The organism is Planktothrix tepida PCC 9214 (assembly GCF_900009145.1).
In the GTDB taxonomy this organism is placed as follows: Bacteria; Cyanobacteriota; Cyanobacteriia; order Cyanobacteriales; family Microcoleaceae; genus Planktothrix; species Planktothrix tepida.
The window spans coordinates 378908-432339 of the sequence record NZ_LN889803.1; the positions used below are offsets into that span (position 1 = coordinate 378908).

Here is a 53432-nt window from a genome sequence, read left to right on the forward strand (position 1 = left end):
CGGAAAAATTAGTAATTGCGGCGGTTAAAACCTTTTGAAGACGGGCTTCTGCTAATACGGCTACTAAATCAGGACTTTGACCACTTTGGCTAATTCCTAATACTAATGTATTTTTTAATTGTGGCGTTTGCTGATAAATACTATATAAACTCGGTGTCGCCAAACTCACTAAAAATCCATTCAGGGAACCGAACACATATTGAGCATATCGGGCTGCATTATCACTACTTCCTCGTGCTGCCATCACAATTTGAGAAATCTGGCGGTGATGTAATTCTGTAACTAGCTGTTGGATAATGGGACGTTCCGAGGTTAACAGCCTTTGTAAAACCTGGGGTTGTTGCTCAATTTCTTGTTCGAGATTAGACGAAGTTGCCATTGAATCAACGTTGTGATCAGGTTATGCCTTGTTATTGTATAAGAAAAGTCTGCCATCAGCCACAACAGAGTCCTAGCAAGCTTCCTGCGTTCACCTAGGATATTGATTAAAACAGTATAGAAAAATTTTGCGATTGCTGCTACAATTAGAGATAACTGATAACTGATAACTGATCTAGCCACAGTTGCTACAATCTAGCAACTGTGGTATTTCTATGGGCAGAAACCTTCAACCTCCCCTACGATGACTTCATCACTTCCGGTTACTCCCGTTACCCATCCCTAGGAAGCTCAACAACTGGGTGAAATTTTAGATCAGTGTTTTAACGTTCAGGAATGGGATGAGTATCGAGATTTTATAGGATTAGAAAACTTTCGGATCATTTATCAAAATGGAACCCTAGCCGGAGGGCTATGTATTTTTTTTATGGGTCAATGGTGGGGAGGAAAATCTATTCCGGTTGCTGGACTCGCCTCCGTTGGAATTGCGCCAGAATATAGAGGAGGGGGAGTCGCATTAGAATTATTACGCCAGACCCTTCGGGAACTTTATAATCAACAAATTCCCCTATTTTTAACTAGAAACCGTTGATAAAATAACTCGCACAATTGTTGTTTTTCCTATGGTGCTTTCAATTTCTAATCTTCCTTGATAAAACTGAACTAAACGTTTAACCAAAATCAATCCTAATCCTGATCCTTGTTGTTCATAAATGCGACGTTCAAATTGCTGATAAGCTCCAACTTTAGCAATTTGTTCGGCGGTCATTCCCCGTCCTGTGTTCATAAATTCCAGATAATAATAATTAAAAATTTGATATCCTTTAACAACAATCTGAGTATTATTGGCTGAAAATTTAATCATATTATCAATTAATTCTTCTGTAATTTTATTAAAAATTTCTTCAGGAAGATTAACGTCACATTTTTCGATTTCCAAGCCGGGATTTAGGAAATTTCCTTTAATTTCTTGAATTTTACTTTCAATAATCCTTCTAATTAAACGTTCAGGGTCGGAAATAAATCCTTTAGGAAAATATTGAGATCTTTGCGGATCTCGTTCTAATAATTCTAAATCAGCATATAGGAGAAAATTACAAGTTAGTCGGTATAAACGAGCCGCAGACAGACTAATATTTTCTAACATCTCTTGAATTTCATCCGGTGCCATTTCCTCAAAATCTGCAATTAACAGTTGTGTAGTTCCGATAATTCCATTCAAGGGAGTTCTTAACTCATGGGGGAGAGAAAGGGTAATCTTATTACATAACTCATCCAATTGTTCTTGTGCTTTTTGTTCAAAAACTTGGTATTTTTGAATCCGGCTATGGATAGCTTCTAATAAATCTTGGTGTGTAAAAGGTTTACTGAGATAATCATCAGCGCCTAAATTCATCCCATAGCGAAAATCAGCCGTTGTTGATTTAGCCGTTAAAAAAATAAAAGGAATGGTTGCTGTAGATTTAAACTGTCTTAATTCTTCTAAAACTTGATGTCCATCTAATCCCGGCATCATGACATCACAAATAATTAAATCCGGTAAAATTTCTCTGGCTAATTTTATCCCCTTTTCTCCATCCTCTGCACCAATTCCTAAAAATTCTTCAGCTTCCAAGATATCTAAAATAATAGAGCGAACATTGAGATCATCTTCTATGACTAATACTTTTTTCATGGGTTATACTCTTGATTTGATAAGGGAAAAATGAGAGTTACTGTTGTTCCCAAATTGATTTGACTTTCAATATGAATCACACCTCCCTGAATTTCAACGGATTTTTTAACGATAGTTAACCCTAATCCTGTACCGGGAATTACCCCGACATTTTTTGCCCGATGAAAGGGTTCAAATAAATGCTGCTGGTCTTCTAGAGGAATCCCAATTCCTTGATCTTTTAGTGTTAAAATGGCTTGATTAACATTATAATTTAATTTTAATTCGATGTTTCCCCCTTGAGGAGAGTATTTAATCGCATTGGTAATTAAGTTATATAAAATGTGTTGTAAGAGTTTTTCATCTAAATACACTAGAACGGGTAAAGTTGAGGATTGCCGCAAGTCGGATTCAGGAGGAATAAAATATAAATGTTTTTGATCATCTAAGCCAACCTGCATCTCTTGAATTAAAGTAAAACAAAAATATTCTAAATTAATTAAACTGGGATGAAAGGGTATTTTGTGGGCTTCTCCTTGACCAATTAATAATACCTCATTTAAGAGTTCTGTCAAATGGTGAACCGTTGTTTGAATTCGTCGTAAATAAGTTAAATTCTTCTCTTCATCCCATTTATGGCTATAATGTTCTAAAGCTTCTGCGGATGCTAAAATGGTTGTTAAGGGAGTACGAAATTCATGGGAAATCATGGAGACAAATCGAGATTTAAGTTGATTTAATTCTTTTTCTTGATGTAAGGCTTTGTGAATTTCAGCTTCAGAATATTTGCGCTGAGTAATATCTTTTACGTCTCCCTCATAAGCAATAATTTTTCCCACTGAATCTCGAATGACTCTAGCATTTTCCGAAATCCAAATAATACTTCCATCAGAACGGTAAACCTCAGATTCAAACCCTAAAACTGTTCCTTGTTCATTAATGAGACGTACAAATTCTTCTCGCCGTTGAGGATTAACATAAATTTGATCAGGAATATGGGAAAGATTTTGGATTAAATCTTCCGGGCACGAATAGCCATAAATCCTGGCGAGTGCGGGATTAGCACTAATAAAATGTCCGTCAGGAGTAGATTGGAATAACCCTTCTAAGGAATTTTCAAAAATGCTGCGATATTTTGCTTCTGTTATAGCTAATTGTTCATAAGCTTGTTCTAATTTTTGTCGCGAATTAAACCAAGTTCGTTGTAAGTTTTCATACAAGTAAACGGACAAATTACAAATTAAACAAGTCCAAAATAAAAATAATATTAACATTAAGGAATCATAGTTATCAGGAATAATTTTATTACCCAGTAATTTATTGATTCCGAAATAATAGCCTAAGATAATCGATTGGGAGGTTAAATGTAAGATTAATCGCACGGGAATTAATGTTGCTTGACTGACAAAGGTTAACACCCAACCAAATAAATTCGGGCTAACATTTCCATTGACCGTTTGAATAATTTGTTTTGTTAATTCAAGGGAGATTGATAATCCTAAAAATAGATAACCTAAATGTTGATTTCCCCAAGGTGTTTTTAATAATTTCAAACAAGTTAGTAGACCTAAAGATGCAAATATTTGTAAATATAACGTTTGATCTAAAAAGGGTTGATTCCAAAGAATAAATTGCAAAAAATTAATTAAAATAGCGCTAAAATAAATACAAATTCCGATATAAAACGCCAGATTTAATCGCACTGACAAAAAATGATGTCGCCACCGTTCATAAGACAAATGGTTGAGTGTATTATTATATTCAGGAACTACATTCACAGATTTTAAATAGTTAAAAAGACGTTGAACAATCCGTAAATGCGTTAGTTGATTCCTAAGCATTTCTAACATAGATTAATCAGGGATGGGGGAAAACAAGGAGGAACAGAAAAAGCTATAGCAGGGAACAGGGAACAGGTAGGAAAAGGCTTTTATGTCCTAACCACCTTGGCGATTGCTATATGGTGAATTTAGTATAAACGAGTTCTGTCGAAATGATATCCAAAATAAAGAGGCTCTGTAAAACACAGAACCTCTTTCCGTTTAATTTAGATGTACATTCCAGGATTGATTAATAAACAGCACCTTGAGAGGCGGTAACATCAATCGGTTTCATTAAGTACAGTTTGAGCAACTGCCATCCGTTAGACAGATAGTAGGGCAGTTTTTGGAAGAACTGAACGAATTTAGGGCTATCAGAATTAACAATCGCCGTTAACTGTTCGTTGTTCTTGAGGCAGATATCTAATCGGTTATAGAATTCAGGATTATTCACATCCAACATCACCGGGAAAACGCGACCTGCGGTTTCATTCGTTTTTTCAATGACGTGAATATCATAATCCCGTGCATTTAAACCAATGGCAGCATAAAAATCCGCCCGTTGTAAATCGTTTAAATACATGGTGGCAAACACTGACAACAGGAAGAAACGACACCAAAGCTTCGCTTTCCAATCATTCAACATTTGGGGTTGAGATTGCATCACCGCATCGAAGAAATCGCCGTGACGGTTCTCATCCTGACACCAATTTTCAAAGAAGCGGAAAATCGGATAAATGCGGTTTTCGGGATGGGCTTCTAAATGACGATAAATGGTGATATAGCGCCAGTAACCAATTTTTTCAGATAAATAGGTGGCGTAAAAGATGAATTTAGGTTTAAAGAAAGTGTACTGACGGCTTTTGGTCAGAAATCCTAAATCTAAGGACAGATTGAAATCGGACATCGCTTTATTCAGAAAACCCGCATGACGAGCTTCATCCCGCGACATCAATTGAAAACACTCCGCTAAAACAGGGCTTTTATCCTTGAGACGACGGCTGAGTTCTTTATAGAGCAAGAAACCTGAAAATTCAGCCGTGCAGGAACGCTCTAAAAATTCAATGAATAAACGACGAGTTTCGCCATCAATATGATCCCAGGATTGTTCAAACTCTTGATCCCGGACAAAGTGATTGCGGTTGTAGTCTACCCGAAACTCTTCGAGAATGGCTAAGAGTTCCTCTTCATTGACGGAGATGTCCATTTTCTCCATTTCCTCAAAATCCGTTGTGTAGAAACGGGGAGTGAGGATGGTTTCTTTGGCTGGGACTTTTACCCCAGGTCTGATTTCGTCAAAAGCGGGTCTTTTCAGGGAATCTACCATGTCTGTTGGATCTCTATTCTTATCACAGTGTGTTCTAAAGTCAGGAGTTCACGGGACATTCCGCCCGTCACCCCGCTTAAGGCTATGCTTATTTATGAATCAGCTTAAAATTGCCATGCAATACAGTCTACCAACGTCTACACCCAGAAGGGACAGAATTTGCGTTAAGAATTGCAACAAAAATTCAAAATCGGCTGATTTCTGATGATTAATCTTTCTGACCCAGAGCAAGGAACAGGATTTTGAGTTCAGTTTTTGTTAAGTCTCGGCTTTACGCCAGCTTAACCCACACCCCGTCATCTGCAAGCCCTTATTCAGCAAGCCCTATTTAAAGCTTGTAGTACCGTGGCGGTTGTAAAAACACCGTGCTGATCTAAAGAAATTGCGCTCTCGATCAAACTGTTCAAAACCCAGTTCTGATAATTTTCCGGAGCAGTCATATTGGGAGGAGGAACTCGCAAACCTGCTGAGGGGGGCCAAGAACCGTCTGGATTTTGCTGCTGTACAAGCCAGCGGATCGCCCGCTCCAGGGGTTCGCGGACAGTTTGGGTATCGCCGCCCAGAACCAGTATGCGCACAATCCAGGCAGTGGCGAAGGGAGAGCCGGAAGGTCTCACTGTGGAGGGGACTGAGCCGTCTGCACTGATGCGGCTGAGGGCCCAGCGAACTGCCCTCCCAACTCGCTCGCGGTCTTCCGGCTGCAAGACGTTTGCCAGAGCCTCAGCGGCTTGGGCAGTGGCGTATTCATCTTCACACCACCAGTAACTCTTCCAGCTACCGTCCTCAGATTGTCTTTGCCGCAGGAACTCGCAGGCACCGGCACGCACATCGGGCAGGGAAGCGGCGGCTGCGGTGACGCAGTTTTGGGGTTCGCACCATCCGTCAAAGGGCATCTCCTCCGACGCTCGGATAAAGCCCCGAATCGGTCCATCAGTGGCATAGGTGGCAATGCCACCTCCCATCCGGACGTGCGCGGCGAGGAATTCCCGCCCCGAAAGGGCTTGCTCCCAATCGCCACAACCTGTGGCGTCTGCTAATTGCAGTGCCCAGGCGGTGCTGTCAGCATCTCTTGGCGTCAAGCTGTTGTATCCCCAGCAGCCAGAAGGCTGGCAACGATTGCTCAGCCAGCGCCACGCCTCCTGGGCAGCCGTGAGGGCTTGGGGCACTGCTTGGCTGGCAAGTGCCGTGCCTGTATAACCGGTGACCCACTCGTCACTGCAACCCGGTGCCAGCCTGAAGTCTGACCACCATCCATCGGGATGGCGGGCATTGCAAAGGAATCGAATCGCGGCGTCAACCGATGAGTTAACAGATGAGCGAATACTGCTCGATGAGTGATGGCGGTATCGATTGATTCCCGGCAGAGGAGGGCTCAGAGAGATATGCAACGCGGGGGGGCCTTGCTGCGCCACCAAGAAAGCAATGACATTGTGGTGTTCGAGGGGGTCTGTGCAACCGGCCAGTGGCTCTGTGAAAGCGGCGTAGTTCCTCAAATTCCACCCCTTCTGCTGTGCTAGGGACAGCAGAGCGTGGCGAACGCTCCCGTCAGTTTTGAAGAGGGTCTTGGCGAAGGTAAACACAGAGAAAACAAGTGGTTCGGCTCCCGACGAGAAGGAGAAACTAAAGCCATAAATTCCCTCAGGCAGTCCGGCTCCTGCCCGGTTGAAGGTATAGCCCGATGTTTCCTCAATCAAGCCGAACAAGTCCGCTTGCCTGGACTCCAAGCCCACTCGTTGCAGGAGATTCGTAACCTGCCAGTCCGTCAGATGGGGAGATTTGATTCTGAAATAGAACTCGGTTCGCGACAGGTCTGTCTCCTGTCCGATGGCTACTAGCTGGGCCCCTCCATTGGGCAGCAATGGTTCATTACCCAGAAAGCAGCGAACCATTTCCGCAGCCGCAGGAGATCCCTCCTGGGGAACTTCGACGTAGAGCTTGTAGCGATCGCCTTCCAAACGGTGGCGCACCCCCATCCAAGCTCCCCACTTCAGGCTGCCGGATTCCTGCACTTTGTGCGAGAGGGCACTCACCTCTTCAGGCAGGCGACCCGCCCCCAAAAAGTCCAGCAGCCACTCGGCACGGGAGAGCCGATCTTGTGGCTTCACCTCAGAACCGCCCACCTCGGTTGCGTAGCGCATACCTGTCTCGTGAGACCCAAAGGTAAACTCCACAGGGAAGCCGTTGTAGCTCAAGCTGCCGAATTCCCAAGCAGTGTCTGGTTGGGGGGAACAGCGAATTTCCTCCAGCAGGAGATCCAGAGTTTTTGCCGCCCGCTCTTCCAGATTGGGTATCCCTGCTGCTGCTATCCGGACTGCTCGCGCTACGGCTAGCTGATTTCCCAAGGCTCTGTCTAGCTGAATCATTCCCAGTCCCCCTCGATCGTTACACGAGATTGTCAAGCAAATATTGGTCTAGGTTCAGAACGGTCTGGCGATCGGTTGCCTCCCCTTGTGTGGGATATTGTTTTCTCGTTCCATCTTTTTTCTTACCTCCAACTTTCCACTGGTAAGTGCTAGCAGCAGGGTTGAGGTCAAATACAATGTAATGGGGGAGCTGATCGGGAACCAGCAAGGGTTTTTTCTCTAAATTGTTGTATTTCATAACTACCTGAATGGCTTCGTATCCTCCCACCTTAAACGCTTGCGTTTCCACTTTAACCAGGAACTTGCTAATTTGTCGAGCCAGCGCACTGTCGTCAGGCACAAGTTCAGACAATGCCAAGAAAGGATTTGAACTCGTGCCCCACTTATCTTCCCCCGGTCCTGGCCAGTTAATTTTCGTGTCTAGCGCCTTGTGCTTGATCTCGATTCGATACTTATAGTCGTTGAGTTTAGGGTCATTTACCGGGATAGACCACTCCTCAATCTCCCTTGTTACCTGCGTGTACCTGAACGTTTTCGTCAAGGTTGTACCGTGTTCGTACTTTAAGAAAACGGTTACAGAGTCAAAGCGTTTGAAATCAAGACCGCTCTCATCTACATTTATCGTCAGTACGTTCGGCTGAGTTTCATAGGCTGGCCTTCCCGCAGATTGGATAAAAATGCGCCGATCTTCCCTTCCGTTCTCCGATTGTGTGTACTGCTGGTTGTTAACGCTAACAAAAGTACAGCGGTAGTTGAATTTCCGCTTCGATGCGTCCATCAGAGGAATGACCAAGGGCGGGACGGGAGTTGCCGCCCCTGCTGTCAGCGTCCGATCGCCTGTCCAGTTGTAGCCGTTGGCCTCATCTGTATAAATAACATCGACGAACGCCAGTTGGTCGGTGATGGGATTGAGCAGGGACACAATATCGATATTCAGCTTGCCATTTGTCCGGTCGGGCACGACGAGAGTTGACACTGATGTGGTGACTGGCTCAGTTTTATGAGTGGAGCCGTCCTGCATTTTGTAAACGAAGTGGCTGGTGTAGGAGCGAACTTCCGGATCGCTCAGTCGCAGTTTCCAGTGCTGTTCGGTTGGTGAGTCAGGGAAGAAACGCAGTACCTTTGGCTGGGGTTTCCAGCTCTTGCTTGCATAGCTGAGATGCACTTCGATTTCCTGAATTTCCGCCCAGACAAAATTGCGTTCTAGCGTGGCTGCGATATCCAAAAATCCAAGAGACTTGTATGGATCGATTTGCAGTGACCGGCTCTGGGTTGATTCCGCCTTGATCGGGTAAACATTCTTCTCTCCTTCCCAGCCTGACAGCGTATTTGGTTTGAAGCGGTACTCGAGCTGATAGTCATAGGCTGTGTCCCGCTTAGCGTTGGTAGAAAACTCTTTAGCCCACCGCTGATTATTGTGTCTGTCAAAGGTGAAATCACCTTTGTAGTCGCCACCGTACTTCAGCTCCACACTCACAGACTCGAGGCCAATAGAGTCAAAATCAAGTGGCCCACTGACTGACACCTGAATCTTCTTGAAAAAATCGTCATTCAGGTTAATTTCCTGAAAATGTGCTTTCGGATCGAGGTTTTTGAGCAGGATGCCAAAGAACCCCTGAGGTGCGTAGCGCTGTTTCCAGGCTCGGGTTGAGGAGTAGGTGTAGGTAGCTGTTTTTGTTTCTTCCTTACGAACAAATTTGATCCCCAGAGTTCCCCAGTTGATCGGACTCAGAAGTGGCTTTGGACTCGCGTTCTCAGACGCTGCAGCCCCCTCTGTCTCGTTCTCAGTCAATACAGCGTCCGAGACTGCCTGTGTTACTTGAGCTGCGACTTGCGGATCGCCAGCATCTTTCCACACATCACCATCTTTTATCTGAGGCTTAAAATAATCTTTAAGCAGCTGTTCTGTGAAGTATTGAAGCGCCCACTCTCGTTGTTTTTCTGTATCTGCATCATCGATTTGACTGAGAATTTCAATTTTGAGACCCTGGTTTTCCTGAAGCCATTTCAGTTGCGTACTCAAATCCACCTTCATGGTGTTCATCATGTCTTGACTCAGGGGAATAGTTGCTTTAAATCCAACTCCCAGTGCGTTTTCGATTTGCTGGAAATCAGCAGTAACTTTGACTTCGAGCGCGGGCCGCAAACCAGTGAATTCCAAATCGTAGAAGATTCCTACCGGCTGTCCCTGATTTTGGAACGATCGCTGAAATAGCGTGGCTTGTTCTTCGGTCAAATTCAAGCTAAAGGCTGCACTGTTATCCCCGGCCAAAGAGGGGACTCCCAGACCGGATATGTTTTCCTGACCGACATTCCCAGCGGCCACCTTTACGCTTCCTTTATCAAAGACAACAGGAGCGAGTCTGGGCTTTTTCGAGATTTTACGGAGTTCACTGAGTATGCCATTCCGAGTTTGTTCGTCCAGACTCAGGTCAGCGGTGAAGGCGAGAAACCCCCCACCTTTTTGTGCAGCGTCGGAGGTGTACTTGAGCAACGTAAACTCTGGCTTGCCGTCTTTTTTTGCCAGAGAGATGGTGCCCAGATACCAAAACTGGTCGGGATCTTTATGGTCGGGAAATACAGTGACACCCTGAACTGTTATGGCTTTGTTACTGAATAATAACATGCGAATTTTCCTCGAATTGGTTTGGGTTATGGGACTTACTCAGCGACCCTTAATTATGTGGTGGGGTATGTGCAACACTTGCACGCTCTAGACATAGAGGCTTTGCATAAGTCCTGAGCTTGGATGTGTTGGATCGTGACCTTGAGTTTTTGATTAAGTTTTGACCGCATCACGGTGCTTTTACATCGAGACCTAAAAGAATTCGGTTGCCGACAGTAGCAGATTTCAAAATCTCCTTTGCTCCCTGATTGAAGCAGACAATGACTCTGTAGTCAACTCTTTTGCAGTCCGGAAGGCGCTGGTTCGCCTCAAAGGTTTGGCACCGGGATTTTAGAGGGCTGAATTCGAGACATACACTCTGAATCGGAAGACTGTTTTCTGGGTCTTTATAAGATAATTCTAGATAAACAGTTCTGATTTCGGACCAATTAACCGTAAGCAGGACAACGGTAACTTTGCGTTTGAGCTGAAATGGATCGCGGACAATAATCTGTTCCTGGCATGGCCATTCTGGCGTTTCCCAGAAATCGCCTGCTTGGTAGGGGTAATAGGTTAGTTTGTATAAAAACTGCCGCCGCTTAAAATCCCGCACAAACATTGTCCAGGTCAGCGCAGAGTTGTTCTGACGCAGATTGAAAGTCTGTTCCTGCCGAATTAGATTATCTTCATCGAGATAGCGAACTTCCACCTTTACAGAACGATAGCGATCCCACGGGAAGGACTGGGGCGTAAAAATCGGAATTTGCTCATTTAAGTAGAGGTCGTCGTAGGGAAAAATCTCCAGATTATCGCGGTCAGTTACCGTTTCCCTTGACTCCACCTGCTGAGGGCGTCCGCTGTAGTTACTGATGTTGAAAATAACTTTGTAACTCACCTTCACGTCCCGCTGCATCACCTTCTTGTTCAGGGTGCTGTCCCACTTGGTGCTGGCGCTCCAAATCGCGGTTTCTCTGTCCGTGGAAGACCACAGGAAAACAACTCGCTCTCTGTCTGAAATCTCACCGTAAGTGAGAGTTACCTGGATGTGATTAATGTCATCTCTCTCAAAATTAGCGCGACAAATCACCGCCACTTGGCGCTTTTGGAAAAAGCTATTCTCAAGGTCTATGGAAGTGATAAAGTCATCGGGTTTGAAATTTCCTTGTTGAATGCCCGACAGCAATCCCTGGAGATACCCCTGGGGATAGATGCTGCGCCTCACCGCCGCCTGTTCGTTGATGGCCAGATTGAAAGATCGTCGGTCGATTTGGGTAATATCAAGTTTGTAATAGCTGAATCCCATCGGAAAAGAAAAGCCTCCGCCTCCTGTCTCCTGAATGGGGCCGAATTTAGGTTTAAAAAAGGTGGCCAGCACCATTTGTTTGATTTCCTGGACAATCCGATCGCGACTTTGTGTGGCAGCAGCCGTCTGTTCCTCTAGTGGGACAGCATTTTCCTCCTCAATTTCGAGGACGCTGCTCTCAACCAGTGAGTCCACGATGTTATCGATATTGATGCTGAAAAAAATCAGGTTGATATCATAATGCTCCTCAATATGCTTCTGGACGCGATCCAGTTCAGCGCGGATGCGGAAAGAGTAAGCAGGTCTGGTGGCGAAGTAGTCGAGGCAGTAGGCAACCCCAATCGGCGCGAACGCACTCTGGAAGAGTGCCTGTTTGAGCAGGGTCACCTCATCTCGACCGAGTTCCACAGAAAATACTGCTTGGTTGTCACCAAAGAGCGATGGCTTGGCCGAGTAGCTGTTGTTGAGAATCGTCAGCGTCACCGTGCCATCCACCAGTGGAACTTGTTCGAGGCTGTGCCGGTCTGTTTCGAGTTGCTTGGCGATCTCTCCCAAGGTTTCTTCCTTGACACCCAGATTCACCTCCAGGGTGAAATAGCCACCTGTGATCTCTTGCTTATCATCCCGGTACTGTATCAGTCCGAGCTTGGGTTTGCCCTTTTCGTCGGAGGTCAAGCGCGGCTGTTGCTGGATGTAGTAGTATTTGCGCGGATTTGCATCATCACCAAATAGGGAAACCCCTTTGATTTCCCTGCTGTTGAGATATTGCAGCACTGCCGTCATCTCCATAAATCGGTTAACAATCGCCAAGCGGTTGAGGCGGGGGCGCTGTCGCCCCATTCCTCTACTTAGAAGTCGAAATCAGAAAGACCGCTGGTGGTGCCAGTGCCAGAACCGCTGCCAGTGCCAGAACCGCTGCCGGTGCCAGAACCGCTGCCGGGGCTGGGGGGGGCACCCCAAACATCCAGTACAGACTCAAGATTCACAACAGCATCGGTTGAGGAGATCCAGGTCGCGTCAGAGGGGTGATATTCCATCGAATTATCTTTTTTCTTGATCTGGGCAAGCCACTTATAAGTGCCGATGGCACCTGTTGTGAGACGCTCAGCCACGAAATACTGGACTGGCTGTTGCGGGTTTAGCACCAATCGCGAGCGTTGAGAACCGTACTCAATGTTGACGGCGATAGCCACGTAATTGGGCTCGTACTGGAACAGATTCCCTGCAGTTACTTTCAGCAAAAATTTGCCGTTTGCCGCAGCGATCTCGGCATCGTTCTTGATAATTTCACTTAAGTCCAGGTTGCTGGAAGTCTCTGTTTTAAATTCCAGCGGCCAATACAAGTTGAGACCTGCACCATTGAATACAGCTTTGTGCCGGATCAACAATCGATACTTGTATGACTTTAGAAGTGGATCCTTCAGGGGGACAGACCACCGGTCTACTATCTTGTTGTCGCCACTTTGAAATACGAATTTGTTCTCGTCATCTTTACGGATTTCGTTTTTCGCATCCTCATACAGCAACTGTACCTTTATCCGTTCAAAGCGCTCCGCAAAATTCTGTAGGCCGGTTTCATCAATTCCTACATTCAGAAGCTTCTCTTGTGGAATGCCGACAAAGATCAACGACTGGCCCACCAACGCCGAACCCTGATATTGAGAGTGGGTAGCATCGTTAAAAAAGATCTGTGTGTCATATTCCAGCTTAGGTGTCATACTCGCCGGAAACGTGGGCACTTTCCAGCTTTTTGGTTCGCTGCTGTTCTGGAAGGTCACTGGAAAATTGATTGTGAAGTCACCTAGCGCGGGCACTGTGTACTTGAGGGTGCTTGCGATGAGGCGCACATTGCTGTCTAAACCAGAAGGCAGGATTGTATAGGTGCGAGGTGCCAGAAATGGAGGCTCTATATAGATGTCGGTTTTGTAATCTGTTGCCCAGTCAACTTTCTCTTTTTGGGAACCGGGCGCATACACAAAGCGCGACCCATCTTTCAAGACAAACTCTGTATGGTACTTGACAGGCACGGGTTTGGCTACCAGCAGAGGTTCGACAAACTCATCCGCATTCGGTTTAGCCTGGGTGAGAGTGATCTTCTTCTCGATCGGGCTTAGGCCATCTGGCTCGAACTTATAAGTGACTTGAGCTCGATCAACCAACTGCCAATCTATATTGTCGCCTTTGATGTTGGCTCGGGCAATCCCTATGTCCTGAATATTGATATTCAGAACGCTACCGTCTATTTTTTGAGCCTGCGGGGTCTTGAACGTTTTTCCATTCGCGTACCCGATCTCGTAGGTATAGCTACAGGTCTGAACAGGCTGGCCGTTCTCTATCCCGTAGCTCCACATGACCGGATTTTTCTTGTTTTCCCCGCCATTGGGAGAGGGTTCCGGTTTCCCCTTTGCTTCAAACAGCACAGTTTTGTTTCGATCACTCGTCTTGCAACCTAAGTATTCGATGTCAACCCTCACATAGCTGATCTTCAGCTTCTCAAAGTCGCCATTGACAACTATCTGGAGGGTTTTATCCCGGTAAAAATCATCAACCAAATTATAGGCTTTGAAGTAGTTATCCAATGCCTTTTGTAACTCATTACCTGACAGACCATCAGCTTTCAAAATGTTGGAGATTGTGGGAAGCTGCAGTTGAGGGAAAATGGTCTGCTCGACCGCTCGACTCTCACTGTATGTAATATTGATGTCTACAGTCTTGCTGAGGACTTCAGAAACCTTATCCGGATTCTTTTGGAAGTGCTGGCCTAGGTTACTGATATCGAGCCCTTCGGTCTGGTTTTTCAGAATATTCGTCAGTTGCTTATTCCCCCAGTCTCGCAACTCTTGTTCGAGCTTATTCTTTTGCTCTGGAGTCCAGCCTTGTCCCAAAACAGGACCAACCTTTACACCATAAGTTTGTTTTTGCTCTAACTGCTTTTTGATATTCTCTTCTGTCGCCTGACCCCAGACGTTCCGATCTATTGTACGTGCGAAGGAGGCTACTTCGCTTGACTTGTAGAAAACTGTCACCTCGGCTGGGGGCAAAACGGCCTCAAAACTCATTTCATACCTGATACCGGCGATAGAGCCTCCCTCTCCTTCCTTGAGGGCTTTTTCCAGGAAGGTTGCCCCGTTCTCCGTAAGTTCCAGGTTGAATATCGTATTGTTATCTCCAAAGCCTGATGGTTTAGGAGGGATTGGGTTGGGTAGTATCAGTCGGCTGTTAGAATCCTTAAGCAGTAGTTCTGTTTTAGTCTGGGTAAAGGGTACGGCGTTCAGCTTGACGTTAGTGGGTATAAACTGCTGCCACCCCTGTGCCGGCTGGTATGTCTTGGCGAGGGCGTCAACTTGCTGATCAGTGTATCCCAGGTTTTTACTGAGAGTCTTCCACTCTCCTTGGGGTTGTTTTTTATAAGCCTCCAACATCTCGACGATATTTTTAGCGCGCTGCTCCAACTGCGGGTTGAGTTCTTTGGATAGCAGCTGCTTGATCTGGTCTTGTTCTTGGGGATTGGGAAAGGGCAGGACAACCGTGAAGGTGCAGAATCCTCCCCCTTCTTTACCTGGACCTGGATCGTACTTCGTTACGGTGAAGTCTAGTGCATTTCCCCCCGTCCGTTTGTATGTCGGCGTTGCCGGAATCACGTAAAACTGATTTGGATCTTCGTTATCTCCATAGCACTGGTAGCCCCGTCCTGTGGATAGCTCCAGGAACTTCTGGACATGAGTCGTTAACATCTTCAAACTTCTCCGATTTGAGACATCTACTATTAAGACGCTCGGTTAGGGCAGTTTCTGAAATTTTGGATTGCAGTTATCGCCTGATTTTTCAGATCCTCAGCCCTGATAGGGGCCATCGATCCGATGCGGATAAGTAAAATTGCTCAGACGTTTTGGTTTGCCGGGGTGACAAAATTGAAAGGAGGGCTTCCCTCTGCGGAAAAGCCCTCCCCCACACTCTATCACCGGCTGGTCGCAGGCGGAACGCCGCGCCCTCAACCGCGCATCTGGCTTACAGGGTCACCTGGGTATTCTCTGTTTTAAAAACTTTAGATGAAACTAGACTGCCTTTGGCCGGGGTTTCCTGCCAGCTGTACTCAATGACGCCACTGAGGTTGGGGCTTCTGGTGACAAAGTAAACATTTTTGGTCCATTCCGCATCTCTCTGGTCGAACTCAACGGTCTTGGTTTCCCGATCGCCGTCTCCTGAAGGCTTGTAGGTAACTTTCACCCGCACGCCCTTTGCTCGAGCCACTTGGCGAGCCGAAGCATCGACCACAATCTTTGCCAGTCCCACATTTTCTGGTGCCAGCACCCACTCCCCAGATCTGGTGGGTGGGAGTTGCGCGGTGAAATTCTCCCCTAGAGAATATCCAGTCTCAACTACCAAAGGCTCTCCGGGAGGAGCGGGAAGGGTCACGGAATGGAAACTGGGCTCTTCGAGAGTCTTGGTTTGCCCTGCACAAGTGACCCGGATCGAATAGAGTAAAGTGCTTTCCGGCTCAAACCCCAACCGAACCACTTTCTCTCCCGCAGTTGAGCCAGTCCCCCCAGAAGTGCCCCCTGCTGCAGTTGGGCCAGTCTCACCCAAAACGGGGCGCAATGGCTCATCAATAGTTTCGGGTGAACTTTGGATGCGATCGCGACCGTTTCCGTCAGGAAACCAAGAACTCACGTCAGTCTGTCGCTCGACGGAGTAGCTGTGAGTTTCTGTGTCTGTGAACTGCGCCTCCAAGGTGGAGCTATCGGGGAGGATATTCCCAGCCTGGGCTTGCTGGGCTCGCGGGAGGAGCAGGTCGGCGGCACTCTGCTTGACCTTGCCCTCCACTCTTTGGCGAAGTTCCTGCGACACCGCATTGACTTCTGTGATACTGAGGGTGATACGCCCCTCAGTGATGGCCTTTTCTATTTGAGCGTGGCAGTCCCCCAGAGAAATAGGCCTTTGCTGCTGTTGGTTCCTTTTGGGAAACAAACCTCCTAACCTGGAGGTTGGCTGCTGTTCTCCCCCAGTAGCGGTTTTGACAAGCTCCGCAATATCAGCAGCCACATCCCCCGCCAGGCGGATGGCGATGGCAGCGGTTACTCCAATCTCAGCGCTGTATTTGACGCGCAGGTAATCTGGCTCACCGCCGAGAGCGGAGAGGGCTTGGTGTTTTTCTCCAGCGGTGAGCGTCTCCTGGAAAATGGTGGTGTAGGGCAAGAACCCAGAAGAGGGAGAGGTTTTCAATACCTGAAAGTTTCCTTGACCGTCCCCGATTTCCAGCGACACTTCTGGACTGGAAACCGAAGCCATATCCAGGACGATGGAATGGGAGTTGATCTGGTAGCGCCGGGCTATCTCTGCCTTTAGGTCTTCGAGCAAGCTGGACTCCACATCCCATCGGGTCTGCAATTGCAGTATGGCACCCCGATCGCTGACCCAAAGGCTGAGGGTGGGCTGACCGGAGAAATCTGGCTCGGGTTTTGGTTTGCCTGGGATGTAATATAAAGTCCGGCCATCCGAGCTGGCTGCCTGGTAGCACCGGACGCCATGGAACTCAAAGCCCAGGGTTTCTGGCAATTTAGTCATGTTTAAGAGGTGATTTATTCAGTAAAGATAAGCAAGAAGGACAGGGGGGCTAACTGACCTGTACCGTAGAGGCTGCGGGGTGGGACTGTCTGACCCTTAACTGCTAGGGGTAAAGGTAGGGAACTTTTCCCAAGGTGTAACTGGTGAGTTATTCAGCGCTGATTTCACAAATAAAGCTTCACTGCTCTCTAGCTATTTTCAAGTCAAAGTTACCACAGTAGTGGCAGTCCGTTGGGTGAGATCTCGCAATTGCCCTCCCACAACTATGCAATTTAAGCTTTGCTTCACAAATTGGCTGGCAGTGGCCTGAGAGAAATTCACACTTGAAGGTTCAAAGGTTGCGAGGGGGAGCAGTAATCTGACCAAGGGGACGGTTGGGAACTGGGGCCTTCAAGCTGCTGCCGGTAGCGGTAGCGGGATTGAAAGGGGGATTGAGGCAAATACTTGAGTGCCTGTTTGGGAGTATCGGGCAAGAAAAATAAGGTAATTTTGTCGGTTTCTGGTCTTCCCTCCGGCAGGAACTCAAAGACGGCAAATAGAGTGTTCTTAAGCTCGCAGCTCACCTCAACCTGCTGAGTCCCGTACTGGGGCAGGGAGTGCAAATCCAGCCAAAGGGGATTGGCCGGCACCGGATCGAGCTTAATGGTTCCTAACCCTTCCTTGGAACGAGCTTCAATTTCTAAGGTAGCTCCTTCCGCGCCTTTGGGAATGGCCAGGGCGATCACTGGCCGATCGAGAGTAAGCGCAAACAGATCCTGGATCTGAGACCCGCTGTCAGGGCGTTTCAAAATTCCCTGGATGTCAGCCATCTCCAGCAAAGACCGAGAGGCTTCCACCGGCACGAAATCCACGGGAAAGTCATCGGGATTGAGGATCAGCAAATCTCCCTGATAGGTTTTAACTGTTCCGTTGAAGCGTTGAATGCCTGTTGCGTCTTGAAGGACGGCATAGGTTTGCAAGGTGTACTCTTGCTTCTCGGCAGGAGAGAAGCGGAGGACAACAGCCGGAGTGTCGCCAGATTCGTTCAATTCTTCTGTCTCTACTATGGCTTGGGGACGCCTGGGGATATTGGGTTTTGCCCGAAAGGTCACTCCCAAGGCCACAACCCCCCGTCGCTGTTTCGGAAGGTTATCAGCGAGGTAAACCCGCAGGTGTCCAGTGTTAATCGCCGGAACAACTGTCTGTTTGACCACCTCGTCGATTCCTTGGTCTTGGACGAGCTGTCGGGCGGCGGCAAACGGATCGAGTTGGAGTACCAAGGGGCGATGGGCTGGCGTAGGTTCTGACAGATCCCAGAGGAAACGCCCGGTGCCGGTGTCCGCCGGTGAGAGCAGGGCGATGCGGGGGCCGGCACCAGCGGTCTCCGCTGGACAAAAAGTGCCGAAGCGTTCCCGGACGCGATCCGCGAGCACCTCAGCCACAGCGCTAGGAGCGATGGCATCCAGGTTCCCTTCGACCTTCAGATTTGCGGAGTTAAGGCTGTTTCGGAAGTAATTGACAATCGCATCCCTGGGAACCTGCCTGTTCTGATTGCCCAGATCTGCTAGAGCTTCCAGCAGCTGTTTGGGGTCAAAGCTGACTTTCAGTGGCAGTCGGGGGGACACACCAACTATCTCCATCTCAGCTATGGCTTTTAATCCCAGCAGATTGCCCCCCTCACCCTTCAGGGAATCTCGCAGCAGGAGAGCGTTGTTTTGCGAGAGTTTCAGCAGATATCGCCCTCTGCCGAGACCGTTGCCAGCCAGGGGAACCGGTTGCAGCAATTCTTCCGGCACACGATCTATTTCTGTCAAGGGGCGGAAGCGGAGAAATCCTGACGAGAAGCAAGCAGGGACGAGGGTAGCTCCCGAAGATCTCTCGCGCAGCACCCTCAGCGCTGTGTCCATCTGGTAACGAGACAGAACCGCAAATTCCAGCATCCCATGCGGTTCCGGGGGTCGAGAGAGATTCTCTCCGCGCACGAGTGTTAGCGCGAAATCAGGTTTTCCGTCAGCGCGGGCAGCGATTTCCAAGCCATCGGGCACGAGAACAAAGTTGCCAGTGCCTTCATAGGGGTAGAATATTTTAACTTCTGCCTGGATGGGCGCATAAAAATCAGGCAATCCTTGCAAGGACATGTCACACCTCACTTGGGTACACAGATAATTTCTATCGTGATTTTGTCTTTATGGAAGCTGAATTAAGCTGGGCAATACAAATTCGCCATCTTCTGCCAACTGCTTTTAGACTTATCGGCCCTATAGGTCAATTAGACCTTCCCATCTATGTAGATTATTTCCTCTGTCGTTGTCAGCCAATCAGAGATTGTTTGCTGTCCATCCTTGCGAATCACTCTCTTTTTGTAATGATAGGTTCCCGGATCTTCTTGCCCCCAAAAAATCATACTGATAGGCAACCGAACGGTCACGCTGGCACTCAAGTTGCTGGCGGTGAGTTCTACAGCATCACTCCGATCGAAGTCCACCACAATAGACTGAATCTGTACAAATGTCGCTACAACTGTCCTAAGCGTGATAGACTTAGTAAAAGTTATCGGTACATTTTTCTCAATTGTCCCCCATATCTGCGCTTTGTTATCCGGCAACCGACATTGAAATGGGATACTCTCTCGCCCGAACCCTGGAATTTCAACCGCAACCTGTCCCGTCAAAAGCGTGTTTTGTACTTCGCTGCTGAACATGGCATCCCAAACAGCTTGAAAATCCTTCAGAGATAAGGTCAAACTGTCAAAAATTCCATCCTTAAGGCTGACTCGAGCGTTGCGAACTGAGCCGATCTGTCCGGGAATGGACAGGCTGAACTGGAGCTTCCGCTCGTCGGCGTTCAGAGGCGAGAACTCCAGACCTTCAGCCCCTGACGGCAAAGGAGAGGGCGCATAGTTGAGCAGCGCTCTGGCAGCCGCTTCCAGCCTGTTAGCATCTACAACTGGCGCTGCGTAAAACTCTAGAATCGCTCGGATTTTTTCCTCATCGAACGAACCGTCAGACGACTCAAAGGACAGGGAAATGGTTGGACCTTCGGAGTCCGATCTCCTGCCAATTTCAAAGCTGTCCGGCAGGTAGTAAAATCGATAGCGATCGCTTGCATCCTGGTAGTACCGGTACGAAATGCCCTTCCAAGGGACTTGCCGACAAATCAAAGCCTGTCCTGTAAGAGTGGGTTTGATGGACTCAAATATGTACTGGTACAGCAAAGGAGGAAAAAAGAAGGTGTCGTCTACGATGTTATCCAGGATATTATTCTGTTCCTGATACAAAAAAGGAGTGTAGGTAACGATTAGCTGCGGGCGATAGGCTTCCGTGCTTGACCTGCTCGAATAATATCTCACCCTGTAACCGTAGCTTTTAACACACAGGGAAATCTTCTTATTCCCCGCCAACTTTGCTCTCACCGCAGGTGTGATGTCTGCGGTCATATCGCGGTTATCGATGCTTTTCGGCTCCTGGCGCGACGGTGGCAAACTGTCGAACCCGTACCAAGTCCACCAAGATCCAAGCATCTCGCCAATTTGAGGCTGATTGCCCCAAGTGAGCGAGGTAGGATTCCAATTGTCGTCTAAAACTAAATGTGTGTACTGGTTTCCGTCTCCTCCATAGGCATAACCTGCAAAAGCGGTCATTTGAAAGTTCACACTGTCGATTCTGACGTTATTGGGCAGGGAACTCAGATTGAAGCGCACATAGGCGAGTTTCTGCTTGCCGTCCCCCTTCCATAAGGGTTCGACTTCGAGATACGGCTGGCTGCCGAAGTTACTGCCACTGCTATCTTGGATGACATAGCTGTCCGCTTCCGGATAGAGCTTAACGGTTTCCTTCCAACGCTGAAGATCGGCAGGAGATAATTCCGTCACGGAAGTTGCCACCCTCACCTTGCGCCTGACGACGAGGGCAGCTTCATAGCTTATGTCAGTCAGCACCGCATAAACTTTGTCTCGTTCTTCTAAAGTGTTCACTCGCAAGACGGCTTTTAATGTCTGCTCTCCGTCTCGTTTCGTGACTTCCTGAAATTCCAATGACTGTGGCTGCCCTTGCCACCGATAGTTGATCACTACCGTAACTTGGGGTGCTATCGCTTGGGCATTGCGGATCTGAGGCTCTAGACTCGGGGCAGGATAGGCCTGGAGATACAACTCCAGAACCCACTTCTGACCGTCCGGACGCATCGACATGCGATACCGTCGCTGGCCGGAAACTTCTTCTTCTGCCAGCTGGTAGCGAGGCAGATAGAGCTTTTGTGCCGGGTCAGTCGCTCTCTCAAACAGAATCTCATCTTTGACTTCACCCGTGGGGGAAACCGGAATCCTGAGATCGTTTCTGGGAACGGGAGTCCCCGACACTCCCTCATCCGGCTCTCCTGACTGTACTCCTCCCTCTTCGAGGTCCACGACTCTGAAGATTTTGGTCATGGCTGGCTGAGTGCCAACCATACTTTTTAGGGTCACCAAATTTTGCGACAGTTCCATCACAGCTTTTTTTGATGTCCAAATTACTCGTTGTATTTATAAGACGCTGAAAAAAGGCTATTTTTGAAATTTTTGAGTTTCATGCTATTTCTGGCAGATGCAATGAAACTCCTGGGGAGGATTGGCAAGGTCTTTTTGGCTTTCTAGGGACACCGGCTCCTGAAAAACCTCTAAGGGCGAGAACCGTTGTCAGCAGGAGTTTACGAGGGTTTCATGGCTTCCTCGACCACCCCGCCGATGGGGTGGTGCAAGTAACAGGCGCGCTTAAAGCCCACGGCTTGCACCCAGGGGACTTTTGGCTGCACTGCCTCTGGCCTTGCCAGCAATCACATTAGACATCTCCGAAAATCTCCAAATGCCCTCTATCGCTACTTTTGGAATCTCTAGCACTCCTGTGCCGGCTTCTCCAAAAGNATGCAATAAAAACTAATTTTTTACAAAATGTATTTTTTCTTAAAACTGTTTAATACAAAAAATTAATTAATCTTAATCCCCAAAGATAGCGAATTTCCCTTGACAGACATCTATCTAAAGGAATAAATTTTTTTATGTCGGGACAGAGAGATTAGTTTGCCTGTTTCTAATTGGTCGGTGTTGTATCGTTCCGAGGTAAGAAAATGAGTTTAAATACTCTCTCATCTGGCGTTTTAAAATGTTGTGATCATTCGTCAGATATGGGTCAAAATTTTTGGCAGCAATGGCAACAGTATCAAGATTACCTTTATCGTTGCTGCGTCAAGTGGATGGGTGGAAATTCAACCGATGCTGAAGATGCGCTCAGTCAGGCAATGCTAAAAGCTTGGGAGAAGGTGCAAAAATATGCCACAGGAGAAATTACTAATTTTAAGGCTTGGCTGACGACACTTACTCATAATCTTTGTGTGGATCTTCATCGAACACGCAGCCGGGGGGCAAATCGAGTTGAAGATATAGAAGTTTACATATCTGGTGAGGAGCAAGAACTGGTTGCTTTTGAGAATACGCCTCTATGTGTAGTGGAGACTCGCGAGAGAAAAATGGTTATTCGTCGCGCTATTGGTAACTTACCAACAAGGCTGCGTGAGACGTTTATTCTGTACTTTTATCAAGAACTTCCTTATCCAGAGATTGCCCGAAAACAAAATATTTCCTATCATAATGTCTGCAAGCGTATTTCCGAAGCACGGAAGATTTTGCAAGCAGAGTTGAGGGGATATTTTATCGGGAACGATGGGACGGATAAGCTGACGGGGTGACAAAGAAGCTAGAAGGCAGACTGAATCAACATCATAGCTCTCTGACCTCTTTGAAAAAAAGGGATCTTATTGCATTTAAGTAGGTGGTCATAAATAAAGTCAACAATAGAAAAAGATTGTTTAGGATAATTCTTGAGAGTTGCTAAGGGAATTAAACCGCAAGCGTTCGTAGGTACAATCATTTCTTTCGTTTCTATCTTCAGAGGAAAATTAACGATGTTCTTAGTCACAGGTGCAACGGGAGATTTAGGCTGTTCCATTGTTCAACAATTATGTGATCAGGAAATTCTGGTGCGAGCTTTTGCGCGTTTAACTTCTCGATATGCTCAATTGGAACACCGAGGGGCTCAGATTTTTATTGGAGATTTAACGGAAAAGCGAGATATTGAAAAAGCCTGTCAAGGTATCCAATATATTATTAGTACCCATAGTAACCCCAATGATCCATTAGGGGTTGATTATCGGTCTAATATTGATTTAATTGATGCAGCAAAAGCCAATAATGTTCAACATTTTGTATTGATTTCTGTGTTAGGAACTGATCGAGGCTATCAAGATTCCCCGATTTTTAAAGCCAAGCGAGAAGTTGAGAAATATTTAGAATCTAGTGGGTTAAATTATACTATTTTAAGACCGTCAGCCTTAGCATCTAGTTTATTACCCTTAGCAGAACGCTTTAAACAAACGGGGCTTTATTTATTAATTGGGGATGCTAAAAATCGAACTTCTGTTGTTAGTACCGATGATATCGCTCGAATTGCCATTGATTCAGTCTTTATCGAAGCAGCAAACCAGAAAATTATTCCTGTAGGGGGGCCAGAAATTCTCGCTAGAGAAGATATTTATCAAATTTTTAGTCGCGTTTTTAATCGAGAAGCGATTGTGATTAATCTGCCTTTATTTTTATTTGATGGACTACGAGGAAGTTTAGGATTAATTAATTCTGATTTATATCAAAAATTAGGAACATTACGAGTTTTATTAGGTAATGAATTCTTCTGCACGGCGGAGGAAATTCAAAACTTAGAGCAACTTTTTTCGATTAAAATGGAAAGTTTAGAAAGTTACATTCGTCGGTATTTAAGCAGTTAATAATTGTCTTAATTATTCCATTTCAGGAAGTAGAGACAATTGAGTCAGTTGTTGATTAATAACATAAGCAACGGGTTTCTTGGTTTTTTTTACTTTCCCTTCAGCAACGGCTCTATTTAACCAATCTTGCATTTGTCCTTGTCGGACTTCCAAACGTTCAGCAATGGATTTCGTATCTAAAGGTTGATGTAAATGAGCCAGGATGAAGGGTAAAACTGCTTCATAAATATCCTTTGGACTCATCGGAAAAACTGTCGGGATAGTGTCTGTAACTTGATGCTCAGATCCTTGTGTTTTTTCCTCAAGTTTGGGTTGAGAGAAAGTCGTTTGATTCATATCTTTTAGAGTTAATTGATCTATTGCTTCAACTTCTGAATTAACTGCCTCCAATACCGTTCTTAATAGTCCTTTTAACGAAGAAGATGCAGGTATTATAGGAAAAGGTTGGGCTCCTTGTTTAACTAATTCTTGATTCCCTTCCGGTATAGTATCTTGCATCCGTACAAAAACGGGTATATCTTTAATTTTTGAAAGTGCTTCTGTTGCTCCCGCCCAAGTTCCACCTGTTTGATAACCAGAACTAACAATTAAACCATAATCGGCTAAAGCATAAATATATTTATTTCGACCCATTGCATTACCCGTGTTGAAGCCAGCATTCGGATCATAAGGAGAAATTAAAGTTAATCTACCTTCAGCAATACTATTGCGATATTTACCATTTACAGAGGTTTTAATTAAACTATCAGCTAACACCCCAACAGCCGTTCCACCCGCTTCTAATATCCCTAACATTGAAATTTGATCGACCCCACGAGCACCGCCAGAAATGACCTGTATTCCCTCTTCAGCGCAAGTTTTTGCGATGGTCTGAGTATAGTCAATTTCCTGTTCAGTAACATCACGAGAACCAACAATCGCTAACCCTCCAGCAGAGAGTAATTCTATATTACCAATTCCATAAAGAATTGCAGGAGCTTTGTGTTTCAATCTCTGCTTTAAACGTTTAGGATATTGACTGTCACCCCGTCCCAGTATCCAGAGTCCTTGAGTTGTCCATTTTTCCACTGCTAAACTCAGCATCACACCCCTTTCTAGTAAAGCTTGGATGCGCTGGATATCAAGCTTTTCAATAGCAATATCTTGCAATTTATTTTTGATGTTTGAACTTAATAAATCTCCTGGTCGCATTTGATTTTCCTGAAGCCAAACTGCTAAGAGATTATACTCAGTTAGCGTCAGAGGTTGGGGTTGAGAAAGTCGATTTTGTCCAAAGCTGGCACATAACAACAAAATCGCTTGAGTATCGGGTGATAGGATAGGATGATTCATAATTTTATTATAACTTTTTTAATCGGCTTTTTCCAAATAATTTAACGCTAAAGCAAGGGGAAAAACAGCACCGCTACCCGCTTGTTTTAATAGGGCTACAATGACCGTCAATGTCCAACGAGAATCGACCATATCATCTATTAAGAAAACAGCACCATTCATGACATTCTCAATATAAACTTCAAAAACCCCATCTAAATTATGCGCTTGTTGGTAACTGTTACTCATCTCTTTTTGTTGTTGATTGGGTTTAATTTTTCGCACCACTGGAATAAACGGTAAATTTAATTGATTAGCCAATCTTTGAGCAAAATTCGGCACAAGTTCTGGACGATTTAAAGAAGGAACACAAGTAACCCAAGTCGGGGAAGGTTGCGGTTGCCATCGTTGAATCATGTCAAAAGCACCCTTCACTAACTCATCATTAAAATAATTATCTTGATATTTTCCTTTTTTAACTAATTCTCCCCAACCTGCATCACCCCAAAGAGATAACGCCCTTCCAGGTTCAGCTTTTAAATTGTTTTTAATATTACCAGAAAAGCTGTATGTTAATAAAGCTTGTGATGCCCATTGTTTTCGAGGTTCAATGATTTGGTCGCTACGACGTAAATATTGAATTGCTTGATTAACTAATTCTATTGAGTAAGTTTCTGGGATTAAAGGTTGACCTAAACACACCGCACATTTACCACAGTAAGTTGGATTAGAATCATCTAAAGCTTCGGCGAGAAAAGCCATTAAGCACTGTTGACTTTTCATGTATTCTTGCATTTGAAATTGTTCAGCAAGACGAATTTGGGTCAACTGTTCAATTTTCTCTGTATTGGGTTGATAATTAACTGCTGTAGGGGTAGCATTCCATTTAGATTCTATCTTAGTTACAGGTGAGGGAAATTCCAAAGAGAGTAATTTTAACACTTTCTCAATTTGTCCCCTAGAAAGATTCAATTTTTGCTCAAGTTGAACAACAGACAAGCCATTATCCGCTTGATTAAGAGCATTTAAAACCTCCTGAGTATGGGCTTCGGGAGGAAAAGCAGTTCTAATAAAATAGTTAGTAATGTCCTCGTCTTCATCCCCATTTAAAAGAATTCCATAAGCTTGTTCTACGGCTCGTCCGACTTGTTGATAATAATGCACAACAGAACCCGGACGTTGATAATGAATCACAAATCCTAAATCTGGTTTATCAAAACCCATACCTAAAGCCGTTGTAGCGACTAACGCTTTAATTTCATTATTCAGAAGTTGGTCTTCTAAAATTAATCTATCTTCATTTTTTAGCTGACTGTTATAAGCTTTAGCCACAATTCCTTGTCTGCTTAACCAATCTGCAACTCTTTCACTATCTTTAACAGTTAATGTGTAGATAATTCCGCTTCCGGGTAAGTTCGGCAGATGTTCAGCTAACCATGCCATTCTAGCGGCTGGACTGGGAATATAAATATTTTGTAGTTGTAAGCTTTGGCGAGTTAAAGTTCCTCTGGAAACTTGCAAATTTGTTCCTAATTGAGTGATAATATCATTAACTACTCGATTGTTTGCTGTAGCCGTTGTTGCTATAGAAGGAATATTAGAAGGTAAATCATTTAAAATTCTAACAATGTGACGATAATCCGGGCGAAAGTCATGCCCCCAGTCAGAAATACAATGGGCTTCATCAACAACAAATAAACCGATTTTTTTAGAAATAGGTAAGAGTATTGTTTCTCGAAATTCTGCGTTAGCAAGTCGTTCGGGTGAAATCAATAAAAGATCAATTTCATCGGCGAGTAACTGATTTTTAACTTGTTCCCAATCTTCTGTATTTGTGGAGTTAATAGTTGCTGCTTTAAGCTTAATTCGTTCGGCGGCTGCAATTTGGTTTCGCATCAAAGCAAGTAACGGTGAAATAATCAAAGTGGGGCCGTATCCTCGATTTCTTAACAAGCGAGTGGGGAGAAAATAAACTAAACTTTTACCCCAACCTGTGCGTTGAACCACAAGAAGACGGGAACGGTTTTCAATTAAAGTTTGAATGGCTTCCCATTGTCCGTCTCTAAATTCAGCAGTTTTATTATTAAGAGCAGTTCTGAGAAGTTCTAACGCTTCTTGTTTAAGTTCGTTGGTCATATTAATCACGAGTTGAGGGAGTTATCAGCTTTTAATTTTAACTGACTCAACAATTGACACCTAACGTCCCACATTGAACAATTCCGCCATCCGATCTGCTAAGTTGGATAAAGCACTGATTGGGGTAAAATGGCTCAAGTCCCCTGCTCCAATTGATCCCCTGGATCATAACAGTGCGTTATTCTCCGCATAGGTAACGGATGTCAGCAACATTCATCCATCAATTTAATAGCGGTTTTACGCTATTCCTCAGCTTACTGGTTGAAGCGATCCCCTTTTTACTCTTGGGGGTGTTATTTTCCAGTTTGCTGTTGTGGTTTGTCGATGAACAGAAACTCTTATCCTATATTCCTCCCCATCCCCTCCTAGGGGCGTTTGTGGGAAGTTTAGTCGGGTTTCTGTTTCCTGTGTGCGAATGTGGGAACGTTCCCGTCGCCCGTCGGTTACTATTGCAAGGGGTTCCTTCATCGGTGGCCATTGGTTTTTTATTCGCCGCCCCCACTATTAACCCCATTGTCATCTGGTCAACTTGGACAGCGTTTCGAGATCAACCGGAAATCGTCATTTTACGGGTTTTATTTTCTTTAACCATTGCTACGATTTTAGGCTGGGTTTTTAGTGTCCAGAAGGACTTAAGGCCCATTGTTCAACCCGCTATCGCCCGTGCGTTACCCATCGTTGACCCTCCTCAACCCTCTGACTCTGAGGTTAAAGGTGCTTCCTTGCTTCAGTCAGGAACCTATTTTTTAGGGGAGTCCGAAGAACGTCTGCGCCTAGAGTCCCTTCCCGCTTGGAAAACTCAAAAACTCCTGAAAAAACCCGCAAAAAAAGCACCTGTCGCTGTTAAACCTGTCCGTGCACCTTGGAAAACAATATTTTTTACTCCCACAAAAGAACGTTGGGGTTCAATGTTAGAAAATATGGTGCAGGAATTTCGAGAATTAGGAGGAGTATTAGTCTTAGGAAGTTTTATCGCTGCACTCATTCAAGTGGCGGTTCCCCGTGAATTTATTCTCAATTTAGGTCAAAGTCCGGTGACATCAATTTTAGCGATGTTATTATTGGCGGGAATCGTTTCCATTTGTTCAACCGTTGATTCATTTTTTGCCCTCTCTTTCTCGTCTGCATTTAGCAGTGGAGCACTGTTAGCCTTTTTAGTTTTTGGGCCAATGATTGATATTAAAACCGTTGGTTTAATATTATCGGTTTTTAAACCCAGGGCGGTTTTTTATCTTGTTATTCTGGCTTTTCAGTTAACCTTTTTATTGACCCTAGCGGTTAACTTGAATTTCAGTTAATTGAGCTTGGGAGTTCTCCACACCATGACGCATCTAAAGCCAAAAATCATCCATTTCTATCAGCAATTTTCCACTAAATTAGACAACCCTTGGTTAGATGTTGTCGCTCTATTCCTCTGGGGAATTTTATTATTAAAATATTGGATCACTGGAAAACTTTATATTCTCATTCATCCCAATTATTTTGGATTAACCGTTGCTGCGGGTGTGACATTGTTGGTGTTAGGGGGATTAAAAGCTAAACAAATAATTCAAGAAACTTCATCCCCAACGGTACAACATATCACCTTATTTCCCAAAGGGTGGAGTAGTGTATTATTAATCTTTACAGCTTGTTTGGGATTATTGATCACCCCCCAAATGTTCGGAGCTCAAGCTGCATTACAACGCGGGTTAACGGAATCTTTACCCATGACTCGTGCTCAACCCCAGGAATTTAGAACCGCCATTAAACCGGAAAATCGTTCCTTAATTGAATGGGTGAGATTACTGAATGTTAATCCTGAACCCGATGCTTATAAAGGTCAAAAAGCAAAAGTTACTGGGTTTGTCATTTATCCTCCTGATTTACCCCAAAATTATATTTGGTTAGGACGATTTATTCTAACCTGTTGTGCGGCGGATGCTTACCCGGTCGGGCTTCCGGTTTTACTTCCTGAAGGCAAATCTCGACAATTATATGCTCAAGATACTTGGTTAGAAATAGAAGGAGAAATGTATACAGAAACTTTTAATAATCAACGCAAATTAACCATTAAAGCTCAAAACATTAAAGCCATTCTTCCTCCTAAAAATCCCTACGACTATTAAATCAGTTATCAGTTATCAGTTATCAGTTATCAGTTGTTAGTTGTTAGTTAAAATCTGGGATGATGATTTATGAATAGTTTTACAAGCAAGTTCAAGACTTTAAAATGGGTTCAGCCGTTAGATCAAGCAGCATTAATTTTAATGGTTGTTTTAACCGTTTTGATCGGAATTGTTTTATTAACAGGTGATCGCACTACTCCCCAAGTTCAAGAATTTACTTGGCAAAATAAACAAATTGGGGCGGAAGATATGGGATTTTTAATGACCTTTAATCGACCCATGAATCGAGAAAGTGTTGAGAAAAATTTGCAAATTGATCCGCCTCTTTCGGGTAAAATTAGTTGGGCAGGACGACGTATGGCCTATACTTTATCAGAACCCGTTCCCTATGGAACACCCTTTAGTGTGCAGTTAAAAGGTGCTAGAGATCATTTATATGGAGAGAAGCAAGGAACATTAATTGCACCCTTTACAGGATTTTTTCGCAGTCGAGATCGGGCTTTTGCTTATATTGGAATTCAGGGAAACGAAGAAGGACGATTAATCTTAGTTAATCTGAGTCAAAAAGAACCTAAACCGATACCTTTAACCCCTGAAAATTTAGTGGTTTTAGATTTTGAACCTTATCCCAAAGGGGATCACATTCTATTTTCAGCGATTCCTAAAACCGGACAAAAACAAGGATTAATTGAACCCGAATTATATACGGTGACAACGGGAATTAATCCTCAATCTCCCGAAGATAATTCTAAATCCGTCCAACCTCCAGGGGAAATTGAGAAACTTTTAGATAACAAATATTATCGGAATTTAAAATTTGATTTATCTCCCGATGGCAATATAATTGTGATACAACGGGTGAGTAAAACTAATCCTAATGATGCGAGTCCTTGGTTTATTGAAAAGGGGAAATCTCCTAAACCTTTAAATGCTCAGGGTGGAGACTTTTTAATTGCACCCGATAGTCAATCCGTTGTGATTGCTCAAGGGCCTGATTTAACAACAATTTTACCCTTAAAACCCGATGCTAAACCGTTAGAATTTTTACCAAAATTCGGTCAAGTTTTAAGCTTTGCACGCAATGGAAGTGCCGCAGCAATGGTGAAATTTAATCCCGATGGCACGCGATCACTATTTGTGGTGAATAACCAAGGACAAGAACAAGAACTTTATCGCACTCCCCCCTTTGGCAATATTATCAGTGCTGAATTTGATTCCAGTAACAGTATTTTATATTGTTTAATTACTGAAGTTTTGGATAATCCCGAAACCTATCAAGAACAGCCTTATATTGTTGCGATCGATATCAAAACTAAACAAGTGATTCCCTTTGTGATTTTACCCAATCAACAAGAAATCAACATCAGTTTATCCCCCGATGGATTAGCCTTACTGTTTGATCAGACCGTTATCAAAACTGGGGAACCCGATGATTTGGAACAATCCACAAAAACCCAAGGAGGAGATACCATTAAAACCAGTCGAATTTGGATTTTACCTCTCGTCATTGATACACCGACCGATGGATCTAAACCTCAAGTTAAACCCGAAGAATTACCCTTTTTAGGGTTCCATCCCCAATGGCTTCCCTAAACTAAGCCTCTACTGTGTTAACGTTCTTTTTGTAGGAAATTTTATGGAAATTACAGATATTACTCAAATTTTAACCGCTAGATTTGGAACAGCCGTGAGTCAAATTGAAGCGAGTTTATGGCAAGTTGAAACCGAGCAATTTCGTTTATTAGTCTTATTATCAGAAAATCAAAGTTGGTTAAGGATGTTACTTCCCATTGCTCCAGTTCAAGAAGTTCAACTAATTTTAGAACAACTCTTAGAAGCGAATTTTGATCAAACTCAAGAAACTCGCTATGGAATTCATCAAAATGTGGTTTGGGCTGTGTTTCAACATAACCGAGAAACCTTAACAGAAAACGATTTTAACCGAGCGGTTTCTAATTTAATTTCTCTTCAAGAAGCCGGATTTTCAGATTATTATAATCGACTGATTGAAAATCGAATTCAAGAAATTATTTTAGTGGCGAAACAGCAAGGACAATCAATGGAAACCACCTTACAAAATTTAGAACGGTTTTATGCAGAAGGGGTGATGGGAGATTTAACCAATAGTACAGAAGATCGAGAACGAACCTTAACCGCTTGGCGCTATCAATTAGAACGGTTATGGTCAGAAGTAGAATAAGTAGTAAGCCCTTTAGGGCTAAGAGAGTCCTAAAGGACTCACTACGAGTGTGATCAATACTCGATAAACCTGCATCAGTGTAACAACATGGAAATTAAGTTTAATATTGTTAGGCAAAGTCCTAATTCTTTTCCCCAAGTACAAAGTTATTTCCTCGATGTTGAACCGGGAAATACCATTCTGGACTGTCTTAACCGCATAAAATGGGAACAGGATGGAACCTTAGCCTTTAGAAAAAACTGCCGCAATACGATTTGTGGTAGTTGTTCGATGCGAATTAATAACCGTTCTGCCTTAGCTTGTAAAGAAAATATTGGCAGTGAAGTTGCCCGTTTACAAAAAATTGCGGAGGCGAATTCTGAGCCATCCCAGTTCAATGATATTCCAGAAATGACGATTGCCCCAATGGGGAATTTACCCGTTATTAAAGACTTAGTTGTGGAGATGAACCGCTTTTGGGACAACCTAGAAGCCGTTGAACCTTATGTCAGTACCGCAGGACGGGCTATTCCTGAACGAGAATTTCTGCAAACTCCTGAAGAACGGGCTAAACTTGACCAAATGGGCAACTGTATCCTCTGTGGCGCTTGTTACTCTGACTGTAACGCCGTCGAAGTTAACCCCAATTTTGTTGGCCCCCACGCCTTAGCCAAAGCTCAACGGATGGTGGCGGACTTGCGGGATGCTAAAACCGAACAACGCCTCGAACATTATAACGAAGGCACAAAGGGAGTTTGGGGCTGTACCCGTTGCTTTAACTGTAATTCTGTTTGTCCGATGGAAGTCGCTCCCCTAGATCAGATTACCAAAATTAAGCATGAAATCCTAGAACGCAAAGACGCCGATGCGAGTCGTGCCATTCGTCACCGCAAAGTCTTACTGGAATTGGTAAAACAGGGCGGTTGGGTCGATGAGCGCAAATTTGCTGTAATGGTAGTAGGGAATTATTTCCGCGATCTCAAGGGGTTACTCAGCTTAGGGCCCGTCGGAATGCGGGTACTGATGCGAGGTAAGTTTCCTTTCACTTTTGAACCCTCTGAAGGGACAGAAACCGTGCGATCGCTAATTGAATCAATTCAAGAGTTAGAAAAACAACCATGACTTCTCCAACACCTTCTACAGCTACCCCGGACGAACCGAACCCTCAACCCGAACCTGCAATGGGTTGGACTCGCTATGCTGAACAAACTAATGGCCGTTTTGCGATGGTAGGATTTGTTCTGTTAATTGTATTGGAATTTTTTACCCATCAGGATTTATTTACCTGGTTAGGTTTACGTTAACTTCTCAAAAATATAGGGGCAAATTCGCCCCTTTTGGAAATGATCATAAATTTTTATGACTTAAATTTAGCAAAATTAAGCAGCAAGAGGAACAACAGTTCTGGAATTTTCAATCAAATCAATGGTGGCTTTCACGGTTTCTAAATCTTCCGCTTCAAACCAGCAATTCATTAAATGATCGTAAGCTTCCCACCCTTGAGTGACTTCAGCATCATACCAAATAAACCAATCCCGATAGAGTTCTCCTTGATCAATATCAGGTGCTAATGACAGCCACTCATCCCCAGTAAATGTGTTCATGTTTTCTATAATGTGTTGTAAATCTGAAAGAGTTAAAGAAACGTCACCAGAATGAGAACAATTAGTAGTAAACTCAGACGTAAAAGTATCGGTAAAATTTAGGTTGGATTTCATGGGTATAAACTTGACTCGATGTTTATACTCTACCGAGATCAACAAGATTCTGGCTTAGGGAATGTGACACTATTTTAACCCTTACAGTTTTGGTTGATTCTATTGACAAAGCTGATATCAGAGAATTAAGCTTAAAGTGCATCGGGTGCAGTAGACAGTTCGAGAAATGGCACAGTTATCTCGTTCGTTTTGGGAAAAACTGTCTGCGGTTTTAGTCGTTTCTGATTGGTTAATCCGCAATCAGGACAAAATACTAATCACAAACAGGGACAATAGGAAAATACAGTTAACTGTGGGTTGGGTCGTGTTATAGGATGCAACCTTTATCACCATCACCCCGTCACCCATGAGGGAAAAAAACCGCTCTCATTAACCGTGTTATCCTTTATGCTGCGGCTACCTCAACATCCCCGCTTTCGGGTTTCACAACAATCCATTTTCCCGTTTCGGGATCACGGTAGGCCATGAAAGGGTTGGGCCGCAGTTCTTTGTTGGAAGATTGAGTAGCCATAAGTAAGCACTCCAAAGACTTAGCCTTATCTTTAAAATTGTGTCATTTATCCTTACGGTTTACCGTGATATTATCCTGATCTGAGTGTGAAATAGATCAGGGGTTTTGAGTGATGGCAGACACAATAAATCAGTGATTTACCTGATAGTGATTTTGGATGACAATATCTATCGCAAGTCTAAGCACTTCCCTGATTTTATCTGCGATCGCAACATTGATTTTGACTATAATTTATCGGGATCATCATAAGCGATCGCAATATCAAGATTGCCAATACAAAATTAACCCTTAATTCTTTAGTGCTTAGAGTTCACTCTAGGTTTATAATTAAATAACTGGTAACAATATTCTACGCTTAAATTTAATCGCCAAAATGACTTCAAATCTAACTCAAGTTGATCCCATTATTTGGGAAAGCGATCGCGCTTCACTCATCGACCAAACCCGTCTCCCCGATGAATATACCCGAATAGAAGTTACAACCTATCAACAAATGGCAGAAGCCATTAAAACAATGATTGTTCGGGGTGCACCTGCCATTGGAATTGCCGCTGCTTATGGGTTATATTTAGGTGCAAAGGAGATTAGCACTTCAGACCGTCAAGTATTTTTAACCCAATTAGAAGAGATTGCCCAAGTTTTATGCGCCACTCGTCCAACGGCGGTTAATTTATTCTGGGCGATTGATCAAATGTTGAAAACGGCAATAGAAACCCCTGGAACAATTAATGATATTAAAATAGCTTTATTTCAAAAAGCAAATACGATTAAAGAAGACGATATTCAAACTTGTTTTGCAATTGGAGAAGCTGGATTAACGGTATTACCTAAAACACCTGAAAAACTAACCATTCTTACCCATTGTAATGCAGGTGCGTTAGCAACAGGAGGCTATGGAACCGCTTTAGGGGTGATTCGTTCTGCTTGGAATTCTGGACGCTTAAATCGAGTGTATGCGGATGAAACCCGTCCTCGTTTACAAGGGGCAAAATTAACAACTTGGGAATGTGTACAAGAGCGAATTCCTGTTACTTTAATTTCCGATAATATGGCTGCTCATTGTATGAAACAGGGGTTAATTGATGCTGTTATTGTGGGAGCAGATAGAATTACTGCTAATGGCGATGCGGCTAATAAAATAGGAACCTATAGTTTAGCCATTGTGGCAAAAGCCCATAACGTTCCCTTCTTTGTGGCTGCACCGTTATCAACGGTTGATTTTAAATTAGCAACCGGAGATGAAATTCCAATTGAAGAACGAGATGCAACAGAAGTTTATCAAGTGGGTTCAACTCGAATTTGTCCTGAAGGCGTGGAATTTTTCAACCCAGCTTTTGATGTAACTCCTGCTGAATTAATTACCGCTATTATAACAGAAAAAGGGGCAGTTATTCCATCAGAATTAAAGCAATTTTCCGTTAGATTTTAATATAAAATCTGATGTTTTGCCGAGTTTTTGGGTGGGTGATAATCGATAAATTGATATTGATATCCCTTACTGCTACTCTATATCGTGAACCTCAGCCGTCCCTGACCAGAAACCCGAAACCTATCTTAATCTTGACGGTACCATTCAGTCGTACAATGGTTTTGATGCGTTCCGTTCTTACTAGGAGACTTCAATGCCAGAGGCAGTTGGTGTCATACAAACCCTGGGTTTTCCAGGGGTTTTAGCCGCAGCAGATGCGATGGTCAAGGCTGCGCGAGTCACCCTTGTTTACTATGATTTAGCAGAACGGGGTGAGTTTATCGTCGCAGTTCGTGGCCCAACATCGGAAGTGGTTCCTGCTGTCCAAGCTGGTGTTGAAGCAGCAGAAAAGACGTTTGGCTGTTCACTAATTACTTACTACGTTGTTCCCAACCCCCCTGAGAACATTGTAGATGTTATGTCAATTGGCTACACAGAACTAAGTGAACGTTTCCGCACTTAACCTAACTTCTAATTTTGCGAAAACTATTCAATCGCAGCACCTTTAAAGTCTAATTAATTCAGGAGAAATTAAATGTCACAGCAAGCCGTTGGAGCTTTAGAAACCAAAGGATTTCCCGGTGTTTTAGCCGCAGCAGATGCGATGGTAAAAGCCGGTCGGGTAACGTTGGTGGGCTATATTCGGGCAGGAAGTGCGCGGTTTACAATTATGATTCGGGGAGATGTTTCCGAAGTTAAAACCGCCATGGATGCCGGAATTGCGGCGGTTGAAAAAGCCTATGGTGCAGCACTAGAAACTTGGGTGATTATTCCTCGTCCCCATGAAAATGTGGTAGCCGTTTTACCCATTGATTTTAGTGATAATGTTGAAGAATATCGGGTAGCGGCGGAAGGACTAACGTTACCGAGAGGTCGTTAATTCACTGAGGAATTAGGGGTTGGGTTGAGTTTCAATTCAATCCAACAATACCTTTCCCAAATACACGGTGCGAAAAATATCAACTTCTCCCCATTTTAGGGATGACGAGAGCGGAAAAGTTTGATAGGACTGGATCATAATCTTGCCTGATCGCCCTCAGTATGGGAGAGGCTCTTTAGGCTTCCTTGCGATTTTAAATTTCCTTTCAAACCTTGATTTTCAATGAATCAACGCTTAGAAGTATTATTGGTATCAACTCCCGTTGGGCCGTTGGGATCTGGATTGGGCGGGGGTGTAGAATTAACAGTCTTAAATCTAGCAATAGTTCTGCGCCAACGAGGTCATAAAGTTACGATTGCAGCCCCGGAAACGTCTCAATTAGAGTCTTTTTCAATAGTAGAAATTCCAGGGGAATTACAAACTTTAGCCCAAACCCAAAACCGTCATGATCCGGTGATTTTGCCTGATAATTCCGTGTTAACGAATTTGTGGAATTATGCTCAACAAGTTGCTGATCAATATGATATTATTTTGAACTTTGCTTATGATTGGTTGCCTTTATTTTTAACGCCTTTTTTTAAAGGTAAATTAATCCATTTAGTCAGTATGGGTTCCTTAAGCGATGTCATGGATCAAGCTGTTCATCAAGCCATTCAACAGTGTCCGGGTTCCATTGCTTTTCATACCCATAGTCAAGCAGAAACTTTTGGGTTAAAAGAGGGTTATTTTTGTTTAAGTAATGCGATTGATTTATCTCAATATCAGTTTTGTGCAGAACCCAAAAATCAATTAGCTTGGGTCGGTAGAATTTCTCCCGAAAAAGGTTTAGAAGATGCAGTTGCTGCTTCCCAAAAAACGGGAATTCCATTAATGATTATGGGTAAAATTCAAGATGAAGCTTACTGGCAAACCATTGTTCAAAATTATTCCGATGCTCCGATTCAATACTTAGGGTTTTTATCAACGGAAAAACTTCAAGAACAAGTTCGTCAATGTCGCGCTTTAGTGATGACCCATCGCTGGATAGAAGCTTTTGGAAATGTGGCGATCGAAGCCTTAGCTTGTGGCGTTCCTGTAATTTCCTATAGCCGAGGAGGGCCAACAGAAATTATTCGAGATAGCGTAACAGGTTGGTTAGTGGAACCGGATAATATTAATGAGTTAGTTCAGGCTATTCAAAAGTTAGATCAAATTGACCGTTTTGTCTGTCGTCAACAGGCGGAAACAGAATATTCTTTAGATGCTTTAGGCGATCGCATTGAACACTGGTTATTTCAGGTTATTTCATCGTAAAGTATTCAGGACTTTTTATTATTAATAATATCATTAATTATGACCAATTTTCCAGGATTAAAACCGGGCGATAAATTACGAGTAATTGCGCCCAGTGGCGCGTTAAGAGAATGGGAACCTTTTGAAAAAGGAGTTGAAATTTGGCGATCGCACGGTTATAAAATCGAATTTACACCGGGTTTTGATCAATCCTGGGGATATTTAGCCGGAAACGATGAAAACCGACGACAACAACTTTTAGAAGCCTTAACAGATGAAACTTGTCGGGGTATTTTGTGCGCTAGAGGAGGGTTTGGATCAACTCGATTATTAGAAGGATGGAATTGGGATAATTTTGCTAAAATTGCGACTATTCCTAAATTTTTAATTGGGTTTTCTGATATCACAGGATTATTATGGGCATTTTCCCATCATTCACACATTATCGGCATTCATGGCCCTGTTTTAACAACCTTAGCCACTGAACCAGATTGGTCAATTCAACGTTTATTTGAAGGTGTTGAAACGGGATATTTTGAAGTGTTACAAGGGGAAAGTTGGATCAAAGGTTATGCTTCTGGTCGATTATTTCCTGCTAATTTAACGGTTGCGACTCATTTATTAGGAACAACTTATCAACCGGATTTAACCAATACCATTATCGCCTTAGAAGATGTTAATGAAGAACCCTATCGTTTAGATCGAATGTTAACTCACTGGCGGATGGTGGGTGCATTTAAAGGGGTTCAAGGAATTGCGTTAGGACGATTTAGTCGTTGTGAAGCTAAAGGAAATCCTAATAGTTTTACCATAGAAGAGGTATTACGCGATCGCTTAGGCGATTTAGGAATTCCAATTGTGTCTAATTTACCCTTCGGTCATGAAGGATCGAATGCTATTTTACCCGTTGGTCGGATGGCTCATCTGGATGGAGAACAAGGAACCTTAAGTTTTTCCTAAAGAGGAGAGAAGGAAAGATTAAAGAACAGTAATCAGTGATCAGGTTTAACACCTCTAACCGCCTTTCCTCCCTTATTTTCTGATACTAACGAATTATAGAATGGGATTTTTTGAGGGAATTATTGGCAATTAACCGTTCTTCATATCGTTTTAATTGTTGATGATCCCGTTCATTTAATCGATATAAATTCGGTTCAAGATCATAACTATAATGGTCAGGATTGATGGTTTTCCAATCTAACACAGGCGCGGACTGAATTTCGCTCGTATTGGGCATTATATATTCCTGATCACTGCGAATGGGAACTTCACCCATATAAGGGAGACGATAGGTTTTTCTGACTTGTTCTTCGTAATCGTATCCTTTCGTTTCTAAGTGCTGATAAGAAGGAAGATGGGTTGCTTGTTCTTTGGTTAATCCATTAGTATAAACCCGTTGAGATTTATAATCAATTCGGGAATGACCGACCGGAAGTAAAATTGTTTTGCCAAAAATCCAGAAGCCTAAATCAACGATAAAATACCGAAAATGACCGGATTCATCGACTAAAATATCGCTAATACTGCCAATTTTTTCTTCTTGGACATCAGAATATACATCTAAGCCAATGATTTCTTCTCCATCAAACGCATCTTTGTAATGGGGATCAAAATCTTCAATTCGTAGGAAAGCCATATTAAATTCCTCTATTTTTAAGAAATAAATCTTATCTTTCCTACGTTAGCCAAATCAAGATCGTGGATTCATCCTTCTGAAGAAAGATTATCTGATAATTAGGATAAATTATCCTCTTTCTTCAGAATAAAAAACCCATCTATTTGCATCAAATTATCCTCTTTTGTAGACTTTTGATATATAGTTTAAGTGATCTGGCTTAGAGTAGTGATCAAAAAATCTTAGATTACACTTGAAGCTATCCCTCTTCTGTCACTCTCCGGTTTTGCCTATGATTAGTAATTTCCAAAGCCACGTTATAGTCAACGATCTGGGATGGGGCGATCGCATTTTAGCCAATTTCGCGCTCTTCAGAATTTCTACTCGTAAAAAAAGGTGTGGTCGCTTGCTCTGTCTAGGCTCTAGGATTCAGAAGAAAATGCAAGACTTTTCGGAGAGTGACAGAAGCGGGATAGGATTGCTATAATTGTTTTTTGTCAAACAACTCCCCAAATTTTCTCACATAGGAGAGACACTCAGTGAAATTGCAGATTGATCCTAAGTTAACATTGTCTTCTAATGGTAAAAATACTCAACAACTTTTATTTAAACAGATACCGATTCTATTGATTCTGTTACTGGCTACAGGACTGCGGTTATATCAACTCAGTACCGAAAGCGTGTGGATTGATGAAATGCTTAGTATTCGTGATGCTAAATCATTTGAGTTTACTCTCCCTTACGTCCGCCCCTTCTACTACATACTCCTGAAAGCCTGGATGCAGTTTGGCGATAGCGATGCTTGGTTAAGAGGATTATCGATTATTTTTGGTTTAGGGAGTATTTACTTTACTTATTGGTTGGGATGTCGCATTGTCGGAAAGTCTACCGGATTAATTGCCGCATTTATGGCCAGTGTTTCTCCTCTATTTATTAATCACGCTCAAGAAATTCGGATGTACACCGTGATTACCTTCTTGAGTGTAGCGGGAACATTAGCCCTCAGTTACTTTTTAGAACGACCTTCCTATAAAGCTTTAGCGGGTTGGACAATAGCACGAACATTCTTAATTTTAACGAATGCTAATAATATTTTAATTTTGGTGGCCGATATAGTTTTATTGGGTTGGAAATTCCGCAAACAGCGTCAAGTATTACTGGCTGCTGCTGGAGGTTTATCAATTATCGGTTTATTTTTCCTTCCCATCTTCTGGGCACTTACCATAGGAGGTGGAGCAAATGAGTTTATGGAGAAGCAAGTTGCTGACTATTCTAAACCTGGAGTGACTCAAATTATTGGGATGTTAACCCAATTTACCGTATACTGGCCTTTGAGAAATCTACTTGAATCTAATCAAATTATTCTAAATAAAAATCAGTTAACAGATGCTACATTGTTAAATCAATTATTGAGTGTAAAAACTTTTTCTATTTTATTCTATGCTGGTTTTACTGCGATTTTGATTGTTTTATTAGTTATTTCCCTATTAAATATTTTTAGTAAACATCCTTCAGAACGGTTGATTTGGTTGGCAACTTGGGCGATTATTCCAGCTAGTTTAATGTTGTTTTTATCTTATTATAAAAATTCCATCTGGTTTACTCGTTATCTTTTGTTTGTTGCTCCTTATTTTCTCATTCTTATAGCAGCAGGATTTGTTGTCATTTGGAATTGGAAAAAACCGTTAGCGATCGCCATAGCCATTGCTTACTGTATTGGCGTTACAGGCAGCCTTTTCGATTACTACACGAAATTATATCGAAATGATTGGCAAGGAGCCACCCAATATATTTACCAAAATCAGCAACCTAATGATTTGATAGTCATGCACTCTACTCCAGACTTTTTCCCTCTATCTCTGCCTCGCTATTATCCCGAACCTAATAAAGTTCATTTACTGAATCATCCGGGTTCTCAGGACAAGTTAACCCCAGATTATATTAAACAACAGTTCGATAGAACCTTACCTTTAAAATCGAATCTTTGGTTTGTTTGCTGGCTATTTTGCAACGAAACCGAGGGGATGAATCGAGTATTTACCACAGTAGCTGGACAACAATTTAAAGTTGAACAGGAAAAAACATTTAGTAGCCTTGAATTTCAGCCTATTCAAGTATTTAAGGTAACTCCGGCTGTACCGACAACAAAATCTACCACCCCTGAGTAAAATTTTCTCATCTCAAGCTTTTGGTTCCTGGGGTGATGTTATCCTAATATTGGGATTAAGCCGAAAAGATAAATCTTCAAGAGACACTTGATATAATTGGTTTCCTCAGTTATTTTATAGTCAGAAATTATCTACAGGCTAACCCAAGGATATTCTAGCTACTGTTTTTCCTGCACTCCAATTAATCTTTCCCACAGGAACTGAATTTTCTAGGAAGGATAGAGTTCTATCTGATTCTAACTGTGTTTTTTTTACTAACTCTATCCTAGATAAGACAAGACTCAATGAACGTGTATGTGTTCCTAAAATTTCCTAATACAACTATTTCCTTTTGTAAGAACTTAGAGGATAAGATGGATATTTCACAACCCCCAATTTTAAAAACGCCAGAACCTCAGAAACATTATGGAGATTTAATTTTGGGTTCTCACTCCTTAGCTGTTTCTATCGTTGTACCTATCTATAACGAAGTCGAAAGTTTACCCCGATTGATAGCAGCGATTGATAGTAATATGACTTCTTTGGGTTTAAATTATGAATTGGTTTGTGTTGATGATGGGTCAACCGATGGTTCCACGGAACTCCTGAAACAGGAAGCCACAACCAATCCTCATCTCAAAGCCATTATTCTCCGCCGCAATTATGGCCAAACCGCAGCAATGGCGGCGGGATTTAAGTATTCTCAAGGTCAGGTGATTATTACAATTGATGGTGATTTACAAAATGATCCCCAAGATATTCCTCTACTTCTGACAGAGTTGGGTAAGGGTTTTGATGTCGTCAGTGGTTGGCGTAAAAATCGACAAGATGCCAAAATCACTCGTTTACTTCCCTCTCGCATTGCGAACTGGCTGATTAGTAAGATGACTGGGGTACAACTACATGACTATGGTTGTTCTCTTAAGGCTTACCGCACTGAGGTAATCGCCGATATGAAACTTTATGGAGAACTCCACCGATTCTTACCCGCTTTAGCCTTTATTGAAGGCGCGAGAATTACTGAAATTCCGGTTAACCATCATGCTCGTCGTTTTGGTCAGAGTAAATATGGTTTAGATCGTACCTTCCGGGTGGTGATGGATTTATTAACAATTTCCTTTATCAAAAAATTCCTGACTCGACCTATGCACGTTTTTGGTTTATTAGGAATGTTGGCTTTTGCCTTTGGAATTATTGTTGGTATTTATTTGACCTTTATTCGACTGGTTTTGGGCGAAGGAATTGCTGATCGTCCTTTACTCACCTTTGCAGTATTACTGACCCTTACCGGAATTCAACTGTTTTGTTTTGGTTTATTAGCTGAACTGTTAATGCGAACCTATCATGAGTCTCAAGATCGACCTATCTATCGAGTCCGTGAAGTGATTGAATCCGAAGGTAACGAGAATAGCACCAGAACCCGTTAATTGTTCCGGGTTTCCTCCAATAGATATAAGGGTAATAGGTTCTTGTCAAGTTTAATCTTCTAAATTGGGCGGTTCACTGTTAACCGGGAAGATCTTACACATCATATATTGAGGATGAAGGGTTGGGGACGGGTGACAAACCGGGGATGAGTTAGGGGTTTCTACAGGGTTGTTGTGTGGTTGAATACACAGAGCCACTTGTCCAACTCCAACCATTAAGGTTTGCACTCGTTCAACAATCTGCTGTATGTTCGATAACAACTGTTCAGCGACCTGCAAAGAAGGGGTAACAATAAAAAAGGTTTTGACTCCGGTGGGACTGGGAGCAAAACCAAAGCTACATTCTAACAGTTGAGATTGGCTTGAGGAGGGTAGAGTTTCACGGAAACGTTCAATCAACGCTTGGTACAAAGACTCATTCAGCGCACGATCATCAAATATAGGTTGAGATAACATGGTTAGTCCTTACTTGACCTGTTATGTACTTTACCTTTTAGTTTAACATTTATTAATATCCGATGGGTTTAAATTTTTAATCTAATTGATAAGCAAACCTAGGGGTAATGTCATAACTTGCTCATATTGATCATTAGGGAACAGGGAATAGGGAATAGGGAATAGGGAACACTTCGACAGGCTCAGTGCTTCGCAGTAAGTGGTCAATGAGTTTCGGGATTTAGAAAATTGTCCTAAACTTTAATGCGTAGCACTATATACCCATTCCATAGATTGGCTGCCTTCTGCTTCACAAAATTTACACTTTTTTGTCTCTGCACCGCCCTATACTTCTAAATGTAGGCTATTGCAGGATAATGTTGAACAGGAATTCAAAATGTCAACGTTTTGAACCAGCAGGCAGACGGATACGGTAACATCCCGCCACAAACCCATCTAACCTAACTCTCCTGTTGACTTCGTTTTTACAGTTAACAACTTTAGGGGGTTATGTTTAGTAACAGATTAAAGCTGAAACCCCTACAAACATCTATCCTCTGCAACAGTGAGATGCACACCTCACGATTGAAAGTCTACCGCCATGCAATCGATGAATTTGGGATAAACCCTTTTAGATTTTGGGTTGAATTTTTCTGATAACATCCACAATCTAAAATTTTTGTCTCCTAAGTGAAATTTTTAAGGAATATAGTCTCATGTCCACCAATAGAAAAAAACGCACTCCTTCTACTCCCCGTCCTGCTTCTGCCATTAGTGACAAAGTAAAAGTTACGGTTTCATTAACGGCTGATTCAGCACAACAGATAGAATCCTTGGCTCAAGAATTAGGAGTCTCCAAATCTGAGTTATTTGAACGCCTAGGAAAAGGGGAATTAAATGTATCCACCAAAACTCCAGAAACAGCACCTTCCACTTCTTCTGAAACGGTAGAAACTTCTAATGTAGAGTCTTCTGCTCTTTCCTCTGAGAATGTAGCCTTAAAACAACAAGTTGAAGAACAAGCTAATACAATTCAACAGTTAAAGCAGCAACTGACTAGGATATCAGAATTAGAAGCTCAACTGGCGCAAACCGTTGATTCTGCAACCCATGAAGCCTTGAAACAAGAAGCGGAACAGCAAAAACAAACCATTACTAATCTACACCATCAACTAGAACAAAAAGTAACACAAACCGTTGATGCAGAAGTGTATCAAGCTTTACAAAAAGCATCAGAACAACAAAAATCAACGATTGCTCAATTACAAACTCAATTAAATCGAATTCCTGAATTAGAACAAGAATTAGCCGGAAAAATTTCGGCAGAAGCTCACCAAACTTTGCAAAACGAATTAGAACAACAACGCACTATTCAAGCCCAATTAACTCAGCAAATTGAAGCCTTGGAAAAAGAACTTAACGAAAGTAATGGTTCTCTAGCGCAACTCCAAATGAAACAAGAAAAAATTACGGAATTAGAAGTAAAATTAGCTCACAGTATTTCTACAGAAAGTTATTCCCAGCTAGAGCATCTTTGTGCAACTCAAAAAGCTCAAATAGCAACAATGGAACAAAAATTAGCGAGTTTAGTTTCTACTAAAACACAACATCAGGGAACGACGAATACAACGGTTAATTATGATGCTTTGAAAAACTATTTGCAAGAACAAGATAACTTAATTGACGCTTTGCAAAAACGGGTTTTAGAATTGCAAGGATTAGCTTGCTTTGGAGAATCTCAACTTTCTAAATGGCGTAATCGTACCTATAACAGTTAAGCAAAAGTAGGATGGGCTATGCCCATCTTGAAATTCCCAAAAACAGAGCATTAACTTTAGATAATGGCTGAAACCCCCTCAAGGTATAACCAACAGAACAATATTAAAATAAATTAAATTTTTCCGTTTTTTTGACCGAATCCCTAACATCGGAGGTGTAACAGAGCTTAGGATAAAGCGCAGACGGTTTAATCAAAAACACAATTATGGTAACTTTGTACGTTAACCCCGCTACTGGAAACGATTTCAGTTCTGGGGACTCAAATTCCCCCTTTAAAACCTTAAAAAAAGCCCTGTCTCAAGCTCAGTCTGGAACTACGATTGACCTAGAAGCTGGCACCTATAATAGTTCCAGTGGTGAAACTTTCCCCCTGATTGTGCCTTCTGGGGTCATTGTTATTGGGAATGAATCAGGTAAAGGCAGTGGCATTTTAATCGAAGGAAATGGACTCTATACCAGTCCCAGCGCTGCGAGTCAAAATATTACAATTTTGATGGAAAATAACGCCCAATTGCGAGGTGTAACCGTCACCAATATTCAAACTCGTGGAACTGGGGTTTGGATTGAATCTCAATCTCCTGTGATTGCCAACTGTACCTTGACTCGATGCAAACGAGAAGGGATTTATGCAGTGGGTTCAGGAAATCCTCAAATTCTCAATAGTATTTTTACTCAAAATGAAGGGTATGGCGTATCCATTGAAGGAGAAATCAAAGGAGAAATTCAAGGAAATATCTTTCAAAATACCGGATATGGTCTTTCAATTAAAGATCAAGCTGCTCCCTTAATTCGAGATAATGCTATTGTAGAAAATCGCTCTGGATTGTTAATTGCAGATCACGCTAAACCGATTCTACGTCAAAACCTAATTGAACGCAATAGTGGCGATGGCGTTGTAATTTTAAATCAAGCCACACCCGATTTGGGAACCGTGCAAACTCCTGGGGGAAATACCATTCGCAATAATGGCGGTTTTGATATTCAAAATGCCGGAACTGCCAGCTTAACTTCTTTTGGAAATATTATTAGTCCTACTCGCGTTAAAGGAACTCTACAAGTCGTGACTCAAACTGTACCGATGGCTGCATCTGCCACCTTATTTGTTAATTCTGCCACAGGCAATGATTCTGCCACAGGTGGGCAATCTGACCCCTTAAAAACCATTGCTAAAGCCCTTAGTCGTGCCCAATCAGGAACCGTGATTCAAGTCGCCCCAGGAAGCTATAACGCAGCCAGTGGCGAAGTCTTTCCGTTAATTGTGCCATCGGGAGTCACGATTCTGGGGAACGAATCTACCAAAGGCCAAGATGTTGTGATTGTCGGGAGTGGCACGTTTACCAGTCCTAGTGCAGCGGCTCAGAATATTACGATTTTGATGCAAAATAACTCGACGGTTAAGGGTGTCAGTGTCACCAATGAGCAAACGCGAGGAACCGGAATCTGGGCAGAATCTGTTTATTGTACCGTTGCCAGTTGTACTTTATCAAAATCCAAACGAGAAGGTTTATTTGCGACAGGAACAGCCATTCCTACGGTACTCAATAGTGATTTTATTCAAAATGTGGGAAATGGTATCGCTTTAGCGGGAAATGCCAAAGGAGAAATTCGGGGGAATAAATTCCAAAATACCGGATATGCGATCGCCGTGCAAGCTTCTGCGGCTCCATTAATTATTGAAAATGAAATTCTGGAAAACCGCTCTGGGTTGGTGTTATCAGGACAATCTAAACCCGTATTGCGAAAAAATCAAGTTAAGAAAAATCTTCAAGATGGGTTAACGGTGATTGCTGATTCTGCTCCAGATTTGGGTAATCCTCAAGATAATGGTGGCAATGTATTTGTTGATAATGGCAAATATGATGTGCAAAATGCCAGTAAATTTACCTTAATTTCGGTGGGAAATCAAATTAACCCAACTCGGACATTAGGAAGTATTGAATTGAGTGCCAATCAAAGTCCAACGCCCTCCCCCACCCCTGCACCCAGCCCTGGCCCAACTCCCACACCGACTCCGGCTCCGGGTGGCGCAAAATTCAACGATATTGCGTCTCACTGGGCGAGACCGTTTATTGAACGGTTAGCGGATATGGGGATTATTAGCGGGTTCCCCGATGGTTCCTTTAAACCCGATGCCACTTTAACTCGTGCCCAACACGCTGCAATGTTGATGAAAGCATTTACACTCACCCCCATTCGGGAAGCAACGGCTTTTACCGATGTCCCCGCAGATTTCTGGGGGAAAGAAGCCATTAATCAAGCAAATCGGGCAGGTTTTCTGTCGGGTTATCCTGATAAAACCTTCCGACCGAATCAAAATTTAACTCGCTCTCAGGCGATTGTTTCTTTAGTGAATGGGTTGAAATTAACGGGAGGAACACCAACTAATTTGAGTGTTTATACTGACCGTGCTCAAATTCCAGCTTTTGCTGTTAATGCCATGATTACCGCAACGGAATTAAATATGGTTGTCAATTACCCGAAAAAAGAGGTTTTTAACCCGTTAAAAGATGTCACCCGTGCGGAAATTGCGGCAATTTTCTATCAAACCTTAGTGGCCGTTAATCGAGCACAGGCCATTGATTCTCCTTATATTGTTTAATTCCCTCTAGTTCCCTGGTTCTACCAGGGAATTTACTCAAGGAGGCTCTGCCTCTTGTTAACAGCAGGCAGAGCCTGATTAAAGTATTGCTAGGTTCTACCTAGCAACGAAAAATGATCAATTAAACAGAAATTGGGCTAAAAAAATCAATCATTTTTTGCTTTTGTTCAGAATCAACTGTTTCCCACTCCCTAACAATATTCAAATCCTTATTAACCTTAGATAATTCTAATAAATTCGGATCTATTTTATTTCTATAATTTTTCTCCTCACATAGCCAGTTCAATATATCTGATAAGTGCCAAATCGAAGGCGTTCCCCCATAGATAGGTTGTGGAGAGTTTAGTTCATCCTTGATTATCAAATTACGAATATTTTGTCGCGTACATCCGAGTAATGTAGCAACCTCGGTTAAACTCACAAAATCCGGGCTAACTTCAGTCAAAATTGCCTGGGGAATAGCCCGTTTTACATCTCGAATTGCGCTATAAACCGCTTCTGTTGCTGATAGGGATTCTCGGATAAAATTGAGAGCAATTCGCCCCTTTTTCCCAATTCCAATTAAGGCATCATCACAATCTTCTGTTGCTAAAGTCTCTAAAAAATTATCAAGATTTACCGGAGTATCTGGAAGATTAAAGTTTAAAATAAAATCATATTCTGGCATTTTTTAATTCTCCTCTTCCTCTTGTGCTTGATGATGAACGGTGCAGTTATCAATCACACGACGGATTTGTTTAGCATGATTGCCTGTATTTTTAGGGGTACTCCAAACACTGACAATACAAAATTCTCCACAGCGACAATCGTTGTTATTATAAGGACAGTAAATTTTTCCCCAAGCATGAGATCCGCCCACTTCAATACGCCATCCATTTTGTTCGGCATACTTCAAGGCTGCTTCAATCTCTAGTTTAGGATGTTTTTTCCTAGACATAAAAATTTGAGCTTGTATAAACTATAGTTTATTGTGTTTAAATTGTCAAGTGACAACTTATTATAACTGGGATGGTGCGTAAGCAACGCGCACGCACCCTACAATAGAGAAGGTTAATTTTTATTAAAAATCATGAATAATCCTCAAGTTATTTGTATTGGTGAAATGTTGTTTGATCGGTTATCCAATGAATTAGGACAACCGTTAGAACAAGTTAAATCGTGGACAGATTACCCCGGAGGTGCGCCAGCGAATACGGCGTGTGGATTGGTTAAATTGGGGATTTCGACGGCTTTTATCGGGTGTATTGGGGAAGATGCACCCGGAGAACAGTTAGTGAAATTATTGAGGGAAATAGGTGTTAATATTACAGGGGTTCAACGCCATTCTAACGCACCGACTCGGATTGTTTATGTGGTTAGAGATACAGCAGGCGATCGCAGTTTTGCAGGATTTGGAGAACGAGACACAGGGGAATTTGCAGATACTTATTTACAAGCAGAACTCCTTCCAGAAGCATTATTTAAAACCGCAGAATTTCTGGTTTTAGGAACCTTAGAATTAGCCTACCCAGAAAGCCAAAAAGCGATTTTAAAAGCAATTCAGTTAGCTAAAAAATATCAAGTTAAAATTTTTATTGATATAAATTGGCGACCGATGTTTTGGTCAAACCCGAATGAAGCGATGGAACTGATTTTAAATGTTGTTCAAAATGCGGATTTCCTAAAATTAACGAATGAAGAAGCAGAATTATTATTTAATACCATAGAACCAGAAGCCCTCGCCCAACAGTTACAAATTCAAGGCGTATTTGTCACCGCCGGAGAACAAGGTTGTGCCTATTATTTAGCCGGAAATTCAGGAAGACTACCCGCATTTTCTGTTCCTGTCGCAGATACCACTGGAGCCGGAGATGGATTTACAGCCGGAATTCTTTATCAATTCTGTAAATTAGGAATAGAATCGATTAATCATGCTAAAATATCTGAAGAAATGGTACAGTTTGCCAGTGCAGTTGGGGCATTAACCACAACAAAACCCGGTGCAATTGCGGCTCAACCGACATTAACAGAAGTTGAAATATTTTTAAACAATTCTAAATCTTAATTAATTTTTAAGATAACAATTCAAGCTGAATCAAGTATTAGAATTGGGACGTTTGACCCTGATCCCATCCCCCATTTTAGCAGTTTATTCCTTCCTTCAGATAGAATAGACCCGGATTTTGACTATAATTTTTAATGCCAATTCTAATAAAGCTCATGAAAAAATACATTTCTCGCCTATTAGCTCTTGTTCTTGTAGCTGCCATTACCTTAGTCGGATGTGGGGGAAGTCCCTCTGGACTCTTAACAGGCAATTATCCTCAAGATACTTTAGCTGTTGTCGATAGCTTAAGAACCGCTATCTTGTTACCTGAAGATGCACCGAATAAGGCAGAAGCTCAAGGTGAAGCCCGCGAGGTGATTAACGAATTTATTGCCCGTTACCGTCGGGATAGCTCTGTAACGACTCTCTCGTCCTTTACCACCATGCGAACCGCCCTCAATGCCTTAGCAGGTCATTATAGTTCCTATCCTAACCGTCCTATCCCCGACAAATTAAAACAACGTTTGGAACAAGAATTTAAACAAGTTGAAACTGCGGTCAACCGAGGGGCATAATCAGTTGTAGGGGCGGGGTTTCCCCCAAAGTCCTCAACTTCAGGAAAATTATAGAAGGCACTTACAACGGTTAATGCTAGTTGAAGAGGGCGATTAGTAGCCGCCCTCGCGACATAATTCTGAAGAACGACCATTTTTCAATAATAACCATTAATCCCTGGTAGGGATTGAAACCTTGATAGGGGGAAGAAAGCCCTGAAGCACTTACTACGGGGGAGGGTTAGCCGTGACTGCGTTTATTGATTTCAACTTCGTCTAAAACGGTTTCAGTATCCGGTGCTGGACTTAACCAAAATTGGAATTCTTCTGCAAATCGATGGTTTAAAATGGCGTCTCGAATGCGTTGGGTAAACCGAATCAATTCGGTAACATTATGAATAGAGATTAACGTATAGCCTAATAGTTCCTTAGCTCGGACTAAATGACTAATATACGCCCGACTAAAATTTTGACAGGTATAACAGGGACAAGTTTCATCTAACGGTTGAAAATCCTCTCGAAATTGAGCATTTTTTAAATTCAATCGTTCTCCCTTAATTAACGCTGCGCCATGGCGGGCTAAACGAGTGGGAATGACACAATCAAATAAATCCACCCCAGCAGCAATCGCTTGAGCCATTTCCCGATAGGTTCCTACCCCCATTAAATAACGGGGTTTATTAAAGGGTAAAATTGGCGTTGTCACCTGAACAATTTTTTCAATTAATGTTACAGGTTCCCCCACACTTACCCCACCAATGGCATATCCAGGTAAATCAAATTCAACTAATTCTTGAGCCGCTTTTTGTCGTAAATCCGCATAAATACCCCCCTGTACAATGGCAAATAAAGCTTGGTCGCTACGTTGATGGGCATTAATACAACGTTCTAACCAGCGTTTGGTGCGTTCTGTGGCTTTTAAAACTGCTTCTCGACTGGCGGGATAGGGGGGACATTCATCAAAGGCCATAATCACATCCGCCCCTAATTCATTTTGAATTTGGATAGAACGTTCTGGGGTAAAGTTAATGATTTTCCCATCATGGGGAGAACGAAACGTTACCCCGTCTTCGGTGATGGTGCGAATTTCACTTAAACTAAAGACTTGAAACCCCCCAGAATCCGTTAAAATCGGGCCATCCCACCCCATAAATCGATGCAGACCTCCAGCCCTAGCGACAATATTTTCCCCTGGCTGTAAATGCAGGTGATAGGTGTTGGATAAAACCATCTGGGCACCTGCATCCTTCAGGTGGGCTGGAGTCAGGGTTTTGACATTGGCTAAGGTTCCCACAGGCATAAATCGGGGGGTTTCAACCCAACCATGAGGGGTATGAAATAACCCAACACGGGCTTTTGTTTGACTACAGCACGCCTGAACTTCAAAGGAAAAAGGGTGTGACATAAAAAACTCAAAAAACAGCTTGGAAAAAGCGGGGTAAAAAATAATTTTCCCCGTTCCTTTTTTATTCTAAGGTTCTGTTGAAACAACAAAGTTCAAATTCTGAGTTGAGCCTTAAGAATTCAGATTCTCTTGCTTTTATCCCTTAGAACGGACAGTCATCCTCATCAATTTGAGTATCCCAATTAGAAGACAAAACTTGATCCATAACCGCATCTAAAGCTGCTGCATTAAAATTGCGATTAAATTGTTCTTGTAAGGGATTGTTTAAAGGAATTAATCTTAATAAACGCCCCCCTTCTTGAACTAGATCAAAATAAGTTTCCTTGTCAGGAGACTGTTTGAGTTCTAAGTAATCAAAACTATAAACATTCAAATACAACGAATGATTGGCAACTAATGTTGCTTGTTGTGGATTAGCAAAAACTTCTAGGATGTATCCTTCTGCTTCGGTGCATATTTGTCCGTCTTGAATATGCAAATAACGGACACGACCTAAATCAACAAGCAGTTTTTGCATATCCCGCTTATTGAGAACGATACCCGTATCGATAATGCACGGAGCAGACACCCTGTAGTTTAGTTGGTCGTAACTCATGGAGCAAAAGCCTCAGATGTAATCTGTGAATGACAGAATGGCAATGATTCTGTTGAATCAAATCTGTAGTTGTAAAGTTATCCCATCCCTAGGTGTAGAGGAATTACTAACAAAGGTGTCTGGCTGTACTGGTCGTTAATTCCGATACGCCTTCCCAATTATGAACCTTAATTGTTTTATTCCTCCGCCATTGATCTTATGGTTTTACTCTAACAATTATTGAGGAAAAAGCAATGCTGAATTCAGAATTTTATGGAAATTCTTCAACAACACTCAAGCTATTCCTACCCATCATTAGAACCATGCTTTTCACTGATATGGTAGATGTTGTCATTGTAGCAAAACTACAACTGTCCAATCGGGGTTTGTAACTCACCTATTCCTTCTCTCACCTAAAATAATCGTAAGGAATTAAAAAGGATGGATTCGTTTTCGAGCAGATGTGTCATTGAACAACCCTGGAGTTGGCAAACTCCGATGAGATGTTTTGACTTGACTCAGACAAAACATAAGTTGTTATTTCAATTCTGGCATAACCTAGAAAATATTTATAGATCTACGCAAATTTAATTTTTTGCTATGTCAGATAATAAGCTGATTCGATCACTTTCTGAATTTTTCCAGCGACAGGGTACAGCGTTAGCGGCGGCAATTGCCTTTTATACCTGTTTTCCCATTCCCCTATCTTGGACGTTGGAGTTTCGCGGAATTGCCCGTTTTGCCCCGGTGATTGGGGTATTAATCGGCGGAATTTTAGGCTTAATTGATGGGGGATTATTCCTACTCGGTTGTCCGGTATTAACCCGTTCTGTGTTAGTAATTCTGGCAGGAATTGGCATCACCGGAGGTTTACACTTAGATGGAGCCATGGATACGGCCGATGGTTTAGCCGTGGCTGATCCGAATCGACGCTTAGAGGTGATGGCTGATAGTGTGACGGGGGCGTTCGGGGTGATGGCTGCGATCGCCATTATTTTATTAAAAGTTTCTGCTTTACAAGATTTGAGTGCGGATCGAGGCTTAATTTTAATGGCGGTGGCTGGATGGGGACGTTGGGGACAGTTAGTGGCGATCGCTCGTTATCCCTATTTGAAAGCCACTGGAAAAGGAGCCTTTCACAAGGATACTCCCTATTCCTCCTGGGATTTAGTTCCCGGTGCGTTATTGTTGATCGCCTTAAGCGGGATTATCGTGATTCTTCATCCCCACTATTGGTTAGTGGGCGTAGGTCTAGCTTTAGGGGGAAGTGCGATCGCCATTTTAAGCGGTGCTTGGTTTAATGCTCGTTTGGGAGGACACACCGGAGATACTTATGGAGCCGTTGTTGAATGGACAGAAGCTTTCCTGTTAGTTTGGGTTGTGGCATTACAAGGATAGTTATCAGTTATGAGGGAACAGGGAACAGGGAACAGGGAACAGGGAACAGGGAACAGGGAACAGGGAACAGGGAACAGGGAACAGGG

44 protein-coding genes (1 of these 44 cut by a window edge) are annotated in these 53432 nt (G+C 43.0%); 23 read left to right on the top strand and 21 right to left on the bottom strand.

The window, feature by feature from the left end; translation table 11 throughout:
* On the bottom strand, nt 1-379 hold the 5' end (the start) of the coding sequence (locus tag PL9214_RS19400; protein ID WP_072720405.1) for an SIS domain-containing protein. It extends 668 nt beyond the left edge of the window; 379 of the gene's 1047 nt are visible here — the first part of the coding sequence; its start codon is at nt 377-379; its stop codon lies beyond the left edge, outside the window.
* 297 nt (nt 380-676) lie between these two features.
* Between PL9214_RS19400 and PL9214_RS19405 the strand changes: the two genes are divergently transcribed.
* The gene (locus PL9214_RS19405; protein ID WP_083580085.1) at nt 677-970 is read left to right on the top strand and encodes a GNAT family N-acetyltransferase; all 294 of its coding nucleotides are present in this window, start codon (nt 677-679) and stop codon (nt 968-970) included.
* On the opposite strand, the gene PL9214_RS19410 is transcribed toward PL9214_RS19405, so the two are convergent.
* The 10 genes from PL9214_RS19410 to PL9214_RS19455 form a co-directional block, all read right to left on the bottom strand.
* Entirely contained in the window at nt 953-2053 is a 1101-nt protein-coding gene (locus tag PL9214_RS19410; protein ID WP_072720406.1) for a hybrid sensor histidine kinase/response regulator, read from the bottom strand. The two genes, PL9214_RS19405 and PL9214_RS19410, sit on opposite strands and share 18 nt — an antisense overlap.
* Nucleotides 2050-3810, bottom strand: a complete 1761-nt coding sequence (locus PL9214_RS19415; RefSeq protein ID WP_186440407.1) for a PAS domain-containing sensor histidine kinase — start codon at nt 3808-3810, stop codon at nt 2050-2052. Before PL9214_RS19415 ends, PL9214_RS19410 begins: the two co-directional genes overlap by 4 nt.
* A gap of 292 nt (nt 3811-4102) precedes the next feature.
* Nucleotides 4103-5179 (bottom strand): magnesium-protoporphyrin IX monomethyl ester (oxidative) cyclase, encoded by a 1077-nt coding sequence (gene acsF, locus PL9214_RS19420; protein WP_072720408.1) that lies wholly within the window; start codon nt 5177-5179, stop codon nt 4103-4105.
* A 314-nt stretch (nt 5180-5493) separates the two neighbouring features.
* Nucleotides 5494-7542, bottom strand: coding sequence for a prenyltransferase/squalene oxidase repeat-containing protein (locus PL9214_RS19425; RefSeq protein ID WP_072720409.1), 2049 nt, complete (start codon nt 7540-7542; stop codon nt 5494-5496).
* Between the two features lie 19 nt (nt 7543-7561).
* Nucleotides 7562-10168: a hypothetical protein gene (locus PL9214_RS19430; protein ID WP_072720410.1), complete on the bottom strand. Its 2607-nt coding sequence runs from the start codon at nt 10166-10168 to the stop codon at nt 7562-7564.
* 169 nt (nt 10169-10337) lie between these two features.
* Nucleotides 10338-12290 carry a hypothetical protein gene (locus PL9214_RS19435; protein ID WP_139295111.1) on the bottom strand — a complete coding sequence of 651 codons (1953 nt, stop codon included), beginning with the start codon at nt 12288-12290 and terminating at the stop codon, nt 10338-10340.
* An 8-nt stretch (nt 12291-12298) separates the two neighbouring features.
* Nucleotides 12299-15184: a hypothetical protein gene (locus tag PL9214_RS19440; protein ID WP_072720412.1), complete on the bottom strand. Its 2886-nt coding sequence runs from the start codon at nt 15182-15184 to the stop codon at nt 12299-12301.
* Between the two features lie 274 nt (nt 15185-15458).
* Nucleotides 15459-17015, bottom strand: a complete 1557-nt coding sequence (locus PL9214_RS19445; protein WP_072720413.1) for a hypothetical protein — start codon at nt 17013-17015, stop codon at nt 15459-15461.
* A gap of 317 nt (nt 17016-17332) precedes the next feature.
* Complete coding sequence (locus PL9214_RS19450; protein WP_072720414.1) at nt 17333-19132, bottom strand: hypothetical protein; 1800 nt, start codon at nt 19130-19132, stop codon at nt 17333-17335.
* A 131-nt stretch (nt 19133-19263) separates the two neighbouring features.
* On the bottom strand, nt 19264-21477 hold the full coding sequence (locus PL9214_RS19455) for a DNRLRE domain-containing protein (protein WP_139295112.1): 2214 nt from the start codon (nt 21475-21477) through the stop codon (nt 19264-19266).
* Between the two features lie 617 nt (nt 21478-22094).
* Here PL9214_RS19455 and PL9214_RS19460 point away from each other — a divergent pair.
* Nucleotides 22095-22712 (top strand): RNA polymerase sigma factor, encoded by a 618-nt coding sequence (locus PL9214_RS19460; RefSeq protein WP_072720416.1) that lies wholly within the window; start codon nt 22095-22097, stop codon nt 22710-22712.
* Between the two features lie 216 nt (nt 22713-22928).
* Nucleotides 22929-23804, top strand: a complete 876-nt coding sequence (locus PL9214_RS19470; protein WP_072720418.1) for an SDR family oxidoreductase — start codon at nt 22929-22931, stop codon at nt 23802-23804.
* A gap of 12 nt (nt 23805-23816) precedes the next feature.
* On the opposite strand, the gene PL9214_RS19475 is transcribed toward PL9214_RS19470, so the two are convergent.
* Together PL9214_RS19475 and PL9214_RS19480 are read right to left on the bottom strand one after the other, a co-directional pair.
* The gene (locus tag PL9214_RS19475; RefSeq protein ID WP_222425254.1) at nt 23817-25136 is read right to left on the bottom strand and encodes a DNA-processing protein DprA; all 1320 of its coding nucleotides are present in this window, start codon (nt 25134-25136) and stop codon (nt 23817-23819) included.
* An 18-nt stretch (nt 25137-25154) separates the two neighbouring features.
* Nucleotides 25155-27251 carry a RecQ family ATP-dependent DNA helicase gene (locus tag PL9214_RS19480; RefSeq protein WP_072720420.1) on the bottom strand — a complete coding sequence of 699 codons (2097 nt, stop codon included), beginning with the start codon at nt 27249-27251 and terminating at the stop codon, nt 25155-25157.
* Between the two features lie 200 nt (nt 27252-27451).
* Here PL9214_RS19480 and PL9214_RS19485 point away from each other — a divergent pair, with 200 nt between their 5' ends.
* The 6 genes from PL9214_RS19485 to PL9214_RS19510 all read left to right on the top strand — a co-directional run bounded on the left by PL9214_RS19485 (nt 27452) and on the right by PL9214_RS19510 (nt 32842).
* Nucleotides 27452-28549: a permease gene (locus PL9214_RS19485; RefSeq protein WP_072720421.1), complete on the top strand. Its 1098-nt coding sequence runs from the start codon at nt 27452-27454 to the stop codon at nt 28547-28549.
* Between the two features lie 24 nt (nt 28550-28573).
* Nucleotides 28574-29359 (top strand): TIGR03943 family putative permease subunit, encoded by a 786-nt coding sequence (locus tag PL9214_RS19490; RefSeq protein WP_072720422.1) that lies wholly within the window; start codon nt 28574-28576, stop codon nt 29357-29359.
* A 69-nt stretch (nt 29360-29428) separates the two neighbouring features.
* Nucleotides 29429-30952 (top strand): hypothetical protein, encoded by a 1524-nt coding sequence (locus PL9214_RS19495; RefSeq protein WP_072720423.1) that lies wholly within the window; start codon nt 29429-29431, stop codon nt 30950-30952.
* 43 nt (nt 30953-30995) lie between these two features.
* Nucleotides 30996-31559, top strand: coding sequence for a hypothetical protein (locus PL9214_RS19500; RefSeq protein WP_072720424.1), 564 nt, complete (start codon nt 30996-30998; stop codon nt 31557-31559).
* Between the two features lie 87 nt (nt 31560-31646).
* Nucleotides 31647-32660, top strand: a complete 1014-nt coding sequence (locus PL9214_RS19505; RefSeq protein WP_072720425.1) for a succinate dehydrogenase/fumarate reductase iron-sulfur subunit — start codon at nt 31647-31649, stop codon at nt 32658-32660.
* Complete coding sequence (locus tag PL9214_RS19510; protein WP_072720426.1) at nt 32657-32842, top strand: CAB/ELIP/HLIP family chlorophyll-binding protein; 186 nt, start codon at nt 32657-32659, stop codon at nt 32840-32842. The genes PL9214_RS19505 and PL9214_RS19510 overlap by 4 nt, the downstream gene beginning before the upstream one ends.
* Nucleotides 32843-32917: 75 nt before the next feature.
* Here PL9214_RS19510 and PL9214_RS19515 read toward each other — a convergent pair whose 3' ends face one another.
* Nucleotides 32918-33256 (bottom strand): hypothetical protein, encoded by a 339-nt coding sequence (locus tag PL9214_RS19515; RefSeq protein WP_072720427.1) that lies wholly within the window; start codon nt 33254-33256, stop codon nt 32918-32920.
* A 385-nt stretch (nt 33257-33641) separates the two neighbouring features.
* Nucleotides 33642-33767, bottom strand: a complete 126-nt coding sequence (locus tag PL9214_RS32750) for a hypothetical protein (RefSeq protein WP_281250344.1) — start codon at nt 33765-33767, stop codon at nt 33642-33644.
* A gap of 157 nt (nt 33768-33924) precedes the next feature.
* Between PL9214_RS32750 and PL9214_RS32755 the strand changes: the two genes are divergently transcribed.
* The 6 genes from PL9214_RS32755 to PL9214_RS19540 all read left to right on the top strand — a co-directional run bounded on the left by PL9214_RS32755 (nt 33925) and on the right by PL9214_RS19540 (nt 38347).
* The gene (locus PL9214_RS32755; protein ID WP_281250345.1) at nt 33925-34059 is read left to right on the top strand and encodes a hypothetical protein; all 135 of its coding nucleotides are present in this window, start codon (nt 33925-33927) and stop codon (nt 34057-34059) included.
* Nucleotides 34060-34140: 81 nt separating this feature from the next.
* Nucleotides 34141-35196, top strand: a complete 1056-nt coding sequence (gene mtnA, locus PL9214_RS19520; protein ID WP_072720428.1) for an S-methyl-5-thioribose-1-phosphate isomerase — start codon at nt 34141-34143, stop codon at nt 35194-35196.
* Nucleotides 35197-35389: 193 nt separating this feature from the next.
* Nucleotides 35390-35698, top strand: coding sequence for a BMC domain-containing protein (locus PL9214_RS19525; protein WP_072720429.1), 309 nt, complete (start codon nt 35390-35392; stop codon nt 35696-35698).
* 72 nt (nt 35699-35770) lie between these two features.
* On the top strand, nt 35771-36115 hold the full coding sequence (locus PL9214_RS19530) for a carbon dioxide-concentrating mechanism protein CcmK (RefSeq protein ID WP_072720430.1): 345 nt from the start codon (nt 35771-35773) through the stop codon (nt 36113-36115).
* Nucleotides 36116-36337: 222 nt separating this feature from the next.
* Nucleotides 36338-37408, top strand: coding sequence for a glycosyltransferase family 4 protein (locus tag PL9214_RS19535; RefSeq protein WP_072720431.1), 1071 nt, complete (start codon nt 36338-36340; stop codon nt 37406-37408).
* 39 nt (nt 37409-37447) lie between these two features.
* Nucleotides 37448-38347, top strand: a complete 900-nt coding sequence (locus PL9214_RS19540; RefSeq protein WP_072720432.1) for a S66 peptidase family protein — start codon at nt 37448-37450, stop codon at nt 38345-38347.
* Between the two features lie 85 nt (nt 38348-38432).
* On the opposite strand, the gene PL9214_RS19545 is transcribed toward PL9214_RS19540, so the two are convergent.
* Nucleotides 38433-39023, bottom strand: a complete 591-nt coding sequence (locus PL9214_RS19545) for a PRC-barrel domain-containing protein (protein WP_072720433.1) — start codon at nt 39021-39023, stop codon at nt 38433-38435.
* A gap of 518 nt (nt 39024-39541) precedes the next feature.
* Between PL9214_RS19545 and PL9214_RS19550 the strand changes: the two genes are divergently transcribed.
* Both PL9214_RS19550 and PL9214_RS19555 read left to right on the top strand, forming a co-directional pair.
* Nucleotides 39542-41170, top strand: coding sequence for a glycosyltransferase family 39 protein (locus PL9214_RS19550; RefSeq protein ID WP_072720434.1), 1629 nt, complete (start codon nt 39542-39544; stop codon nt 41168-41170).
* Nucleotides 41171-41523: 353 nt separating this feature from the next.
* Entirely contained in the window at nt 41524-42576 is a 1053-nt protein-coding gene (locus PL9214_RS19555; RefSeq protein ID WP_083580086.1) for a glycosyltransferase family 2 protein, read from the top strand.
* A 51-nt stretch (nt 42577-42627) separates the two neighbouring features.
* Here PL9214_RS19555 and PL9214_RS19560 read toward each other — a convergent pair whose 3' ends face one another.
* A complete protein-coding gene (locus tag PL9214_RS19560; protein ID WP_072720435.1) occupies nt 42628-43032 on the bottom strand; it encodes a hypothetical protein in 405 nt (134 codons plus the stop codon).
* 695 nt (nt 43033-43727) lie between these two features.
* On the opposite strand from PL9214_RS19560, the gene PL9214_RS19565 reads away from it, so the two are divergent.
* Nucleotides 43728-44789 (top strand): coiled-coil domain-containing protein, encoded by a 1062-nt coding sequence (locus PL9214_RS19565; protein ID WP_072720436.1) that lies wholly within the window; start codon nt 43728-43730, stop codon nt 44787-44789.
* Between the two features lie 206 nt (nt 44790-44995).
* On the top strand, nt 44996-47389 hold the full coding sequence (locus PL9214_RS19570) for a DUF1565 domain-containing protein (RefSeq protein ID WP_072720437.1): 2394 nt from the start codon (nt 44996-44998) through the stop codon (nt 47387-47389).
* Nucleotides 47390-47510: 121 nt separating this feature from the next.
* On the opposite strand, the gene PL9214_RS19575 is transcribed toward PL9214_RS19570, so the two are convergent.
* The gene (locus PL9214_RS19575) at nt 47511-48056 is read right to left on the bottom strand and encodes a helix-turn-helix transcriptional regulator (protein WP_072720438.1); all 546 of its coding nucleotides are present in this window, start codon (nt 48054-48056) and stop codon (nt 47511-47513) included.
* A gap of 3 nt (nt 48057-48059) precedes the next feature.
* Entirely contained in the window at nt 48060-48326 is a 267-nt protein-coding gene (locus tag PL9214_RS19580; RefSeq protein ID WP_072720439.1) for a hypothetical protein, read from the bottom strand.
* A 132-nt stretch (nt 48327-48458) separates the two neighbouring features.
* Here PL9214_RS19580 and PL9214_RS19585 point away from each other — a divergent pair, with 132 nt between their 5' ends.
* On the top strand, nt 48459-49433 hold the full coding sequence (locus PL9214_RS19585; protein ID WP_072720440.1) for a carbohydrate kinase family protein: 975 nt from the start codon (nt 48459-48461) through the stop codon (nt 49431-49433).
* Between the two features lie 155 nt (nt 49434-49588).
* On the top strand, nt 49589-49990 hold the full coding sequence (gene psb27 / locus PL9214_RS19590; protein ID WP_072720441.1) for a photosystem II protein Psb27: 402 nt from the start codon (nt 49589-49591) through the stop codon (nt 49988-49990).
* A 220-nt stretch (nt 49991-50210) separates the two neighbouring features.
* On the opposite strand, the gene tgt is transcribed toward psb27, so the two are convergent.
* Together tgt and PL9214_RS19600 are read right to left on the bottom strand one after the other, a co-directional pair.
* Entirely contained in the window at nt 50211-51374 is a 1164-nt protein-coding gene (tgt, locus tag PL9214_RS19595) for a tRNA guanosine(34) transglycosylase Tgt (protein ID WP_072720442.1), read from the bottom strand.
* 142 nt (nt 51375-51516) lie between these two features.
* A complete protein-coding gene (locus tag PL9214_RS19600; RefSeq protein WP_072720443.1) occupies nt 51517-51969 on the bottom strand; it encodes a hypothetical protein in 453 nt (150 codons plus the stop codon).
* Nucleotides 51970-52202: 233 nt separating this feature from the next.
* Here PL9214_RS19600 and PL9214_RS31420 point away from each other — a divergent pair, with 233 nt between their 5' ends.
* Both PL9214_RS31420 and cobS read left to right on the top strand, forming a co-directional pair.
* Complete coding sequence (locus tag PL9214_RS31420; protein ID WP_186440409.1) at nt 52203-52340, top strand: hypothetical protein; 138 nt, start codon at nt 52203-52205, stop codon at nt 52338-52340.
* Between the two features lie 208 nt (nt 52341-52548).
* A complete protein-coding gene (gene cobS / locus PL9214_RS19605) occupies nt 52549-53346 on the top strand; it encodes an adenosylcobinamide-GDP ribazoletransferase (RefSeq protein WP_072720444.1) in 798 nt (265 codons plus the stop codon).
* Nucleotides 53347-53432: the final 86 nt, after the last annotated feature.

Bases quoted from the DNA above. Each gene is read 5' to 3' on its own strand.
- cobS (WP_072720444.1), top strand. From the start codon at position 52,549: ATGTCAGATAATAAGCTGATTCGATCACTTTCTGAATTTTTCCAGCGA.
- PL9214_RS19440 (WP_072720412.1), bottom strand. From the start codon at position 15,184: ATGTTAACGACTCATGTCCAGAAGTTCCTGGAGCTATCCACAGGACGG.
- PL9214_RS19475 (WP_222425254.1), bottom strand. From the start codon at position 25,136: ATGAATCATCCTATCCTATCACCCGATACTCAAGCGATTTTGTTGTTA.
- PL9214_RS19525 (WP_072720429.1), top strand. From the start codon at position 35,390: ATGCCAGAGGCAGTTGGTGTCATACAAACCCTGGGTTTTCCAGGGGTT.
- PL9214_RS19565 (WP_072720436.1), top strand. From the start codon at position 43,728: ATGTCCACCAATAGAAAAAAACGCACTCCTTCTACTCCCCGTCCTGCT.
- acsF (WP_072720408.1), bottom strand. From the start codon at position 5,179: ATGGTAGATTCCCTGAAAAGACCCGCTTTTGACGAAATCAGACCTGGG.
- PL9214_RS19545 (WP_072720433.1), bottom strand. From the start codon at position 39,023: ATGGCTTTCCTACGAATTGAAGATTTTGATCCCCATTACAAAGATGCG.
- PL9214_RS19560 (WP_072720435.1), bottom strand. From the start codon at position 43,032: ATGTTATCTCAACCTATATTTGATGATCGTGCGCTGAATGAGTCTTTG.
- PL9214_RS19555 (WP_083580086.1), top strand. From the start codon at position 41,524: ATGGATATTTCACAACCCCCAATTTTAAAAACGCCAGAACCTCAGAAA.
- mtnA (WP_072720428.1), top strand. From the start codon at position 34,141: ATGACTTCAAATCTAACTCAAGTTGATCCCATTATTTGGGAAAGCGAT.
- PL9214_RS19535 (WP_072720431.1), top strand. From the start codon at position 36,338: ATGAATCAACGCTTAGAAGTATTATTGGTATCAACTCCCGTTGGGCCG.
- PL9214_RS19480 (WP_072720420.1), bottom strand. From the start codon at position 27,251: ATGACCAACGAACTTAAACAAGAAGCGTTAGAACTTCTCAGAACTGCT.
- PL9214_RS19600 (WP_072720443.1), bottom strand. From the start codon at position 51,969: ATGAGTTACGACCAACTAAACTACAGGGTGTCTGCTCCGTGCATTATC.
- PL9214_RS19585 (WP_072720440.1), top strand. From the start codon at position 48,459: ATGAATAATCCTCAAGTTATTTGTATTGGTGAAATGTTGTTTGATCGG.
- PL9214_RS31420 (WP_186440409.1), top strand. From the start codon at position 52,203: ATGCTGAATTCAGAATTTTATGGAAATTCTTCAACAACACTCAAGCTA.
- PL9214_RS19490 (WP_072720422.1), top strand. From the start codon at position 28,574: ATGACGCATCTAAAGCCAAAAATCATCCATTTCTATCAGCAATTTTCC.
- PL9214_RS19495 (WP_072720423.1), top strand. From the start codon at position 29,429: ATGAATAGTTTTACAAGCAAGTTCAAGACTTTAAAATGGGTTCAGCCG.
- PL9214_RS19510 (WP_072720426.1), top strand. From the start codon at position 32,657: ATGACTTCTCCAACACCTTCTACAGCTACCCCGGACGAACCGAACCCT.
- PL9214_RS19430 (WP_072720410.1), bottom strand. From the start codon at position 10,168: ATGTTATTATTCAGTAACAAAGCCATAACAGTTCAGGGTGTCACTGTA.
- PL9214_RS19470 (WP_072720418.1), top strand. From the start codon at position 22,929: ATGTTCTTAGTCACAGGTGCAACGGGAGATTTAGGCTGTTCCATTGTT.
- psb27 (WP_072720441.1), top strand. From the start codon at position 49,589: ATGAAAAAATACATTTCTCGCCTATTAGCTCTTGTTCTTGTAGCTGCC.
- PL9214_RS32755 (WP_281250345.1), top strand. From the start codon at position 33,925: ATGACAATATCTATCGCAAGTCTAAGCACTTCCCTGATTTTATCTGCG.
- tgt (WP_072720442.1), bottom strand. From the start codon at position 51,374: ATGTCACACCCTTTTTCCTTTGAAGTTCAGGCGTGCTGTAGTCAAACA.
- PL9214_RS19570 (WP_072720437.1), top strand. From the start codon at position 44,996: ATGGTAACTTTGTACGTTAACCCCGCTACTGGAAACGATTTCAGTTCT.
- PL9214_RS32750 (WP_281250344.1), bottom strand. From the start codon at position 33,767: ATGGCTACTCAATCTTCCAACAAAGAACTGCGGCCCAACCCTTTCATG.
- PL9214_RS19485 (WP_072720421.1), top strand. From the start codon at position 27,452: ATGTCAGCAACATTCATCCATCAATTTAATAGCGGTTTTACGCTATTC.
- PL9214_RS19500 (WP_072720424.1), top strand. From the start codon at position 30,996: ATGGAAATTACAGATATTACTCAAATTTTAACCGCTAGATTTGGAACA.
- PL9214_RS19445 (WP_072720413.1), bottom strand. From the start codon at position 17,015: ATGACTAAATTGCCAGAAACCCTGGGCTTTGAGTTCCATGGCGTCCGG.
- PL9214_RS19425 (WP_072720409.1), bottom strand. From the start codon at position 7,542: ATGATTCAGCTAGACAGAGCCTTGGGAAATCAGCTAGCCGTAGCGCGA.
- PL9214_RS19515 (WP_072720427.1), bottom strand. From the start codon at position 33,256: ATGAAATCCAACCTAAATTTTACCGATACTTTTACGTCTGAGTTTACT.
- PL9214_RS19460 (WP_072720416.1), top strand. From the start codon at position 22,095: ATGAGTTTAAATACTCTCTCATCTGGCGTTTTAAAATGTTGTGATCAT.
- PL9214_RS19435 (WP_139295111.1), bottom strand. From the start codon at position 12,290: ATGGGGCGACAGCGCCCCCGCCTCAACCGCTTGGCGATTGTTAACCGA.
- PL9214_RS19575 (WP_072720438.1), bottom strand. From the start codon at position 48,056: ATGCCAGAATATGATTTTATTTTAAACTTTAATCTTCCAGATACTCCG.
- PL9214_RS19450 (WP_072720414.1), bottom strand. From the start codon at position 19,132: ATGTCCTTGCAAGGATTGCCTGATTTTTATGCGCCCATCCAGGCAGAA.
- PL9214_RS19505 (WP_072720425.1), top strand. From the start codon at position 31,647: ATGGAAATTAAGTTTAATATTGTTAGGCAAAGTCCTAATTCTTTTCCC.
- PL9214_RS19530 (WP_072720430.1), top strand. From the start codon at position 35,771: ATGTCACAGCAAGCCGTTGGAGCTTTAGAAACCAAAGGATTTCCCGGT.
- PL9214_RS19410 (WP_072720406.1), bottom strand. From the start codon at position 2,053: ATGAAAAAAGTATTAGTCATAGAAGATGATCTCAATGTTCGCTCTATT.
- PL9214_RS19540 (WP_072720432.1), top strand. From the start codon at position 37,448: ATGACCAATTTTCCAGGATTAAAACCGGGCGATAAATTACGAGTAATT.
- PL9214_RS19455 (WP_139295112.1), bottom strand. From the start codon at position 21,477: ATGGAACTGTCGCAAAATTTGGTGACCCTAAAAAGTATGGTTGGCACT.
- PL9214_RS19580 (WP_072720439.1), bottom strand. From the start codon at position 48,326: ATGTCTAGGAAAAAACATCCTAAACTAGAGATTGAAGCAGCCTTGAAG.